General features: G+C 51.1%; 51 protein-coding genes, 1 tRNA gene and 1 pseudogene (2 of these 53 running past the window's edge). 26 read left to right on the top strand and 27 right to left on the bottom strand.

Annotation, left to right across the window (positions count from 1 at the left end):
- From JC793_RS15810 to rpsU, 7 genes and pseudogenes are all read right to left on the bottom strand, one after another.
- Positions 1–338: the 5' portion of a tetratricopeptide repeat protein gene (locus JC793_RS15810; protein ID WP_218426626.1), read on the bottom strand. It extends 4,345 nt beyond the left edge of the window; 338 of the gene's 4,683 nt are visible here — the first part of the coding sequence; the start codon lies at positions 336–338; the stop codon falls past the left edge of the window.
- Between the two features lie 541 nt (positions 339–879).
- On the bottom strand, positions 880–2,616 hold the full coding sequence (locus JC793_RS15805; protein ID WP_218426624.1) for an ATP-dependent nuclease: 1,737 nt from the start codon (positions 2,614–2,616) through the stop codon (positions 880–882).
- Positions 2,616–2,918 (bottom strand): annotated as a pseudogene (locus JC793_RS15800) (tyrosine-type recombinase/integrase); the annotation flags it as partial. The gene JC793_RS15805 and the pseudogene JC793_RS15800, both read right to left, overlap by 1 nt.
- Before the next feature lie 235 nt (positions 2,919–3,153).
- Positions 3,154–3,230, bottom strand: a tRNA-Ile gene (locus tag JC793_RS15795).
- Positions 3,231–3,434: 204 nt separating this feature from the next.
- Entirely contained in the window at positions 3,435–5,285 is a 1,851-nt protein-coding gene (rpoD, locus tag JC793_RS15790) for an RNA polymerase sigma factor RpoD (RefSeq protein ID WP_166708500.1), read from the bottom strand.
- A gap of 184 nt (positions 5,286–5,469) precedes the next feature.
- Complete coding sequence (gene dnaG, locus JC793_RS15785) at positions 5,470–7,206, bottom strand: DNA primase (RefSeq protein ID WP_218426620.1); 1,737 nt, start codon at positions 7,204–7,206, stop codon at positions 5,470–5,472.
- Between the two features lie 111 nt (positions 7,207–7,317).
- A complete protein-coding gene (gene rpsU / locus JC793_RS15780; RefSeq protein WP_004240446.1) occupies positions 7,318–7,533 on the bottom strand; it encodes a 30S ribosomal protein S21 in 216 nt (71 codons plus the stop codon).
- 449 nt (positions 7,534–7,982) lie between these two features.
- Here rpsU and tsaD point away from each other — a divergent pair, with 449 nt between their 5' ends.
- Positions 7,983–9,002 (top strand): tRNA (adenosine(37)-N6)-threonylcarbamoyltransferase complex transferase subunit TsaD, encoded by a 1,020-nt coding sequence (tsaD, locus tag JC793_RS15775; protein WP_218426618.1) that lies wholly within the window; start codon positions 7,983–7,985, stop codon positions 9,000–9,002.
- A gap of 36 nt (positions 9,003–9,038) precedes the next feature.
- Here the strand turns inward: tsaD and plsY are convergent, their stop codons facing one another.
- Entirely contained in the window at positions 9,039–9,695 is a 657-nt protein-coding gene (gene plsY, locus JC793_RS15770) for a glycerol-3-phosphate 1-O-acyltransferase PlsY (RefSeq protein ID WP_046893125.1), read from the bottom strand.
- A gap of 109 nt (positions 9,696–9,804) precedes the next feature.
- On the opposite strand from plsY, the gene folB reads away from it, so the two are divergent.
- The 7 genes from folB (at position 9,805) to yedF (ending at position 16,904) form a co-directional block, all read left to right on the top strand.
- Entirely contained in the window at positions 9,805–10,158 is a 354-nt protein-coding gene (gene folB / locus JC793_RS15765) for a bifunctional dihydroneopterin aldolase/7,8-dihydroneopterin epimerase (RefSeq protein ID WP_218426617.1), read from the top strand.
- A 141-nt stretch (positions 10,159–10,299) separates the two neighbouring features.
- Positions 10,300–11,121, top strand: a complete 822-nt coding sequence (gene bacA / locus JC793_RS15760) for an undecaprenyl-diphosphate phosphatase (RefSeq protein ID WP_046893127.1) — start codon at positions 10,300–10,302, stop codon at positions 11,119–11,121.
- A gap of 257 nt (positions 11,122–11,378) precedes the next feature.
- Positions 11,379–12,542 carry a hydrogenase nickel incorporation protein HypB gene (hypB, locus tag JC793_RS15755; protein ID WP_218426615.1) on the top strand — a complete coding sequence of 388 codons (1,164 nt, stop codon included), beginning with the start codon at positions 11,379–11,381 and terminating at the stop codon, positions 12,540–12,542.
- 9 nt (positions 12,543–12,551) lie between these two features.
- Positions 12,552–13,682 (top strand): hydrogenase formation protein HypD, encoded by a 1,131-nt coding sequence (gene hypD / locus JC793_RS15750; protein ID WP_107678525.1) that lies wholly within the window; start codon positions 12,552–12,554, stop codon positions 13,680–13,682.
- Between the two features lies 1 nt (position 13,683).
- Positions 13,684–14,703 carry a hydrogenase expression/formation protein HypE gene (gene hypE / locus JC793_RS15745; protein ID WP_166708493.1) on the top strand — a complete coding sequence of 340 codons (1,020 nt, stop codon included), beginning with the start codon at positions 13,684–13,686 and terminating at the stop codon, positions 14,701–14,703.
- A 733-nt stretch (positions 14,704–15,436) separates the two neighbouring features.
- The gene (gene yedE / locus JC793_RS15740) at positions 15,437–16,648 is read left to right on the top strand and encodes a selenium metabolism membrane protein YedE/FdhT (RefSeq protein ID WP_052926585.1); all 1,212 of its coding nucleotides are present in this window, start codon (positions 15,437–15,439) and stop codon (positions 16,646–16,648) included.
- A 10-nt stretch (positions 16,649–16,658) separates the two neighbouring features.
- Positions 16,659–16,904, top strand: coding sequence for a sulfurtransferase-like selenium metabolism protein YedF (gene yedF / locus JC793_RS15735; RefSeq protein WP_046893132.1), 246 nt, complete (start codon positions 16,659–16,661; stop codon positions 16,902–16,904).
- 36 nt (positions 16,905–16,940) lie between these two features.
- On the opposite strand, the gene JC793_RS15730 is transcribed toward yedF, so the two are convergent.
- Positions 16,941–17,570 (bottom strand): TetR/AcrR family transcriptional regulator, encoded by a 630-nt coding sequence (locus tag JC793_RS15730; protein ID WP_166708492.1) that lies wholly within the window; start codon positions 17,568–17,570, stop codon positions 16,941–16,943.
- 87 nt (positions 17,571–17,657) lie between these two features.
- On the opposite strand from JC793_RS15730, the gene JC793_RS15725 reads away from it, so the two are divergent.
- The gene (locus JC793_RS15725) at positions 17,658–18,362 is read left to right on the top strand and encodes a DAPG hydrolase family protein (protein WP_218426613.1); all 705 of its coding nucleotides are present in this window, start codon (positions 17,658–17,660) and stop codon (positions 18,360–18,362) included.
- Between the two features lie 51 nt (positions 18,363–18,413).
- Here JC793_RS15725 and rdgC read toward each other — a convergent pair whose 3' ends face one another.
- On the bottom strand, positions 18,414–19,322 hold the full coding sequence (gene rdgC / locus JC793_RS15720) for a recombination-associated protein RdgC (protein ID WP_046893135.1): 909 nt from the start codon (positions 19,320–19,322) through the stop codon (positions 18,414–18,416).
- A 178-nt stretch (positions 19,323–19,500) separates the two neighbouring features.
- Here rdgC and mak point away from each other — a divergent pair, with 178 nt between their 5' ends.
- Entirely contained in the window at positions 19,501–20,409 is a 909-nt protein-coding gene (gene mak, locus JC793_RS15715) for a fructokinase (RefSeq protein ID WP_218428475.1), read from the top strand.
- A gap of 136 nt (positions 20,410–20,545) precedes the next feature.
- Here the strand turns inward: mak and JC793_RS15710 are convergent, their stop codons facing one another.
- The 3 genes from JC793_RS15710 to sbcD all read right to left on the bottom strand — a co-directional run bounded on the left by JC793_RS15710 (position 20,546) and on the right by sbcD (position 26,313).
- Positions 20,546–21,148, bottom strand: a complete 603-nt coding sequence (locus JC793_RS15710; RefSeq protein ID WP_046893136.1) for a nitroreductase family protein — start codon at positions 21,146–21,148, stop codon at positions 20,546–20,548.
- A 195-nt stretch (positions 21,149–21,343) separates the two neighbouring features.
- Entirely contained in the window at positions 21,344–25,030 is a 3,687-nt protein-coding gene (locus JC793_RS15705) for an AAA family ATPase (protein ID WP_218426611.1), read from the bottom strand.
- Positions 25,027–26,313 carry an exonuclease subunit SbcD gene (gene sbcD, locus JC793_RS15700; protein WP_218426609.1) on the bottom strand — a complete coding sequence of 429 codons (1,287 nt, stop codon included), beginning with the start codon at positions 26,311–26,313 and terminating at the stop codon, positions 25,027–25,029. Before sbcD ends, JC793_RS15705 begins: the two co-directional genes overlap by 4 nt.
- Positions 26,314–26,659: 346 nt before the next feature.
- Between sbcD and phoB the strand changes: the two genes are divergently transcribed.
- The 3 genes from phoB to brnQ all read left to right on the top strand — a co-directional run bounded on the left by phoB (position 26,660) and on the right by brnQ (position 30,401).
- On the top strand, positions 26,660–27,349 hold the full coding sequence (gene phoB, locus JC793_RS15695; RefSeq protein WP_004236414.1) for a phosphate regulon transcriptional regulator PhoB: 690 nt from the start codon (positions 26,660–26,662) through the stop codon (positions 27,347–27,349).
- 30 nt (positions 27,350–27,379) lie between these two features.
- The gene (phoR, locus tag JC793_RS15690) at positions 27,380–28,675 is read left to right on the top strand and encodes a phosphate regulon sensor histidine kinase PhoR (RefSeq protein ID WP_166708487.1); all 1,296 of its coding nucleotides are present in this window, start codon (positions 27,380–27,382) and stop codon (positions 28,673–28,675) included.
- 394 nt (positions 28,676–29,069) lie between these two features.
- Positions 29,070–30,401 carry a branched-chain amino acid transport system II carrier protein gene (brnQ, locus tag JC793_RS15685; RefSeq protein ID WP_218426597.1) on the top strand — a complete coding sequence of 444 codons (1,332 nt, stop codon included), beginning with the start codon at positions 29,070–29,072 and terminating at the stop codon, positions 30,399–30,401.
- A 110-nt stretch (positions 30,402–30,511) separates the two neighbouring features.
- Here brnQ and JC793_RS15680 read toward each other — a convergent pair whose 3' ends face one another.
- Positions 30,512–31,114, bottom strand: a complete 603-nt coding sequence (locus tag JC793_RS15680) for a peroxiredoxin C (RefSeq protein ID WP_046893141.1) — start codon at positions 31,112–31,114, stop codon at positions 30,512–30,514.
- A 204-nt stretch (positions 31,115–31,318) separates the two neighbouring features.
- Positions 31,319–31,906, bottom strand: a complete 588-nt coding sequence (locus JC793_RS15675; protein ID WP_046893142.1) for an acyl carrier protein phosphodiesterase — start codon at positions 31,904–31,906, stop codon at positions 31,319–31,321.
- 111 nt (positions 31,907–32,017) lie between these two features.
- On the opposite strand from JC793_RS15675, the gene queA reads away from it, so the two are divergent.
- The 10 genes from queA (at position 32,018) to thiL (ending at position 41,408) form a co-directional block, all read left to right on the top strand.
- Positions 32,018–33,094, top strand: coding sequence for a tRNA preQ1(34) S-adenosylmethionine ribosyltransferase-isomerase QueA (gene queA, locus JC793_RS15670; protein ID WP_218426596.1), 1,077 nt, complete (start codon positions 32,018–32,020; stop codon positions 33,092–33,094).
- Between the two features lie 97 nt (positions 33,095–33,191).
- On the top strand, positions 33,192–34,316 hold the full coding sequence (tgt, locus tag JC793_RS15665; protein WP_004240418.1) for a tRNA guanosine(34) transglycosylase Tgt: 1,125 nt from the start codon (positions 33,192–33,194) through the stop codon (positions 34,314–34,316).
- 101 nt (positions 34,317–34,417) lie between these two features.
- Positions 34,418–34,753 (top strand): preprotein translocase subunit YajC, encoded by a 336-nt coding sequence (yajC, locus tag JC793_RS15660; RefSeq protein ID WP_046893144.1) that lies wholly within the window; start codon positions 34,418–34,420, stop codon positions 34,751–34,753.
- Positions 34,754–34,788: 35 nt separating this feature from the next.
- Positions 34,789–36,636: a protein translocase subunit SecD gene (gene secD, locus JC793_RS15655; protein ID WP_166708483.1), complete on the top strand. Its 1,848-nt coding sequence runs from the start codon at positions 34,789–34,791 to the stop codon at positions 36,634–36,636.
- Between the two features lie 10 nt (positions 36,637–36,646).
- Positions 36,647–37,615, top strand: a complete 969-nt coding sequence (gene secF, locus JC793_RS15650; RefSeq protein ID WP_046893145.1) for a protein translocase subunit SecF — start codon at positions 36,647–36,649, stop codon at positions 37,613–37,615.
- A gap of 110 nt (positions 37,616–37,725) precedes the next feature.
- Positions 37,726–38,175 (top strand): transcriptional regulator NrdR, encoded by a 450-nt coding sequence (nrdR, locus tag JC793_RS15645; protein WP_046893146.1) that lies wholly within the window; start codon positions 37,726–37,728, stop codon positions 38,173–38,175.
- 5 nt (positions 38,176–38,180) lie between these two features.
- Entirely contained in the window at positions 38,181–39,290 is a 1,110-nt protein-coding gene (ribD, locus tag JC793_RS15640) for a bifunctional diaminohydroxyphosphoribosylaminopyrimidine deaminase/5-amino-6-(5-phosphoribosylamino)uracil reductase RibD (protein WP_218428473.1), read from the top strand.
- A 121-nt stretch (positions 39,291–39,411) separates the two neighbouring features.
- A complete protein-coding gene (gene ribH / locus JC793_RS15635) occupies positions 39,412–39,882 on the top strand; it encodes a 6,7-dimethyl-8-ribityllumazine synthase (RefSeq protein ID WP_004236430.1) in 471 nt (156 codons plus the stop codon).
- A gap of 26 nt (positions 39,883–39,908) precedes the next feature.
- The gene (gene nusB, locus JC793_RS15630) at positions 39,909–40,322 is read left to right on the top strand and encodes a transcription antitermination factor NusB (RefSeq protein ID WP_046893147.1); all 414 of its coding nucleotides are present in this window, start codon (positions 39,909–39,911) and stop codon (positions 40,320–40,322) included.
- A 96-nt stretch (positions 40,323–40,418) separates the two neighbouring features.
- Positions 40,419–41,408, top strand: coding sequence for a thiamine-phosphate kinase (thiL, locus tag JC793_RS15625; protein ID WP_107678512.1), 990 nt, complete (start codon positions 40,419–40,421; stop codon positions 41,406–41,408).
- 77 nt (positions 41,409–41,485) lie between these two features.
- Here thiL and dxs read toward each other — a convergent pair whose 3' ends face one another.
- The 3 genes from dxs to xseB are packed head-to-tail and all read right to left on the bottom strand — an operon-like array spanning position 41,486 to position 44,624.
- A complete protein-coding gene (gene dxs / locus JC793_RS15620; RefSeq protein WP_054423719.1) occupies positions 41,486–43,354 on the bottom strand; it encodes a 1-deoxy-D-xylulose-5-phosphate synthase in 1,869 nt (622 codons plus the stop codon).
- 57 nt (positions 43,355–43,411) lie between these two features.
- Positions 43,412–44,329, bottom strand: a complete 918-nt coding sequence (ispA, locus tag JC793_RS15615) for a (2E,6E)-farnesyl diphosphate synthase (RefSeq protein WP_171819763.1) — start codon at positions 44,327–44,329, stop codon at positions 43,412–43,414.
- Between the two features lie 40 nt (positions 44,330–44,369).
- Positions 44,370–44,624 carry an exodeoxyribonuclease VII small subunit gene (xseB, locus tag JC793_RS15610; RefSeq protein ID WP_004236437.1) on the bottom strand — a complete coding sequence of 85 codons (255 nt, stop codon included), beginning with the start codon at positions 44,622–44,624 and terminating at the stop codon, positions 44,370–44,372.
- A gap of 212 nt (positions 44,625–44,836) precedes the next feature.
- Between xseB and thiI the strand changes: the two genes are divergently transcribed.
- Positions 44,837–46,285 (top strand): tRNA uracil 4-sulfurtransferase ThiI, encoded by a 1,449-nt coding sequence (gene thiI / locus JC793_RS15605; RefSeq protein WP_112549838.1) that lies wholly within the window; start codon positions 44,837–44,839, stop codon positions 46,283–46,285.
- A gap of 143 nt (positions 46,286–46,428) precedes the next feature.
- Positions 46,429–48,141 (top strand): DUF7057 domain-containing protein, encoded by a 1,713-nt coding sequence (locus tag JC793_RS15600; protein WP_166708479.1) that lies wholly within the window; start codon positions 46,429–46,431, stop codon positions 48,139–48,141.
- A 57-nt stretch (positions 48,142–48,198) separates the two neighbouring features.
- Here the strand turns inward: JC793_RS15600 and yajL are convergent, their stop codons facing one another.
- Together yajL and panE are read right to left on the bottom strand one after the other, a co-directional pair.
- Positions 48,199–48,819, bottom strand: coding sequence for a protein deglycase YajL (gene yajL / locus JC793_RS15595; RefSeq protein WP_218426595.1), 621 nt, complete (start codon positions 48,817–48,819; stop codon positions 48,199–48,201).
- On the bottom strand, positions 48,788–49,690 hold the full coding sequence (gene panE, locus JC793_RS15590; protein WP_218426594.1) for a 2-dehydropantoate 2-reductase: 903 nt from the start codon (positions 49,688–49,690) through the stop codon (positions 48,788–48,790). The genes yajL and panE overlap by 32 nt, the downstream gene beginning before the upstream one ends.
- A gap of 158 nt (positions 49,691–49,848) precedes the next feature.
- Between panE and JC793_RS15585 the strand changes: the two genes are divergently transcribed.
- Positions 49,849–50,340: a YajQ family cyclic di-GMP-binding protein gene (locus tag JC793_RS15585; protein ID WP_046893155.1), complete on the top strand. Its 492-nt coding sequence runs from the start codon at positions 49,849–49,851 to the stop codon at positions 50,338–50,340.
- 43 nt (positions 50,341–50,383) lie between these two features.
- Here the strand turns inward: JC793_RS15585 and JC793_RS15580 are convergent, their stop codons facing one another.
- The 7 genes from JC793_RS15580 to JC793_RS15550 form a co-directional block, all read right to left on the bottom strand.
- Entirely contained in the window at positions 50,384–51,745 is a 1,362-nt protein-coding gene (locus tag JC793_RS15580; RefSeq protein WP_218426593.1) for an MFS transporter, read from the bottom strand.
- A gap of 108 nt (positions 51,746–51,853) precedes the next feature.
- Positions 51,854–52,738, bottom strand: a complete 885-nt coding sequence (gene cyoE, locus JC793_RS15575) for a heme o synthase (RefSeq protein ID WP_218426592.1) — start codon at positions 52,736–52,738, stop codon at positions 51,854–51,856.
- An 11-nt stretch (positions 52,739–52,749) separates the two neighbouring features.
- Positions 52,750–53,082: a cytochrome o ubiquinol oxidase subunit IV gene (locus JC793_RS15570; protein ID WP_004236445.1), complete on the bottom strand. Its 333-nt coding sequence runs from the start codon at positions 53,080–53,082 to the stop codon at positions 52,750–52,752.
- On the bottom strand, positions 53,082–53,696 hold the full coding sequence (locus JC793_RS15565; protein ID WP_107678502.1) for a cytochrome o ubiquinol oxidase subunit III: 615 nt from the start codon (positions 53,694–53,696) through the stop codon (positions 53,082–53,084). The genes JC793_RS15570 and JC793_RS15565 overlap by 1 nt, the downstream gene beginning before the upstream one ends.
- On the bottom strand, positions 53,686–55,677 hold the full coding sequence (cyoB, locus tag JC793_RS15560; RefSeq protein ID WP_046893159.1) for a cytochrome o ubiquinol oxidase subunit I: 1,992 nt from the start codon (positions 55,675–55,677) through the stop codon (positions 53,686–53,688). The genes JC793_RS15565 and cyoB overlap by 11 nt, the downstream gene beginning before the upstream one ends.
- A gap of 3 nt (positions 55,678–55,680) precedes the next feature.
- Positions 55,681–56,640 carry a cytochrome o ubiquinol oxidase subunit II gene (gene cyoA / locus JC793_RS15555; protein ID WP_046893160.1) on the bottom strand — a complete coding sequence of 320 codons (960 nt, stop codon included), beginning with the start codon at positions 56,638–56,640 and terminating at the stop codon, positions 55,681–55,683.
- 357 nt (positions 56,641–56,997) lie between these two features.
- A protein-coding gene (locus tag JC793_RS15550) for a nucleoside-specific channel-forming Tsx family protein (RefSeq protein ID WP_182105251.1) crosses the window boundary here: on the bottom strand, positions 56,998–57,671 show its 3' portion. 85 nt of this gene lie beyond the right edge of the window; 674 of the gene's 759 nt are visible here — the last part of the coding sequence; its start codon lies beyond the right edge, outside the window; the stop codon is at positions 56,998–57,000.

The raw sequence follows: 57,671 nt of genomic DNA, 5'->3' as shown, positions 1-57,671 counted from the left end.
GGCGCCATACCGTGATAGCGGTAATAACCGAGGTTATACAGGGCATTTTTATTACCGGCTTTTGCGGCACGTTCCAGCCACTGATAACCCAGCAACGCATTTGCCGGAACACCATTGCCGTTGAGATACATCACGGACAGCGCATAGGCCGCCTGCGGATCTTTTTCCGCTTCTGCAGAAAAATAGCGGAATGCCCCGTCAGTATCCCCGGACAAATACAGCTCATAGCCCTTATCTGCCGGAGTGCTGCCGGATGTTACTGAATAGGTCAGCCAGGCCCCGCCGGATAGTGCAACAGCAATAAGCAGAGCAATCCTTAGTTTACGTTGCTTTGTCATATCATCCCTTATACGGATTAATCTTAAATAAGAATATGAAAAATAAAAATTTGACTTAGTGTAACGGATTAAAAACGTAATTCAATGTGATCAGACAGGCAAAAAAACAAATAAAAACATTATGTTATTTTAGGCGGATATGCGGGGGAATCTGTTTTTTTGGTATGAGGAACGTTATTTAAATAACAAACGGGGGACGCTGACCACCGGATATAAAATAATATCTGTTGTATTTCCGCGATATTAAATATCCGGAACATCCCGGCAGCTTGTCGTTCAGGTGAAATATGCTTCATGTATCACTCCGCGCCCTCAGATTGATTTTTCAGAGAGGGTGACAACTATTCTGACACGGAGGGTTGAAGTTATCTTCCGTTTTCAGGCCTTTGGCAAGTTCAGCAGCGAGGGCTTTAAGTTTCTTTTCGTCCATAATTTGCCTGTTTCCGTTGTTGGAGTGAACATATCAAAAACAGGCAATTACACAATTTAAATTACAGGCTCTGTTATTTATGTAAGATTACATCAGCGTGATGCTTACAGGTCACCTATCATTCGCTATTTCTGCTGCCACTTTATTGCCACGCTCAGTCTGATAGAAGGGCTGGATAACAGAGTGATTCCCTTTGTGCACTTTCTCGACAAATATTTTCAATTCTGAAAACTCTTTCTCATCTAATGAGTGTTCGGTCAGCACTTTGGTGACAAACTTAGGTCCGTGCCCGGGAATTTTTCGATTAAAACGTTCTATCTCTCCCACTGGAACGATGTAAATACCTATAGCCTCCAGCATGTTAATGAGCTTATCAAATTCTATAGATGCATCACCGCTAGGTAGTCCAACAATTCCTGTTTGTTTTAAAATTGCCCACGATTGCCCAGCTTTCATTGCATCCTGTATGTCACTTTTTTTTAACTTATCCTTCTCTGACTCTTTGATTATTTCAATTATTTTTTCTTTTATTTGTTCATTAGTATTAGGTTTAATTCCTTTACGAACAAAAGAGTCGACTCTAAGCCAAGTTTTCAAAATATCACTTGAGTTCCCTCCAAAAGCATTGACAGTATCTTCAATTAGTTTTTTATCAGAAAGGAAGTCTATGTCGAAAACTGCTTTTGTCGGAACGCCTATTTTTCTAAGAACGGAAGCTATTCCATGGATTGCGGATTTTCCTCCGCTCGGAATATAAGATGTGTCTAGCCAGTTTTCACGTTTTTCATTTTTAATCCATTCGGCTGTATAGTTATAAAGTCTGCAGTCACTATCATCTTCACAGATGATAACTTGCTCGTGGAATATACCATCTAATGCATTTGAAAATCGTAATACCGGCTTATTCCATAATTCTTTAACTGCATCCGATTCAGCTTCATGAATGATATTAATATTGTCTTCTCTTTGGATTCTTAAAATTCGTATGTTTCCTTTCGTTCCCTCAAGGAAGCCTCTTAAAATGTCACTGCTATGAGTAGCTACGAATAGCTGACCCTGAACTTCGGAGGATAAGGTTTCCCCTAGTAGTTTCATCTGCGGAGGATGTAAAAAAGCTTCCGGCTCATCAATTAATGTTACATCAAACTCTTGAGCTATAGACTCAAAAAGTATACCGGCGTAACTTTTTACCCCATCCCCTTGTTTTTCAAGCAACGGACTCTCCAGTACTTTATCGACGTACTCTTTGCTAACGCTATCAACAAAACCGTCAAAGTTAGGTTTTTTACCAATATGTATGGGAATGAATCGACCACCTCTATAATTTAAAATAAGATCTTTACCAAATGCTTTTCTAAAAAAAGAACTTATTTTATCTAAAAGTTTAGGATCATCATAAAGGGCGTGTTGCGGCTTTTTTGGATCTGTTTCAGAGTTAATATGTTCAACTTGATTACATATATTAAGTCTGTCATTTGCAGTGATGTTATTAAAAAAGAGCATATGGATATGTGTTAGTTTTTGCTGGTCGTTCCAGGAATGCAACCAAGATTGGTGTGCTTTCATTTTACCTAATGAATAGTAACTATCTTTATCAATTTTTGCATTGTCATTGAGAAATTTAATAAAATTTTCAAAACTGCCAGTCTTTGTTATATTTAACTCCTTTATGACGTCACCACTATTAATAGTATTAACTGAGACTAATTCTATAATCTCTCTTAAGGTTTGAGACTTTCCGCTGTTATTTGGTCCAACAATTATTACTTTATCATTTTTGTTGAATGTTACAGTTTGCCCACCTGAGAAAAGAATGCTCTGTATTGCTACCTCAATTGGTTTGCTCATTATATTAAATCCTTATTGTTTAATAGATTGAATTTTAATGTATCACCTAAATGATCTGGTGAGAAATGGGCATAGCGTATGGTTATTTTAATGTTGCTATGGTCTAAGATTCTTTGGAGTACAAGTATATTTCCACCATTCATCATAAAGTGACTGGCGAATGTATGGCGTAAAGCGTGAGATAGTTGTCCAGCGGGAAATTCTATTTTTTCCCGGCAGACTGCTACTCTGAATGCAGAGTAACTCTCAGTAAATAAGTACCTGCATTTTTTGGGAATTTCAGTATAAAGTTTATTCTCAATAGCAGCAGCTATAATTAAAATTATCATACGCTTACCAATTTTTTAGTAGTGCCACATTCTTACATTTTACTAATTCCATTTGCTTTCCTCCGTTATAGGTTACTTTATGTTATCTACCTGATATTGGCACACAAGTCAAAAAATCTGGAGGGACACTTTTGGGGCACTGACCACCGGATGTAAAAAAGCCACCCTGTAAAGAGTGGCTTAATACACTGATAAATCAGTAAAAATTTGGTGGCCCCTACTGGACTTGAACCAGTGACCAAGCGATTATGAGTCGCGTGCTCTAACCAACTGAGCTAAGGGGCCGAAGTGGGTAAGATTATACTGCCTGTTTTTGGCGGGGTCTAGCGTTTCTTGTCTATCTGACTGTTTTATGAGCGGAATATTGCCTGCAGAAAATGATTAGTGAACAGCAATTGCGTAAATCAATGGCTGGTTGTCAGCCGGTGATGGGGCATAAAAAAAGGCGCCGTTAAACGGCGCCTGATAATGCTCTGATCCTGAAGCGGATTATTCGTCCAGGAAGCTGCGTAACACTTCAGAACGGCTCGGGTGGCGCAGTTTGCGCAGTGCCTTCGCTTCGATCTGACGGATACGTTCGCGGGTAACGTCAAACTGTTTGCCCACTTCTTCCAGCGTGTGGTCAGTATTCATATCAATACCGAAACGCATACGCAGCACTTTCGCTTCACGCGGGGTCAGCCCGGCCAGCACTTCATGAGTCGCGGAACGCAGGCTCTCTGAAGTCGCTGAATCCAGCGGCAGCTCGAGGGTGGTGTCCTCGATGAAATCCCCTAAGTGCGAATCTTCATCATCACCAATCGGTGTTTCCATTGAGATTGGCTCTTTGGCGATTTTCAGCACTTTGCGGATCTTATCTTCCGGCATCAGCATCCGCTCTGCCAGTTCTTCCGGTGACGGCTCACGGCCCATCTCCTGAAGCATCTGACGGGAGATACGGTTGAGTTTGTTGATAGTCTCAATCATATGCACCGGGATACGGATAGTACGCGCCTGGTCCGCGATAGAGCGGGTAATGGCCTGGCGAATCCACCAGGTGGCATAGGTTGAGAACTTATAACCACGACGGTATTCAAATTTATCAACCGCTTTCATCAGACCGATGTTACCTTCCTGAATCAGATCCAGGAACTGCAGGCCACGGTTGGTGTATTTTTTCGCGATAGAGATAACCAGACGTAAGTTCGCCTCAACCATCTCTTTTTTCGCACGGCGGGCTTTCGCTTCACCGATAGACATGCGGCGGTTAATATCTTTGACCTGTTCAATGGTCAGGCCGGTTTCTTCTTCGATCTGGCGCAAACGTTGCAGGCTGCGTTCAATTTCTTCCGCCATATCCTGCAGTTTTTCAGACCACGGTTTGTTCATCGCGACAGCAGCAGTAAACCAGGAATCACTGGTTTCATTGCCGGTGAACAGGGTGATGAAGTTTTTCTTCGGCATTTTGCTCTGCTCAACGCAGAGTTTCATGATATAGCGTTCCTGCTGACGGACACGATCCATCATTTCACGCATGTTGTTGACCAGGTGGTCAAACTGCTTCGGAACTAAACGGAACTCTTTGAAAACTTCAGAGAGCTGCTGAATTTCCGCATTGGTGCTCGGGTGGTCGCGGCCGTGAATTTTAATCTGCTGACGCGCTTTTTCATGCTGCACACGCAGCGCTTCGAATTTCTGACGAGCCAGTTCAGGATCGATGCTGTTATCGTCATCGCTGTCACTGTCATCCTCTTCTTCTTCGTCTTCGTCGTCGTCATCTTTATTTAATTCTTCAGCCGGCAGCTCAGAACCGATGTTGGTTGCGGTTGGTGCCAGATCTTCTTCCGCGTTCGGGTCAACGAAGCCGGTAATCAGGTCAGAAAGACGGACTTCGCCCGCTTCAACGCGGTCGTACTGATCGAGTAAATACGTGATTGCCTCAGGATATTCAGCAACGGAACACTGAACCTGATTGATGCCATCTTCGATGCGCTTGGCAATGTCAATTTCGCCTTCGCGGGTCAACAGTTCTACCGTCCCCATCTCACGCATATACATGCGCACAGGGTCAGTGGTCCGGCCAATTTCCGATTCTACACTTGAGAGGACTTGTGCTGCAGCTTCGGCTGCATCATCATCGGTGTCTGTTGAATTCTCTGCCAGCATCAGATCATCAGCATCAGGTGCTTCTTCCATTACCTGAATGCCCATGTCATTGATCATCTGGATAATATCTTCGATCTGATCAGAATCGACGATATCTTCAGGCAGATGGTCATTGACTTCAGCATAGGTCAGATAGCCTTGCTCCTTACCACGGGTGACAAGAAGTTTCAGCTGTGACTGCGGGTTTTGCTCCATAAGACGGTATCCACACTTCTGAGTATTTAGGTTTGTGTTGGTCGGCAAAACAACTTAGCCAGCAACAATAACAATCAAGGATTTCTTTTCTTCGGCCATGAACCTTGGTGACATGGCATGCAGGGCTGTTCCTGCTGTCTGCGGCACTTAAGCCGTTATATTCATCATAGTTTAATAATAATACTTATTGCCGGACCCGCACGAGAAGACTCACTTCATTGCGCTCTTCAGGGGTCAGACCTTCTGTCCGCTCTTTGGCGATCAGGAAGTTAAATCTCTCATTGAGAGCAGATACCACCAGATGATTTAAGGCATCTTTGAAGGTTTTTTCTGCGATCTCATCTATCTCTATATCGTTCCATCCGGCCAGTTTTTCAAGCTGTGGCGCTAATTTATTATCACGGTAGTGTTCCAGTAACTGACCGGTGGTCAGCCCCGGGTGTGATAAACAGGTATCAATCAGCTCCCTAAATAATGCAAAACCGGCAATACGGCTGGTATCAATAGATTCCAGCGGCGGCACTAATTGTGCAAACTGCGGATTCTGTACCAGCAGCGCTATCAGTATCCGCATGGTGGTCGGTTTCAGTTTCGGTGCCTGATAACCGGGACTGCTTTCACTCTGGCGGATGGCCTGTTTGAGCTGCGCGATATCCGGTAACCCGAGTAAATTACCCAGTTCCTGCAATAAAAACGCCTGCTGTGCTTCACCCGGAACGCGGCTTATCAGCGGCATTGCCAGGGCATTCAGTTTGCTGCGCCCCTCCGGGGTACTCATATCCACCTGACGCAGCAGGGTATCGAACAGAAACTGAGACAGACTGTGTGCCTCATTCTGCCGCTGCTCAAAGGCTTCACGGCCTTCGCGGCGTACCAGTGAATCCGGGTCATCGCCGTCCGGTAAAAACATAAAACGAAGCTGCCGCCCGTCATTGAGATGGGGAAGGGCAGTTTCGAGTGCCCGCCAGGCGGCTTCGCGTCCGGCGCGGTCTCCGTCATAACAACAAATTATGGTATCAGATGTCCGATAGAGCAACTGTATGTGCTCTGCCGTTGTCGATGTCCCGAGCGAGGCCACCGCATAATCAATACCGAACTGTGCCAGGGCAACCACATCCATATAGCCCTCGACCACAAGGATGCGGGACAATTCGCGGTTTTTCTGCTGTGCTTCATACAGTCCGAATAACTGACGACCCTTATGAAAAATATCGGTTTCCGGTGAGTTCAGGTATTTCGGCATCGCATCGTCAAGGACACGTCCGCCGAAAGCAATTACCCGTCCGCGCCGGTCACGGATAGGAAACATCACGCGTTCACGGAAGCGGTCATAGCAGCGGCCGTTATCATTGACCACTAACATGCCGGCATCCAGTAACTGCTGACGATCATCCTCGCTGCGGGCAAAGCGTTTGAGGACGTTGTCCCATCCTGCGGGGGCATAGCCGATAGCAAACCGGCTGATAATGTCCTGACTCAGACCCCTGCGGTTCAGGTATTCACGGGCGTGCACGGCGTTATCCGCCTGTAATGCATGGCGGTAAAAGCTGTCCAGTTTTTCCATCAGCTGATAAAGATTCTGGCGCTGATGTTTTTCTATCTGGCTGCTGCCGCTTCCGGTTTCATAAGGAACATCCAGCCCGTGCATTGCTGCTAATTCTTCGATCGCCTCGACAAACTCGAGCCGGTCATAATTAATTAAAAAATCAATAGCATTGCCGTGGGCACCACAGCCGAAGCAGTGGTAAAACTGTTTATCGCTGCTGACTGTAAAAGAGGGAGTTTTTTCGTTGTGGAAAGGACAACACGCCTGGTGATTTTTACCGTGTTTTTTCAGCGGCACCCTGACATCGATAAGATCGATGATATCGGTTCTCGCTAATAAGTCGTTGATAAATGTGCGTGGAATGCGCCCGGCCATAACCCCTTTTTCGCCTGTCTGATAACGATAATAAGCCGCGCTTCCTTCCGGAAACACGGCCATTAACTGCAACTACTGCGGTCTGACTAAGTTGCGGCGCGGCCGCAGCGATTAGTACAGACGAGTACGACGTGCGTTTTCGCGAGCCAGTTTCTTAGCATGACGCTTAACAGCAGATGCTTTAGCGCGTTTACGTACAGTCGTTGGTTTTTCATAAAACTCACGACGACGTACTTCAGCTAATACGCCTGCTTTTTCGCAGGAGCGTTTGAAACGACGCAGTGCAACGTCAAATGGCTCGTTTTCACGTACTTTAATTACCGGCATGTGCCTCTCACCTCAATAAATAGGTCTGTACTGGCGTTATGCCAGTTGTCTTTAAAATGGTGCGGAATTTTACTTCAATGTGACCCACGTTGTAAAGTGCTGTGGATAATCAGACAGAGAAATACCCCGGATTTGGTCCGGTGTTACCGCCGGGACCGGATCCGCACACCCGACAGGGGTTTTACAGAGGGTGGAGATTATAGCGGATACGCGGCGATTTGTCAGCAAGATAAATCCGCCGCGCAGGGGAAAAGTGTGTGGATAACTGTGTGCATCCTGTGAATAAGCGGTTTCCGGTGAATAAAAAGACGGCAAAAAAGTCCCGTATTTCACCTTAATACCTGTCAGCACGCCATTATGGTGATACACTGATCTCTTTGCGGAGACGGATGTGCTTCCTGCTGTCCGCCGCCAGTCCCGTCAGTTTTTGTTCCAGCGAGTTAAGTCCCATGCGAGTGTTAGGCATTGAAACGTCCTGCGATGAAACCGGAATCGCAATTTATGATGATGAGGCCGGTTTGCTGGCTAATCAGTTATACAGTCAGATTAAAGTCCACGCGGATTACGGCGGCGTGGTGCCGGAACTGGCATCCCGTGACCATATCCGGAAAACGGTGCCGCTGATTCAGGCCGCACTGAAAGAGGCCGGTCTGACGGCACAGGATATTGATGCGGTGGCCTATACCGCAGGACCGGGGCTGGTCGGGGCGCTGATGGTCGGGGCAACAGTCGGTCGGGCACTGGCGTTTTCATGGGGTGTCCCGGCAGTACCGGTTCACCATATGGAAGGCCATCTGCTGGCACCGATGCTGGAAGAACATCAGCCGGAGTTTCCGTTTGTCGCGCTGCTGGTCTCCGGCGGCCACACGCAGTTAATCAGCGTAACCGGTATCGGTGAATATACGCTGCTGGGTGAGTCTATCGATGATGCAGCCGGGGAAGCTTTTGATAAAACAGCTAAATTACTGGGGCTGGATTATCCGGGCGGGCCTGCACTGTCACGCATGGCGGCTCAGGGCACGCCGGGGCGTTTTACGTTCCCGCGTCCGATGACGGATCGCCCGGGGCTGGATTTCAGCTTCTCCGGGCTGAAAACGTTCGCTGCCAACACGATTCGCCAGAACGATGATTCAGACCAGACCAAAGCGGATATTGCCCGCGCTTTTGAAGATGCTGTCGTGGATACACTGGTGATCAAATGCAAACGTGCGCTGGAGCAGACCGGTTTCAAACGGCTGGTAATGGCAGGCGGGGTAAGTGCAAACCGCACATTGCGCGAACGCATGGCGCAGACACTGCAAAAACTGGGCGGAGAAGCGTTCTATGCCCGTCCTGAGCTGTGCACGGATAACGGCGCGATGATTGCGCTGGCCGGGATGATCCGCTTTAAAGGCGGGATGCGCAGTGAATTAGGCGTGACTGTCCGCCCGCGCTGGCCGCTGGCTGAGTTACCCCCGCCGGATAAATAATTTCCGGACACAAAAAAAGGCGCTGATGCGCCTTTTTTAATCCTCTTTTTCCTGCTCTTTTGCTTCCTGGATTATCTCTTTATCCGTTTTGGCCTGCTTTTTCTTCAGCTTCTGCCAGATACGGCTTTCCTGTCCGCGCCACAGCCGCTGAATGTTGTCATGATGGCGGATAAGCACCAGGCAGGAGAGCATGGCGACCGGGAAGGTAAACTCCGGTTTGAACCACCAGACATAAAACGGTGCCACCAGGGCGCTGACAATCGCACCCAATGATGAGTAACCGCTCAGCAGCACGGTCAGCAGCCAGGTCCCGGCGACCAGCCCGGTCAGATCCCAGCCGATGGCGGCAATCGACCCGAATGCGGTTGCCACGCCTTTTCCGCCTTTAAAGTGGAAAAATACCGGATAAATATGGCCTAAACAGGCTGCAATGGCGATAATACCGAGGTAAAAATACGGTATTTGCAGGAGGTAAGCGAGCCAGACCGGCAGCATACCCTTGAGAACGTCGCAGATAAGGACACCGGCAGCCGCCAGTTTGCCGCCGATCCGCAACACATTGGTGGCACCCGGGTTTCCGGAGCCGTGGTGACGCGGATCCGGCAGTCCCGCAAGACGGCAGATCAGGATCGCACTGGAAACAGATCCCAGCAGATAAGCGAAGATGATCATACCAAGCGCGATTCCACTCATGCCTTCCCTCCTGACAGACGGTAAATTATAGTTATCAGCCTCCATGGATAATACGCATATTTCATGGGAAGTGATATCCGATGAGCATAAAAAAACGGGGTAATTGCGGATGGATGTTGTTTTTATTAAGAAACTTGTTGTTTTCACAACGATTGGTGCTTACGACTGGGAAAAGGGTATTACGCAGAAATTAGTGCTCGATATCGAAATGCACTGGGATAACAAACGCGCATCAGAGAGTGATGATGTGGAACATTGTCTCGATTATGCCGGGGTCAGCACGGCGGTTCTGGATTATGTGCAGACAAGACAGTTCGCACTGGTTGAACGTGTGGCGGAAGAAGTGGCGTCATTATTGCTGACACAATTCGGAACCCCGTGGGTGCGTATTCGCGTGGCCAAGCCGGGAGCGGTGGCGCAGGCGGAAGAAGTCGGTGTCATAATTGAACGAAGTGCGGGCTGATGTTGTCATAATGCCGTCAGCGGAACTGTCATAAAAGCGGCAGGGGTGTCATAAAGTTGTCACACTTGCGTCATATGCTGTTCGTATCCTGCATTCCCGCCTCCGGGAGTGCCTTATTTTATCTGCCATACAGGGCGTTATATGGGCGATATCACAAGTTTACTGCATGCTTTGATTCTCGGGGTTGTTGAAGGATTAACTGAATTTTTACCGGTGTCATCAACCGGTCATATGATTATTGTTGCCGAGCTTCTCGGGTTTACGGGCGATAAAGCAAAAACGTTTGAAGTGGTTATCCAGCTTGGTTCCATCCTCGCCGTGGTATTCCTGTTCTGGCGTCGGATGTTTGCGCTTATCGGTATTCATTTCGGCAATGTTCCCCATGAAGGGCAGACTCAGGGAAAACTGACGTTACTCCATATTATTATTGCGATGCTGCCGGCGGTGGTACTCGGGTTATTGCTGCGTGATCAGATAAAATCACTGTTTAATCCGGTGAATGTGATGTACGCGCTGGTAGCGGGCGGTATCCTGCTGATTGTGGCGGAAGTCTTTAAACCGAAGAAAGCACAGGCTACCGGGCTTGATGACATCAGTTACCGTCAGGCATTTGCCATCGGTTGTTTCCAGTGTCTGGCACTGTGGCCGGGATTCTCCCGCTCGGGTGCCACCATCTCCGGCGGTATGCTGATGGGGATCAACCGTTATACCGCATCAGAATTTTCCTTTATTCTGGCGGTACCGATGATGATGGGTGCGACAGCACTGGATCTGTACAAGAGCTGGCATTTCCTGGGCAGCTCAGATATCCCGATGTTTGCGGTCGGTTTCCTGTCGGCGTTTATTGTGGCGCTGATTGCCATGAAAACGTTCCTGTCACTGATTAAGCGTATCTCCTTTATTCCGTTTGCTATCTACCGCTTTATTGTGGCCGCGGCTGTTTACGTCGTATTTGTTCACTGAGTTCAGCGTAAACACATCACTATTTGCGCAGGGAAAATCCATCTGACCTGCGCAAAGTCAAAGCAGGCACTCCGCCGATTTGCTACAAATATAATTAATAACGGACATATAAAAGCCGGTAATGGTTTACCGGCTTTTATGTGTAATATTTTATTTATGTTGACTGCCCGACACCATGTGATCAGATGCTTTGCACCTGTCACGAGTCTGACCACAATGCCGCGCCGGAGCCAATAAATCGAGCAGGAGTCAGGATTATGTGCAGCACATGCGGTTGCAGCGAAGGAAACGTGCAGATTGAAGGTCACAGCCACGACCTCCATGATCACCAGCACCATGATCACCAACATCATGATCACCAACATCATGATCACCAACATCATGATCACCACCATCACGAGCATGATAACTCTTCCCGCCCCGTCATTATTCATCACCACCACTACCATCATAACGGCGATGTAAACCACTACTATTATGACGGCCGTGAAGCCGGTGAAGAGCATGCTCACGGACACAGCCATGAGCACAGCCACGGACATGAACACAGCCATGACCACGGTCACGATCACAGCCATTCTCATGAGCACGGACATGCTTACGACCATCATCATTCACATGATCATGAGCATTCGCATGACCACGGTCATGAACAAGCGGCTGCCTTTGCGCCGGTGGTGGATAAAGACAATATGCATTACGGGATGGGGGAAGCGGGTACTCACGCACCGGGCCTGACCCAGAAACGCATGGTGCAGATTGAAATGGGGGTGCTGGATAAAAACAACCAGATCGCTGTTCATAACCGTGAACATTTACAGAAGCAGGGCATTCTGGCGCTGAACCTGGTGTCCAGTCCCGGCTCCGGCAAAACCACATTACTGACCCGCACACTCAATTATCTGAAAGATAAAGTGCCTTGTGCTGTGATTGAGGGCGATCAGCAAACCACCAATGATGCTGAGCGGATCCGTGCAACCGGCGTGCCGGCGATTCAGGTTAATACCGGCAAAGGGTGCCACCTGGATGCTCAGATGGTGCATGATGCGATGCATCATCTCGGACTGAAAGATAACAGCCTGTTATTTATTGAGAATGTCGGTAACTTGGTCTGCCCTGCCGGTTTTGACCTGGGAGAACAGCATAAAGTGGCGATCCTGTCCGTAACAGAAGGTGAAGATAAGCCACTGAAATATCCGCATATGTTTGCAGCCGCTGATCTTATGCTGATTAATAAAATCGACCTGCTGCCGTATGTGAATGTCAATATTGAAGCCTGTGTGGATGCGGCACGCCGTGTGAATCCGGATATTGATGTGATTGTACTGTCTGCCACTACCGGTGAAGGAATGAATGAGTGGGTCGCCTGGCTGCAGGATCGCCTGAGTGATGTAAACCAGCAGCGCAGTGCAGCGGAATAAGGGATTTCTATGCGTTTTGTTGATGAGTTCCGTGATCCGGCGCTGGCAGAAAAACTGCTGGCGCAAATCAGGGAAGAGATGGCTTCATGGCCGCACCCGCTGAAACAGCCTTTGCAGATTATGGAAGTGTGCGGCGGGCATACGCACGCCATCTTTAAATTCGGGCTCGATAAATTGCTGCCTGACTCAGTGGAATTTGTGCACGGACCGGGATGCCCGGTCTGTGTGCTGCCGATGGGGCGTATTGACGCCTGTCTGGAAATCGCAGCCCGTCCGGAGGTGATTTTCTGCACGTTCGGTGATGCCATGCGCGTTCCCGGTCGCGGCGGTTCACTGCTGGATGCGCGCCGTCACGGCAGTGACATCCGTATCGTCTACTCCCCGCTGGATGCGCTGACTATTGCCCGCGATAATCCGGATAAAGAGGTCGTCTTCTTTGCCCTGGGTTTTGAAACCACCATGCCGGGCACGGCGGCCACGTTACAGCTGGCGAAAAAAAGCGGACTGACAAATTTCACCGTTTTTTGTCAGCACATCACCATTATCCCGACGCTGCGCACACTGCTGGAACAGAAAGATGTGTTTATCGACGGCTTTATCGCGCCGGGACACGTCAGTATGGTGATAGGCTGCACGCCGTATCAGCCGCTGTGTGATGAATTTGCCAAACCGTTTGTGGTGACCGGGTTTGAACCGCTGGACTTGCTGACCGCTATTCTGATGGTTGTCCGCCAGCTGAAAAAACAGGCGCAGGATAAGCTGGCGCCGATGGCGGTGGAAAATCAGTACAGCCGTATTGTTCCGGAGCAGGGAAACCAACTGGCACAGAAAGCACTGGCAGAGGTCTTTGAGCTGAAAGCCAGCAGTGAATGGCGCGGGCTGGGCAATATCGCAGATTCCGGCATACAGCTGACACCGGCTTATCATGAATTTGATGCGGAGCGCCGCTTCCGGCCGCAGCCGCAATCTGTTGCGGATAACCCGCTGGCACGTTGCGGGGATGTGTTAACCGGCCGCTGTAAACCGGCTGATTGTCCGCTGTTCGGCACAGCATGCACACCGGAAACCGCACTCGGTGCACTGATGGTTTCCTCTGAGGGAGCATGTGCGGCTTATTATCAGTACCGGCGCGGAGAATAAAATGAAACCTATTACTGAAATCACCCTGGCACAGGGCAACGGCGGACAGGGGATGCAGCAACTGATCGACTCCCTGTTTTTACAGGCATTTTCTAATCCGTATCTGAATGAAAAAGAAGACCAGGCGCGAATACCGCTGGCGGAATTACAGGCCGCCGGTGATCGTCTGGCGTTCAGCACTGACAGCTATGTGATCGACCCCATTATTTTCCCCGGCGGTAATATCGGCAAGCTGGCAGTATGCGGCACAGCCAATGATTTGTCTGTCGGCGGTGCGATCCCGCGCTATCTTTCCTGCGGATTTATTCTTGAGGAAGGTCTGTCGTTTGAGATCCTCTCTCAGTTGGTTAACAGCATGGCAGAAACCGCAAAAGCGAATGGCATTCAGATTGTGACCGGCGATACCAAAGTGGTTCCGCGCGGTGCGGCTGATAAAGTCTTTATCAATACCGCCGGTATCGGGGTGATCCCGCATCAGCTGAACTGGGCAGCAGCACAATGCCGTCCGGGGGATAAAATTATTGTCAGCGGCACACTGGGCGACCACGGTGCCGCAATTCTCAATCTGCGTGAAAACCTCGGACTGGATGCGGATCTGCGCAGCGATTGTGCGGTACTGGAACCGATGCTCGCACCGCTGCGGACAATTGACGGCGTCCGGGCTGTTCGTGATGCCACCCGCGGCGGTGTCACCGCTATTCTGCATGAGTTTGCGGATGCTTCGCAGTGCGGCATGAATATCGAAGAACAGAAATTGCCGCTGAAAACCGCAGTACGTGGTGTGTGTGAACTGCTGGGACTGGAAGCACTCAATTTTGCCAATGAAGGCAAAGTGGTGATTGTTGTTGCTCCGGAAGCCGAAAACGCGGTACTGGCAGCTCTTCATAACAGCCAGTCCGGACAGGATGCCTGTACCATCGGGCAGGTGACAGAGGCAAAACAGGTGAAAGTACAGGGGATTTTCGGTGCAACGAGGTTGCTGGATCTTCCGTATAACGAGCCGCTGCCCCGCATCTGCTGAATCTGCGAATCTGCGTCATCCTCCGGTCTGTGGCGGTGTTGGCTTCGTTCGGCTACCCCGGTCACATACTGGTGTATGCTCCCGGGGATATCCTCACTTCGCCGCCTTGCCACAAACCTGATGATTTAGCAGATTGATTTTTCTGTTCTCTGTTTTTAACAGAGTTCAAGTACATGAGGGGTTAACCGGCAAAAAAGGAAAGCGTTAAGCGCCATGGATGGCGCGAACCGAATCTGCGTCATCCTCCGGCCTGTGGCTGTGTTGGCCGCACTCAGGATTCCGGGTCACATACTTGTGTATGCTCCCCGGAATCCTTCCCTTGCCGCCTTGCCACAGAGCGGATGATTTAGCAGATTCATTTTCCTGATTTCCTGTTTTTTCTGAGTTTAAGTACATAAGGGACTAACCGGCAAAAAGAGGAAAGCGTAAAGCGCCAGGGATGGCGCGATCCGAGCGAACAGGGACGTGTCAGCGTCTTTCCGGTTTGCTGGTTATTCCCTGATTCTCCGGTGATGAGGTAATTCGCCAAATAACCGGCAAAAAAAGAAAGCGTAAAGTGCCGGGGATGGTACGACACGGGCGGGCAGGGACATGTCAGTATTTTTAAAATATTAATAAGCTAATTATCTCAACAGGAGTATGATTCTCCGGTGGATCACATATACAGATCCTACTGGTACACATGTACTCCGACATCGATTCCCGACGCTGTCGGGATTTTTTTGGTAAAAAAATGAACTGGTCTACATTTAAATCAACGTATCTTGTCAGGTTCTGGCAGCCGTTGCCCGCAGTGATCGCCGCCGGCATCTTATCCGCATACTACTTCGGATTAACAGGCACATTCTGGGCGGTCACCGGAGAGTTTACGCGCTGGGGCGGACACATTCTGCAACTGTTCGGCGCTCATCCGGAAAACTGGGGGTATTTTAAGGTGATCGGTTTGCAGGGCTCGCCCCTGGATCGTATCGACGGTATGATGATTATCGGCATGTTTGCCGGTTGTATCGCCGCAGCCTTATGGGCTAATAATGTCAAAATCCGCCTCCCGCAACACAAAATCCGTATCTGGCAGGCCGTTATCGGCGGTATTATTGCCGGTTTCGGTGCGCGTCTCGCGATGGGGTGTAACCTGGCGGCGTTCTTTACCGGTATCCCGCAATTCTCCCTGCATGCCTGGTTCTTTGCGCTGGCAACCGCCGCAGGCTCTTACTTCGGCGCGAAATTTACGCTGCTGCCGATGTTCCGTATTCCGGTCAAACTGCAGAAAGTCAGCAAAGCCTCGCCGCTGACACAGGATTTGCAGCGGGCGAAACGCCGTTTTCGTCTCGGTATGCTGATTTTCCTGCTGTGCCTCACCTGGTCTCTGTTCACACTGTTTAAATCCCCGAAACTGGGGATGGCGATGCTGTTCGGTATCGGGTTTGGTCTGCTGATTGAACGGGCGCAAATCTGCTTTACCTCCGCGTTCCGTGATGTCTGGATAACCGGACGTACCCAGATGGCCAAAGCGATTATTCTCGGCATGGCGGTCAGTGCTATCGGGATCTACAGCTATGTGCAACTGGGCGTACAGCCGAAAATCTTCTGGGCAGGCCCTAATGCCGTGATCGGCGGGTTGCTGTTCGGTTTTGGTATTGTGCTGGCGGGCGGATGTGAAACCGGCTGGATGTACCGCGCTGTGGAAGGTCAGGTGCACTTCTGGTGGGTCGGACTGGGGAATATTATCGGTGCGACCATTCTGGCGTACTACTGGGATTCCGTGGCGCCGTGGCTGGCGACTGACTACGATAAAGTCAATCTGCTGGATACCTTCGGCCCGGCCGGTGGTCTGCTGGTCACTTACGGATTACTCGCTTTCGCCTTTATCCTGTTACTGATGTGGGAGAAACGCTTCTTCCGCCGGAAAAACCAGGCTGACGCTGTCGCCTCTGCTGCACACTAAGGAGCACACCATGAATACCGATAATACTGTAATTGTACCGGATTACCGGCTGGATATGGTCGGTGAGCCGTGTCCGTATCCGGCAGTGGCGACCCTTGAAGCCATGCCGTCACTGAAAACCGGGGAGATCCTCGAAGTGGTGAGTGACTGCCCGCAATCCATCAATAATATCCCGCAGGACGCCAAAAACCACGGCTACACCGTGTTATCCATCCAGCAGGACGGGCCGACAATCCGCTATCTGATACAGAAATAATGCGGTTTACGGGCACCGGTTATCTGCCGGTGCCTGTCAGCACTTCAGTAATGCCACTGCGGCACGGATACGCGGCTCTACCGGATAGTCCGGCGCCGGAGGTGCCAGTTTCAGGGCAATCTGACGCAGCGGCTCCGCCATGACCATCGATAACAATAAATCACTGGTTTGTGCCGCATCCGGCTGAGATAAAAAGTCCTGATGCCGGGACAACCATTCCGCCAGCAGCGCGCGTCCGCGCTCGATTCCGCCTGCCTGGTAACGGGGCAGTAATAACTCCCGGCCGGGAAACTCACTGCTCAGCAGACAAAACAACCCTGCGGCTTCAGCGCTGAGCACCTTATGGCTCATGGTGGTCAGATTCTTTTCAAGTAACTGATAAAAGTCATCTTTATTTTCTGCATCCTGCATAAACAGCGGCACAAAAGAATCCGTCCAGCCGCGCACTATCTGCTCCGTCAAATCTTCCCGGTTTTCAGCAAACCGGTACAGCGTCTTTTTGGAGACACCGGCCCGTTTTGCCACGGCATCCATCGTCATGGCGGAATACCCCTGTGATAACAACAGGCAGAGCGATGCCTCACGGATTTTTGCAATCAGTTCTTCTTCCGGAACAACCGGACGTCCCCGTCCCCGTGACTCTGCGGCCGGTTCATGATTAGCCATACGTGCGATCCTCAATTGACAAATACCCGTTGCAGGACAATATTAATTTGGAAACGAAATTCGTTTCTTAATTATGGAGTATACGTTATGTCAGCAAAAAAACAAAACTTACCGTGGGCACTGAATGATATTAATCAGTTATTATCCCCTGAGCCACTGAGAATGGAAATGGGTCTGGAACGCAGCGATGAGGGGCTGCTGACAGTCTCTGTCAGAACCGATCTGCATGGTTGCAAAGGGCGGATGCTGGAGTGGTGGTTCACATTTTTTGAAACCACGCAGCATATCCGCTGGTGGCATCCGCATGACCATGTGGCACACCACGGCTGGGATTCCGTCTGGAAAAAAGGGGAGAGTTATATCGGGGCGACAATCCGTGCCGTTGAGTCACTCGGGCCGATCCCGCCGGTTGGTGCGACACTGAAATTCAATGATGCACCGGATTTCTTTGATGCGGATAAACTGGCGTCTGCACGGCAGACTCATCAGATTTCCGGTGCGGTTTGTGCTCATATCGGGTTCGGCGATGATGTAAAAACCGATACACTGGGTTACCCGATCGACGGAAAAATGCTGCATATCACGTATGATACTGAGTTCGGATGTGTATTACGCAGCCGGTTTTTACTCGGGGCGTCGCTGGCCGATCCGCTGACGGAATTGCCGGATGAGATTGGTTTCGGACTGATGAAGCACTGCTATAACGAGTTTACTTATCTGTCCCGTTTTCTGCCGTCGCTCTATTACGGCGAGCACGGTAACGATGAAAAAGCCCCGCTGCCGTGGGCATAAACAGCGGGTATCAGCGGGAGCCTGTTACCGGGCTTTCCGCAGATGTTGTTTTCAGTGTTCCGCCTCACCGCCGAGGGCAGCGATGGTACTGCTGATCAGCGCACTCAGTTCGCCGGTCATCAGAACAAAATCAGCATCAAAGCGCTGGGCAAAATCCTCGCGGTCGATATCTTCATTTTTATCTTTTAAATCATCACTGTATTTCAGACGCTTAAAGGAGCCGTCATCAGATATCAGGAACTGAATACGTTCTTCCCAGTCCAGAGCCAGTTTGGTGACGCATTTTCCGGCTTCAATACAGGTGGCGATTTCATCCGACACCAAATCCTGTTTTTTACAGCGGATGACACCGCCTTCTTCAAGAATCGCTTTCAGTTCGGCTTCATCCATCAGAGCAAAACCGGCCGGTAAATCACCGGAGCGTACCCATTCGGTCAGTGTCAGTTCAATCGGGTCTTTGGTGGTCAGCGGGATCACCGGCAGTGAGCCGAGTGTTTTACGCAGCAGGGCGAGATTATCTTCCGCCCGTTTGGCGCTGGCCGCATCGACGATAATCAGGCCGTTTTCCGCATCAATCCAGATGGCGGTCTGACTGAAACGGCTGAAAGCACGCGGCAGCAGCGCGTGAACCACTTCATCTTTCAGCGAATCTTTTTCGGTTTTCTTCAGTTTGCGGTGCTGCTCATGTTCCAGTTTTTCAATTTTTGCCTGTAATTCCTGCTTAATCACCGGCGATGGCAGCATTTTTTCTTCTTTTTTGGCACAGATAAGGATCTGTTTACCGGCGGCATGTGTCAGTGCATCGCCCCGGGAGCCCATTGGCGAAACCCAGCCGGTTTTCATCATATCCTGACTGCCGCACGGCGTGAATGCCATGTGTTCCAGCTGTTTTTCCAGCTCATCGGCAGACAGCGGAAACGGCGAGCTAAGGCGGTAAACGAGTATATTTTTAAACCACATCGGACAGTCCTGTTTTATGATGCGCGGTCATTGCGCGGTGAGAATTGCATCCCGCTATGATAACGGATCTTGCTGCGTTGCTCTAATGCCTTCGCGCGGAAACTTGATTGTCAGGCGGACGGGCTGCATTATCAGAGGTATGAAAGCAGAGCGTAAATCCACAGCAGAAGGGGACAGTATGCGGATTGGTATTGATTTGGGCGGCACCAAAATTGAAGTGATTGCACTCAGTAATGAGGGGCAGGAATTGTTCCGTAAACGGACGGATACGCCGCGTTTTGATTATCAGCAGACATTACAGGCGATTGCCGGTCTGGTACACGACGCAGAAGCCGCCACCGGAGAGACCGGTACGGTGGGCGTGGGGATACCGGGAACGCTGTCACCGGTTACCGGACGGGTAAAAAATGCCAACTCTGTCTGGCTGAACGGTCAGCCGTTTGATGCGGATCTCAGTGCATTACTGCAACGGGAAGTACGGGTGGCGAATGATGCAAACTGCCTCGCGGTTTCAGAAGCGGTTGATGGCGCGGGAGCCGGATTTCCGGTGGTATTTGCGGTGATTATCGGCACTGGTTGCGGTGCGGGAATTGCCCTGAACGGACAGGTTCACAGCGGCGGAAACGGCGTGGCCGGAGAGTGGGGGCATAACCCGCTGCCGTGGCAGGATGAAGCTGACCGGCTGTTTAAAGGGATGGCGGATTGCTATTGCGGTAAGCAGGGCTGTACCGAATTGTTTATCTCCGGAACCGGTTTTATGGCTGATTATACGGCGCTGACCGGCGAGGTCTGTAAAGGTGCGGAGATTATCCGTCGTTTGTCGCAGGGAGATTTACCTGCTGAACAGGTGATGGTGAATTATGAGCAGCGGCTGGCAAAAGCGCTCGGCCAGGTGGTGAACATGCTGGACCCGGATGTGATAGTGATGGGCGGCGGGATGAGTAATGTCGATCGCCTGTATCAGACTGTTCCGTCCCTGATTCGATCCCGTGTGTTCGGCGGTGAGTGTGACACACCGATCCGCAAAGCGGTTCACGGTGATTCCAGTGGTGTCCGCGGCGCAGCCTGGCTGTGGCCGAAAGCCTGATAAAAAAAAGCCCGCACAAGGCGGGCAAGGCATATTTTAACACGATAACAGAAGGTAATAACGACGCTTTATGACAGGTAAAGCGCCTGATGCGCCCGGGAACAGCAGCGGTTAATGTGCTGCTGAGTCCGGAAGATTAGTTAAAGATTCTGAAACGGCTTTCATCATCGATAAAGGCTTTTTCACCGGCTTCCTGCTCAATGGAGCCGAAAACTAACTGTGCACGCAGTTTCCAGTCTGCCGGGATATCCCAGGCTTTGCTGACCTGCTCATCAATCACCGGATTGTAGTGTTGCAGGGATGCACCGATATTTTCTTCAGACAGTGCTGTCCAGACAGCAAACTGTGCGATACCGCTGGCCTGTTCAGACCAGACCGGGAAGTTATCCGCATACAGTGCGAATTGTTCCTGTAATCCTTTGACAACAGACTGGTCTTCAAAGAATAAGACAGTACCGGCACCGGACAGGAATGCATTATCAATTTTGCTTTCAGTGGCGGCGAATGCGTCTGCCGGTACAATAGCGCGGAGTGCGTCTTTGACGATGTTCCACAGTTTTTTGTGGTTCTCACCAAACAGTACCACGACACGTGATGATTGTGAGTTAAATGCAGTCGGACTGTGTTTCACGGCTTCTTTGATGAGAGCAGCGATACGATCCTGAGAAACAGGCAGATTATTACCAAGGCTATAAATTGTTCTGCGTTTTTTAATTAACTCGATAAATGAATTAGACATGTTACTCTCCGTTAAATTTTTTGTCGGAAAAACCGGTTTCCGTGCTCTCTTCAGTTCATGAAGAACAGCATATAAGCAATGAATCAAAAAACATACCGAAAATATTTAACCTTATGTTTCAAAAAATTCGGCCAATATAAAAAATCTCAATAAATATCATTGAATTAACAGGGTGTTGCTCCCGGCGTGAAAATATCACGCTGATGTAACACGATATTCCGGTGACAATTTACTGATCCCGAGTCCGTTCATTTTTCTGACAGAGATCTGCACCGCAATCCGTTCTTTCATCGCTTCAATGTGGCTGATAACCCCAATCATTTTCCCGGTTGCGTTCAGGTTGTCGAGTGCATCCAGTGCGATATCCAGTGTTTCCTGGTCCAGTGTACCGAAGCCTTCATCCAGGAACAGCGATTCAATCTGTGTTTTATGGCTGACGAGATCAGACAAAGCCAGTGCGAGCGCCAGGCTGACCAGGAATGTTTCCCCGCCGGAGAGGGTTTTGGTGTCACGCTGAGTATCAGCCTGCCAGGTGTCGGTGATTTGCAGCTCCAGGCTGTCCGCCGTTTTGCGCTGCAATACATAGCGGCCGTGCAGTTTTTCCAGCCGCCGGTTTGCCAGATGGATCAGATAATCCAGAGTCAGCCCCTGTGCAAAGCGGCTGAATTTGGCACCATCGGCAGAGCCTATCAGCAGATTGAGACGGCTGCGGTCAGTCACGTCCTGCTGATGACGGATAATTTGTTCCAGTAAATCACGTTGTTGTATCCGCAGATTATCATCTGCGGTCAGACGTCCGCGCAGTTCCCCCTGACGGCTGCTCAATTCCCGCAGTTGTTGTGCCGCAGCAGTATGTAATTCTGTCAGTTGCAGGCGGGGCAGTTCACGGAACGGTTCCGGTTGTGCGGACAAGTGCTGTTCCAGTGCGGCTTTGGTATCCCCGAGGCTGGTGGCGGCTTTCAGTTGTGCCTGATTAAGTTCCGTTTCCAGGGTTTGCAGCTGCTGATGTTCCTCTTCACTGAGGAGAGCCGTGAGGAAATCCGCTTCACCGGCAAACGGGCTTTCTGCCAGTTGCTGCTGAAAAACCTGCTGATTCCGGCTGTGTTGTTCCTGCACATCCAGTATTTGCTGTTGCAGCCGTTTTTCTTCTCCCCGCAGCCCGGCAAGGTGTTGTTGCAGGCTGTCGCGCTGCTGTGTCAGGGCTTTCAGTGTGCTTTCAGTTTCCTGCTGCTGATGAAGCAGTTTCTGTAATTCGGCACTGATATTTTTATCACCGAACAGCGCCTGTCGCTGTGCCGTGACGGTTTTATGCTGTTCCTGAAGTGTGGCGAGTGCGGCGGACTGTTCTGCCAGTTGTGCCGTCAGTTTTGCCTGCTGTACTTCCAGATTTTGCTGTTGTGCGCCCAGCTCTGTGAGTTGTTGTGCACTTTGCTGTATTTGCTGCTCATTGGCGGCGAACTGATCACTTTCCTGCTGACGTTGTGCCAGCCACGCATTTGTTTCCTCCGGAGAGGGAATTGCGTAGCCAAAAGCGGTTACAGAGTGTACCAGAGACGTTTCCAGCGCCTGTTCCTGCTGCTGAAGTTCAGCCAGACGAGCAGCCCGCTCTGTCTGTTGTTGTGTCAGGAACTGCTGTTCCTGATTGTTGCGCTGTAGTGTCTGTGACAGTCGCTCACACTCAGTTTCTTCAGTCTGTAACCGGTTTTTCAGGGTAAGTAATTGTGTTTCCAGAGCACGGCGGCTTTCCAGTGCCTGTTGCTGCTGCTGATACAGCCCGTCATAGTGCTGAATGATGTCATTCAGTGATTCAGGGGAATCCGTCAGGGATGTGAAGCCGCCCCCGAGGCAGATTTTCTGCCACTGTGCGGTATGTGCCGCGAGAGCATTACCGGTTTCCTGTAATTCTGTACTCAGTTTTTCGTGCTGTGTGCGGGTAAACGCCAGCCGGGATTGTTTCTCCGTCAGGTGCTTTTCCGCTTCCCTGATGGTTTGTGTCAGTACCTCCAGGCGCTGTGCGGTTTCATCCGGCGTTACCTGCTGATAATCCGTGACAGCCGGGTGAGCCGTACTGCCGCACAGCGGACAGGGCTCTCCGGCCTGTAAACGCTGACGCTCCGCATCCAGCCTGACAATGGTTTGTTCGAGCTGATAACGGGCGGTCAGATCCCGCAGGTGTGTGTGCTGGTCAGCCAGAAGCGGTTCCTGCTGCGCGCACCAGTCTGTCAGTGTCTTTATTTCATCCTGAGATATCTGCTGCTGTTGCAGAAGATTTTTCCGGTTGCGGGTCAGCAGGGTGATTTCCGGTGCAATAGCCGCCAGTTTTTGCAGTAATCCGCGTTTTTCATCGGTTTGCTGCAGTTGTGCGGCTAATTGCTGATCTGATTCAGTCTGCTGTGCATGCTGCAATGTGGTTTGTAAGGTATCCAGTTCTGTTTTCAGCGGCAGAACAGATTGGTTACGGGCGGTCAGCTGGTTGGTTATTCCGGTATGTGCGGCAGCCAGCGACTGCTGCTGAACCTCTCCGGCCTGCTGCTGTTCTGTCAGAACTGATATCTGAGAACGGTATTCCCGGCGGGTGTTCAGTTCATGCTGCCAGCGGATAATGGCGGACGGAAGCTCTGCTTTCTGACTATTGTCCTGCCGGTACTGTGTGCTGCGGGTATGAATATCACGGGTTTGTGTCAGTTGTTGCTGAAGTTCTGTTGTACGGCTTTGTAACGCCTGCTGCTCCTGTAACTGTCCCTGATACTGCTGTTTCAGCGTATCAGACTGATTATTCAGCAGTTGTAACCGGTTATCCAGCGGCCTGATTTCGTTCTCTGCCAGCGTTTCCAGTTGCTGATACTGCTGTTTCAGTCCGGCGAGCAGCTGTTGTTGTTCTTCATACCGGCCGGTCAGCGGCTGCAGTGAGCTAACTGTACTTTCTGTTGTTTGTGTCAGCTCCTGCATACGGGCCGTTAACTGCGCACTTAACGTGGCGCTGTTCTGTACTGCCTCTTTTGCCGGACGCAGTTTCTCTGCCGGTTTGGCGCGGGCAAGCCGGTCAAGCTGTGTTTGTGCATCCTGTATCTGCCGCATAACTGAAGCATACTGCTGCTGCCGCTGTTCCGTTTCTGTCTCCAGCGTGTCGCGGCGCAGCCACCATTGCAGTGCTGTCTGTAATTGTGTCTGGCGGATAAGCTGAACCTGCTCATCAGCCTGCAGGGTGGTCAGTTCAGACTGACATGCAAGGCGTTCATCATCCGTCATAAGCCGGATAGCACCGGTCTGTGCTTCCAGCAAAGAAAGTGCCTGCTGTGCGGCTTTGTAGTCCTCATAAACCTGACGGGAGATCAGACGGTAAATTTCCGTGCCGGTCAGTTCTTCCAGCAGGTCCGCCCGTTCATTATCATCCGCATTCAGAAAGGCGGCGAAATTTCCCTGTGATAACAGGACAGAACGGGTGAAACGGGCGAAATCCAGGCCGGTGATATCAATGATATTCTCCCTGACCTGTGTCAGTTTGTCAGAGAGGATCTTACCGGTTGCACATTCCGCCAGTTCGGCTTTCGGCGGCTGAAGGTTTCCGTCTGCTTTATCTCTTGCGCGGCGCTGACTCCAGAAAGCACGGTATGCTTTTCCTTTTACGGAGAATTCCACTTCAGCCAGACACTCAGCAGTATGACGGGTCATCACATCATTCTGTGAAGCTGATGTTTTTACGCGCGGGGTTTCATGGTAGAGCGCGAGACAGATAGCATCCAGCAGGGTGGTTTTCCCGGCTCCGGTCGGACCGGTGATGGCAAACAGCCCGTTACCGGCGAACGGCTCCGCTGTAAAATCGATCTTCCATTCGCCCTGAAGTGAATTGATATTTTTAAACCGCAATGTCAGGATTTTCATTCACTTTTTCCTTTCCGGCTGCCGGCGCTGTTCTTTTTGCTGATATCGGTACTGTCCGCACTGCTGTCACTTTCTGCCTGATCGCGAACCTGCTCACAGACCTGCCGGAAAAGGGTGGTGAGGCGCGGGATATCACTCTCTTCAGTATCACTGAGTGCCAGACGGCGGGCAAAAACATCATCCGGCGTCAGCTCATTCAGGGTTTCGCGCAGGGCTTCGCTGTTGTCTGCGGTGACGGGTCTGCGCTCCCGGCGCAGCAGAAGCACTTCTGCGGCCAGTGGCTCTGTCAGCGCCTGAATGCGCTTCTGAATATCCGGCAGGTAATCACGCCCGGCGATTTCGATATCCAGCCAGACCGGTTGTGTGTGTTCATCGCGTGGCGGGAATTGTTCCAGTGCCCGGCTGATAGCATCAAAATCACCTTTCAGGCAGACCATAGGCTGAAAGCAGGGAACCGGCACCGCATCAATCGCCGTAATACTGTTGTTATCCAGAGTCAGCAGGAAGACACTTTTCTCCTGTCCGGATTCATCAAAACTGAGCGGAACGGGAGAGCCGCTGTAGCGGATGGTGCCACTGTCGCCGATGGATTGCGGGCGGTGAATATGTCCGAGGGCAATATAGTCAGCAGGAGGGAAAGCGCCGGCCGGGAAGGCATCCAGTGTGCCGATATAAATATCGCGGACAGATTCCGATGTTTTGGCACCGACAGTGGTCAGGTGGCCTGTCATAATGACGGGGATCTCCGCGCCCAGCGCTGTCCGTTTTGCAACCGCTTTGTCATAAAGGGTCTGATAGTGTGTCTGTATGGCCGTCAGCAGTGCCTGTTGTTTTTCAGCTTCGGATTGTCCGGCCTGACTTTCCAGAATATCCCGCGGCCGCAAAAACGGTACTGCGCAGATAATCGCGCCGGGCTGGTTCTGTTTATTATTCAGTACAATCAGATCCCGGCCCGGTTCCGGTCTGGCGATGACATCCACATTCAGGCAGGCCATCAGTTCGCGTGATTCATTCAGTGTGGCAACGGCATCATGATTACCGGCAAGCACAATCAGATGACAACCGGTCTGCTGCAGTTGTGCAACAAAACGGTTATACAGTTCACGGGCGTAGCTCGGCGGTGAGGCGGTATCAAAGACATCACCGGCGATAATCAGGGCATCCGCCTGCTGTTCTTTTATCAGGTTTATCAGCCAGTCTGAAAACTGCAAATGTTCCTGTAACCGGTTTTTAGTGTAAAAATACTGTCCGAGATGCCAGTCTGATGTGTGAATGATTTTCATATATATAGTTATTCCTGCCGGGAAAACTGACCGCACATTCTGTTTGCAATATGGTGTTTGCAATATGGTGTTCGCGAATGGTGTTCGTGTACGGTGCCCGCGCATTCGTGTTAGGCGGTTTACTGAAAACAGAGTATAACGGAAATCAGCCGGTAAGAATAAATATTGGATGAATATCCAGTATTTTACGATCTGACACGCATTTTGTGTGTAGTATGTCAGTTTAATGACATTATCTTTGCGGTGCAGCCTGAGGTATCGGCTGATATTCATAAATCTGTCACAAAAGTGACGCATAATCGCGGCACTGTCTGATGAAATGAATTAACGGTAAACAGGGAACGCCATGGCAAGACGAATTTTAGTCGTTGAAGATGAAGCACCTATCCGTGAAATGGTCTGTTTTGTACTGGAGCAGAATGGCTATCAGCCTATTGAGGCAGATGATTATGATGCGGCCATCGCCCGGCTGGTGGAGCCTTTCCCTGATCTTGTCCTGCTGGACTGGATGATTCCGGGCGGCTCCGGCATTCAGGTTATCAAACATATGAAACGGGACAGCCAGCTGCGGGAAATCCCGGTGATGATGCTGACGGCGCGCGGTGAAGAGGAAGACCGTGTAAAAGGTCTGGAAACCGGCGCGGATGATTATCTGACCAAACCCTTCTCACCGAAAGAGTTAGTGGCCCGTGTTAAAGCGATTCTGCGGCGTATCTCCCCGATGGCGGCAGATGATCTTATCGCGATGAACGGCCTGACTCTCGACCCCGCCTCCCACCGCGTGACCAGTAATGAGAACCCGCTGGAAATGGGGCCGACAGAGTTTAAATTGCTGCATTTCTTTATGACTCATCCGGAGCGGGTTTACAGCCGTGAACAACTGCTTAACTATGTCTGGGGCGAAAACGTCTATGTTGAGGATCGCACGGTGGATGTGCATATCCGCCGCCTGCGTAAAGCACTGGAAGCGGACGGACATGATAAAATGATACAGACAGTCCGGGGAACGGGTTACCGCTTCTCTGTCCGTTACTGATGATAATGATAAACCGCAAGAGGATCGCGCGTGCTTGAGCGTCTTTCGTGGAAAAAAATTGTACTGGAATTACTGATTTTCTGCCTTCCGGCACTCTTTTTATCACTTTTTTTCGGCCATACCGGCTGGTTTCTTGCCGGTGCACTGTTTGCCGCTGCTATCTGGCACAGCTATAACTTACTGAAACTGTCCGGCTGGCTGTGGCTGGATCGCAGTATGCTGCCGCCGCCCGGCCGCAGCAGCTGGGAACCGATTTTTTATGGTATCTACCAGCTTCAGCAGCGTAACCGCAAGCGCCGCCGTGAACTCGCCACACTGATCAAACGCTTTCGCAGCGGCGCTGAATCCCTGCCTGACGCGGTGGTGATGATGACTGAAGACGGCAATATTTTCTGGTGTAACAAACATGCCCAGAACCTGCTGGGATTCCGCTGGCCGGATGATAACGGACAGCACATTTTTAACCTTCTGCGTTATCCGGACTTCAGCCGCTATCTGACTCAGGGGGATTACACGCTGCCGCTGACACTGGAACTGAATAACAGCAGTATGATGGAATTGCGCATCATGCCGTATTCGGAAGGACAACTGCTGATGGTTGCCCGTGATGTGACAGAAAAACGCCGTCTCGAAAACTCACGGCGTGATTTTTTCGCCAATGTCAGTCATGAACTGCGCACGCCGCTGACTGTTTTGCAGGGCTACCTGGAAATGCTTGCTGATCAGGATTTTGATAATCCGATGAACAAAAAAGCAATTCTGACCATGCAGGAACAGACTCGTCGTATGGACGGTATGGTCAGGCAGCTTTTGCAACTGTCAAAAATTGAAGTGGCGGTCAAAAGCGGGCTGGATCAGGTGGTGGATGTGCCGGGGATGCTGATCATGCTTCAGCAGGAAGCCGTAACCCTCAGCCGGGGTAAGCAGGAGATCCGCTTTACGGTGGATGACAAACTGAAGATTTTCGGTGATGAGGAAGAGCTGCGCAGTGCGATGTCTAATCTGGTGTATAACGCAGTGAATCACACGCCGGAAAATACACGGATTGAGGTCAGCTGGGCACTGAGTAACGGCAATGCCGTGTTTAGTGTCAAAGATAACGGTCCGGGTATCCCGGCCGAACATTTGTCCCGTCTGACCGAGCGTTTTTATCGTGTGGATAAATCCCGCTCCCGGCAGACCGGCGGCTCCGGTCTGGGGCTGGCGATAGTGAAACATGCTTTGCAGCATCATCATACCCATCTGGATATTACCAGCAAACCGGGGCAGGGAACGGAGTTCAGTTTTACCATTCCTGCCCGGCTTATCGCTAAATCCTCTCATTAAAGCGGCATTTGCCGCTTTCTTTATTTAATCGCTGTTAATTTCATCAGATTTAAAATGTCTGATTAAAATATAAACAAATCATATAGTGTTTATTGAAGCTTACATAACAGCAATCTCTGCTTTGGAAATAGACTGTGGTATATAGTTCTGGTTTTTGCTTTGACTATTGCCTTTCTGCGCTATAAAAGTTCTACTTGTAGTCAGTTATTGGCAAATATCACTGTTTTTTAAATGTAATCACTATAGTTATTAACTTATGATGAATAACGTAGTGCTAACAGATTGTTAAAACAGCAGGAGATGCCGCCGGTGACAGATCAGGGAGTTGGATTTTTATTTCCGATATTTTTATTGAATATTTAACGTTAAATTAACAGTAGCAGACAAAAATAATATGGCGCATCGTTTAACTTCACGAGATATTTTAGCCTTAGGTTTTATGACCTTTGCGCTGTTTGTCGGGGCAGGAAATATCATATTTCCGCCGATGGTTGGTCTTCAGGCCGGGGAAATGGTCTGGACGGCAGCTGCCGGTTTCCTGATCACCGGTGTCGGTTTACCGGTTCTGACAGTAATCGCTCTGGCAAAAGTCGGCGGCGGTATTGAGGCACTCAGCACACCGGTCGGTAAATATGCCGGGCTGTTGCTGGCCGTTGTGGCGTACCTGTCCGTCGGGCCGCTGTTTGCCACACCGCGTACAGCCACCGTTTCCTATAAAATCGGGATCGCGCCGCTGGTGGGCGGGGAATCTGATATTTCCCTGCTGATTTACAGTGTGATCTACTTTTCCTGTGTGATCGGTATTTCCCTGTATCCGGGTAAATTACTGGACAGCGTCGGGCATGTACTGGCACCAGTTAAAATGCTGGCTCTGGCTATCCTCGGGGTGGCTGCGGTAATGTGGCCGGCAGGTGATGCCATTATGGCAACGCCGGAGTATAAAGAGATGGCGTTCTCCAACGGGTTTATTAATGGTTATCTGACCATGGATACCCTTGGTGCGATGGTATTCGGGATTGTCATTGTTAATGCCGCCCGTTCGCGCGGGGTGGAAAACTCTTCGCTGCTGACCCGCTATACCATGTGGGCCGGGCTGATTGCCGGTGTGCTGCTGACGCTGGTCTATCTGGCTCTGTTCAAGTTAGGGGAAAACAGCGGATCGATTATCCCGAATCCTGCCGATGGTGCGGAAATTCTGCATGAATACGTGCAGTATACCTTCGGTAACTACGGCAGCTTCTTCCTTGCAGTGCTGATTTTTGTTGCCTGCATGGTGACCGCTATCGGCCTGACCTGTGCCTGTGCGGAATTCTTCAGCCGTTATCTGCCGATCTCTTACCGTAAACTGGTGTGGATCCTCGGTGCATTCTCCATGGTGATTTCAAACCTGGGGCTGAGTAAGCTGATCGCATTCTCCGTTCCGGTACTGGTATCGATTTATCCGCCGTGTATTGTGCTGATTCTGCTGAGTTTCACGCTGCGCTTCTGGAAAAAACCGGGACGGGTCATTGCGCCGGCGATGCTGGTCAGCCTGATTATCGGAACGATGGGGGCGCTGAAAGCCACTAAAATGTTCGGCTCTTATATGCCGTCATGGATTGAGTCACTGCCGTTCTTTAAATATGACCTGGCATGGCTTGCGCCGTCACTGGCAGTGCTGGTGGTTTCCATTGTGGTTGATCGCCTTATGGGCGCTGAGCCGGAAGTAAATCACAAACACGCCTGATAGCCCTGATTATAAAAATACCCCGTATTGCGGGGTATTTTTTTGCCCGTGATTCAGGCATAAAAAACCAGCCCTCAGGCTGGTTTTACGACGCTTTTAACTACCGGAACTTACAGTTTGCCGGAGTTCTTTTTCAGGAAGTCAGCAACGCCTTTCGGAGATGCATTCATACCTTCCTGACCTTTTTCCCACTGAGCAGGACACACATCACCGTGCTCTTCGTGGAATTGCAGTGCGTCAACCATACGCAGCATTTCGTCTACGTTACGGCCCAGCGGCAGGTCGTTGACGACCTGGTGACGGACAACACCGTTTTTGTCCACCAGGAAAGAACCGCGCAGAGCAACACCGGCTTCCGGAAACTCAACGCCGTAAGCTCGCATGATGTCATGTTTGATATCCGCAATCATCGGATACTGAACCTGACCGATACCGCCATCTTCGATAGCAGTATTACGCCATGCGTTATGAACAAACTCAGAGTCCATAGACACACCAATCACTTCCACACCGCGTTTTTTGAATTCTTCATAGCGGTGATCGAATGCGATCAGCTCAGAAGGGCAGACGAAAGTGAAGTCCATCGGCCAGAAGAAGATAACAGCCGGACGGCCGTTCAGGTGTTTTTTCAGATTGAAGTTATCAACAATTTCACCGTTACCCATAACGGCTGCAGCTGTAAAATCGGGGGCTTGACGGGTTACCAGAACCATAATTTACTCCTGTAAGATTATATAGAGTATGGCAATAAACAACAGACAGAATAAAGAATCCGGGGACGGTATTAAAGTTCATAATACCGATTAATATAATAGGTTTTACCTATCAATAGTTCATTATTCTATCTGCTACCCGAATAAGATAGAGTTATTTGAGTAAAGTTCAAGTGCTAATTGTGTGAATGAACGTAAAAACCGTTACTGAGCTGTAAACGGCTTTGTCACGGTATCCATCATCTGAGGGTAGAAGCGGAAGAAAATCTCCTCAAGAGACTGATAATTATCTGTAAAATCCTGATTTGTCTCCCTGAGAGCGGCGAGTTTCGGACGCCGTTTTGCCATCCCTGCCAGCACCTGTCCGATATAGGGGACTTCCTGATAACGGATTAACCAGCGCTGCGGCCACATAAATTCATTCAGCTCCTGAAACTTCACCGGCGTAAAAGCCAGCTGCGGCTCAATCACTGTACGGACGTGTTGTGTGAAATCTGTCAGGGAGACTGCCGGTTCAAATGCTGACCAGTGCAGAGAGAGGAAATGATCCCAGACCACATCCAGCGTGATCGGTGCATAGCGGCGGTATTCCGGGCGGAATAACTGACGGGCTTCCCGCACCAGCGGGTGTGAATCGGTCAGGGTATCAATGCGCCGGTGCAGCCTGATCCCCGCGGCGACCGGTGCGCTGTACTGGTCTTCCGGCGCGCCGCGGACAAAATCTGCCATCAGATTGCCGAGAAAACTGCTGTTTGCCAGTGAGGCAAGGTGGAGATGTGCGAGAAAATTCATAATACCGCAGCCTTTTATTCCGCCGTCAGACGGGTTATTTCTTGCGCCCTGCTTACCGGGGCACTAGACTATTGCGCCTGTTTTTCTTTTTGAGATGAAACCGAGAATCTCATGCGTGTTGCCGATTTTACTTTTGAACTGCCGGACGAACTTATCGCCCGCTATCCGCAGGCGGAACGGAGCAAGTGCCGTCTGTTATCACTCGATGGTGCCAGTGGTGAACTGAACCACGGTATCTTCACCGATGTGCTGGATAAACTCAATCCCGGTGATCTGCTGGTATTTAATGATACCCGCGTGATCCCCGCCAGAATGTTCGGCCGCAAAGCCTCCGGCGGAAAGATTGAAGTGCTGGTGGAACGGATGCTGGATGAGCATCGCGTACTGGCGCATGTCCGTGCATCCAAAGCACCGAAAGAGGGTGCGGAACTCCTGCTGGGCGAAGATGAGAGCGTAAATGCCACGATGGTGGCGCGTCACGGGGCCCTGTTTGAAATCCGTTTTGATGATGAGCGCGATGTGCTGACCATTCTCAATCAGATTGGTCATATGCCGCTGCCGCCTTATATCGACCGTCCGGATGAAGAGTCGGATCGCGAGTTATACCAGACCGTGTATAATGACCGGCCTGGTGCGGTCGCCGCACCGACAGCCGGGCTGCACTTTGACGAGCCGCTGCTGGCGGCACTGCGTGAAAAAGGTGTGGAAATGGCCTTTGTCACCCTGCATGTCGGGGCTGGGACATTCCAGCCGGTGCGCGTGGATAATATTGAAGATCACATCATGCACTCCGAATATGCGGAAGTGCCGCAAAACGTGGTTGATGCTGTGCTGGCGTGTAAAGCACGCGGTAATAAAGTGATTGCGGTCGGCACAACGTCGGTGCGCTCTCTTGAAAGCGCGGCGAAAGCGGCACAGGATGCACTGATTGCACCGTTCTTTGATGATACCCAAATCTTTATTTATCCGGGATATGAGTATCAGGTGGTGGATGCACTGATCACCAACTTCCATCTGCCGGAATCCACGCTGATTATGCTGGTTTCCGCATTTGCCGGTTATCAGCACACCATGCAGGCCTATGAGGCAGCGGTACGTGAGCATTACCGTTTCTTCAGCTACGGGGATGCGATGTTTATTACCCGCAACCCGCAGGCGAAATTTGAAAAAGTTGGTCACGACGACTGATATACTACAGATTACTGATCCGGCAGATTTCAGCGACTGCTGACTGACTGCCGCTAATTCAACATCATCAGACTGTTTTTCTGATGCCGGAGGTTTTGTGAAATATGAACTGCAAACGACAGACGGCCGTGCGCGCCGTGGTCGCTTAATTTTTGATCGTGGCGTTGTTGAAACCCCTGCATTTATGCCGGTGGGGACTTATGGCACAGTGAAAGGGATGACACCGGAAGAAGTGAAAGAGACCGGTGCGCAAATCTTATTAGGCAACACGTTCCATCTGTGGCTGCGTCCCGGTCAGGAAATTATGAAACTGCACGGTGATCTGCATGATTTTATGCAGTGGAAAGGGCCGATTCTGACTGACTCCGGCGGCTTCCAGGTCTTCAGCCTGGGCGCAATGCGTAAAATCAAAGAAGAGGGTGTGCATTTCCGTAACCCGATCAACGGTGAAAAAATCTTCTTAAGTCCTGAAAAATCGATGGAAATCCAGTATGATCTCGGGTCTGATATCGTGATGATTTTTGACGAGTGCACACCGTATCCGGCGGATTGGGACTATGCGAAGAAATCCATGGAAATGTCCCTGCGCTGGGCTAAACGCAGCCGTGATCGCTTCGATGAACTGGGTAATCCGAACGCACTGTTCGGTATCATCCAGGGCAGTGTTTACGAAGATTTACGCGATGTGTCAGTGAAAGGGCTGGTGGAAATCGGATTTGATGGGTACGCTGTGGGCGGTCTGGCTGTCGGTGAGCCGAAAGAAGACATGCACCGCATTCTCGAGCATGTCTGTCCGCAGATCCCGGAAGATAAACCGCGCTATTTAATGGGCGTGGGTAAACCGGAAGATCTGGTGGAAGGTGTGCGCCGCGGTATTGATATGTTCGACTGCGTGATGCCGACCCGTAATGCCCGTAACGGACATCTGTTTGTGACGGACGGCGTGGTAAAAATCCGTAATGCGAAGTATAAATCAGACACATCGCCGCTGGATGCGGAATGTGACTGCTATACCTGCCGTAATTATACGCGTGCTTATCTGCATCATTTGGATCGCTGTAATGAAATCCTTGGCGCGCGCTTAAATACCATTCATAATCTGCGCTACTATCAGCGTCTGATGGCAGGTATCCGGCAGGCCATTGAAGAAGGCCGTCTGGAAGCATTTGCCGCTGAATTTTATCAGCGGATCGGGAAACCCGTTCCGCCGTTAAGTGAGTGATTTCCCCGAAACGGGATCACCCGGTGGTGTATAACATAGGCGATGCACCACCGGCAGGTTTATCTGCCTGATAATTATGTGAATAACAAGAGGATAGTTTGATGAGTTTTTTCATTTCTGACGCAGTAGCATCGACAGGTGCGGCAGCTTCTCAGGGCAGCCCGATGTCTCTGATTATCATGCTGGTCGTATTCGTGCTGATTTTCTACTTCATGATCCTGCGCCCGCAACAGAAACGTGCAAAATCACACAAGCAATTAATGGACTCTATCGCGAAAGGCGATGAAGTGTTAACTACCGGTGGTCTGATCGGTCGTGTGGCTAAAGTGTCTGACACCGGCTACATCGTTCTGGAACTGAACGAAACAACTGAAGTAACCATCAAACGTGATTTCGTCGCAGCAGTTTTACCGAAAGGTACACTGAAGGCGCTGTAATCTTCCTGTAGTATGATTTTCCCGAAGGGACTGCCGTGTTAAACCGTTATCCTTTGTGGAAGTATCTGATGCTGATCGCTGCGATCCTCATCGGTTTGCTTTATGCGCTTCCAAACCTGTACGGAGAGGATCCGGCTGTTCAAATCACTGGCGCGCGGGGAACCGCCGCCAATGAACAGACCCTGGATCAGGTCCGGAGCATTTTAGAAAAAGATCAGATCGCGAGTAAGTCGGTCGCACTGGAAAATGGTGTGATACTTGCCCGTTTCTCAAATCCTGATATCCAGTTACGTGCCCGTGAAGAGCTGGTGAAAGGCTTAGGTGAGCAATATGTTGTTGCCCTGAACCTTGCCCCGGCAACACCGAAATGGCTGACTGCCGTCGGTGGCGAGCCGATGAAACTGGGTCTTGACCTGCGTGGCGGTGTTCACTTCCTGATGGAAGTGGATATGGAAACCGCGCTGGGTAAACTGCAGGAGCAGAACCTGGATGGTATCCGTTCTCTGCTGCGTGAAAACAGTATTCCGTTCGCTTCTGTCCGCAAATCTGCGGATTACGGCGTGGAAGTCCGCTTCCGTGATGATGCTTCACGTTCCGAAGCCAGCTCTCTGTTATCAAAACGCCTGCGTGATTTAGTTTTCAAAGATGGTTCAGGCAGTACCCTGACCGCCGTGATGAGCGATCAGCGCTTAAGTGAAGCGCGCAGTTACGCCGTCATGCAGAACATTACTATCCTGCGTAACCGTGTTAACCAGCTGGGTGTTGCTGAGCCGCTGGTACAGCGCCAGGGTGCGGACCGCATCGTGGTGGAATTACCGGGTATCCAGGATACCGCACGGGCGAAAGAAATCCTCGGCGCAACCGCGACGCTGGAATTCCGTCTGGTCAACAGCACTGTTGACCCTGCCGCTATCGATGCAGGCCGTATCCCGGGCGACACCGAAGTGAAATACACCCGTGACGGACGTAAAGTCGCACTGTACAAGCGTGTGATTCTGACCGGTGACCATATTACTGACTCCACATCACAGAGTGATGAATACGGTCAGCCGCAGGTCAGTATCTCGCTGGACAGCACCGGTGGTAACACCATGTCCGATTTCACCAAGGATAACCTGTATAAGCCGATGGCGACCCTGTTTGTCGAATATAAAGACAGCGGGCGTAAAGATGCCGCAGGCCGCTCAATCCTTGAGAAAAACGAAGAAGTTATCAACATTGCCAATATTCAGTCCCGTTTAGGATCGAACTTCCGTATCACCGGGATTGATAATGCCAATGAAGCACGTCAGTTATCACTGCTGCTGCGTGCCGGTGCTCTGATTGCACCAATCCAGATTGTGGAAGAGCGGACCATCGGGCCGACTCTGGGTCTGCAGAATATCGAGCAGGGCCTGGAAGCGTGTCTGTGGGGGCTGATGGCTTCAATTCTCTTCATGGTGATCTACTACCGTAAGTTCGGTCTGATCGCGAGCAGCGCGTTACTGGCGAACCTTATCCTGATTGTCGGGGTGATGTCGCTGTTACCGGGTGCAACGCTGACCATGCCGGGGATTGCGGGGATCGTGCTGACCCTTGCGGTTGCGGTCGATGCGAACGTTCTGATAAACGAACGTATCAAAGAGGAGCTGCGTAACGGCCGATCTGTCCAGCAGGCGATCCATGAAGGGTATAAAGGCGCCTTCTCAAGTATTATCGACGCAAACTTAACCACACTGATTACCGCTGTTATTCTTTACGCGGTCGGTACCGGTTCGATTAAAGGATTTGCGATTACGACAGCCATTGGTGTGGCAACCTCCATGTTTACAGCGATTATCGGTACACGCGCCATCGTGAACCTGCTGTATGGCGGTAAACGTATTAATAAGCTGTCTATTTAAGGAGCACGTTGTGGCACAGGATTATACTGTTGAACAATTAAACCACGGCCGCAGAGTCTATGACTTTATGCGCTGGGACAACGTGGCATTTACCATTTCGGCGCTGCTGCTGATTGCCTCTGTGGCAATCATCGGCGTGAAAGGGTTTAACTGGGGTCTGGACTTCACCGGCGGTACCGTCATTGAAGTTAACTTCAGCCAGCCGGCTGACCTGGATAAAATCCGTGATACCGTCGCGCAGGCAGGATTTAAAGATCCGCTGATCCAGAACTTCGGCAGCAGCCGTGACATCATGGTGCGTCTGCCGCCGGCAGAAGGTGCTGCCGGTCAGGAACTGGGTAAAACTGTTATCAATGTGATCAACAAAAACATTGATGAAAGTGCGGTGGTTAAGCGTATCGAGTTCGTCGGCCCGAGTGTGGGTGCGGAACTGGCTCAGACCGGGGCGATGGCGCTGATTGCGGCATTAATCTGTATTCTGATTTACGTGGCGATGCGGTTTGAATGGCGTCTGGCGTTAGGTGCGGTAATCGCGCTGGCGCATGACGTTATCATCACCCTTGGTGTACTGTCGTTATTCCATATTGAGATTGACCTGACCATTGTGGCATCTCTGATGTCGGTTATCGGTTACTCACTGAACGACAGTATCGTGGTATCTGACCGTATCCGTGAGAACTTCCGCAAAATCCGCCGTGGTACGTCGTATGAGATCATGAACGTTTCCCTGACTCAGACGTTAAGCCGTACCATTATGACATCGGCAACCACCCTGTTAGTGGTTCTGATGCTCTATATCTTCGGCGGTGCGATGCTGCAGGGCTTCTCACTGGTCATGCTGATCGGTGTGTCTATCGGTACTATTTCCTCAATCTACGTGGCGTCCGCGCTGGCCCTGAAACTGGGTATGAAGCGTGAGCACCTGATTGTGCAGAAAGTGGAAAAAGAAGGTGCGGATCAGGAATCTATCCTGCCGTAATTTCTGCCGTGAAAAACAGAAAACACCCTGTATGTGCAAGCATGCAGGGTGTTTTTTATGTGTAAACAGGGTAAACTACCGCGACAGTTCATTGACCCGCAGGATAATTTATGCATTGCCCGTTTTGCTCTGCCGTTGATACCAAAGTCATCGACTCACGCCTGGTGGGTGATGGCTCCCAGGTCCGCCGCCGCCGCCAGTGTCTGGAATGTCACGAACGCTTTACCACGTTTGAGGTTGCCGAACTGGTTATGCCGCGCGTGATCAAAAGTGATGACAGCCGTGAACCGTTTGACGAAGAAAAACTGCGCCGCGGTATGCAAAAGGCGCTGGAGAAACGTCCGGTCAGTTCTGACAATATCGAAACCTCCCTCAGCCATATCAAATCACAGTTACGGGCTACCGGTGAACGGGAAGTCTCTGCTAAGTTTGTCGGCGAACTGGTGATGAGCGAGCTGAAAAAGCTGGATAAAGTCGCGTATATCCGCTTTGCGTCGGTTTACCGCAGTTTTGAGGATATCCGTGAATTCGGCGAGGAAATTGCCCGCCTGCAGGACTGAACATGATGCATTCTGATGAATTCTATATGGCCCGCGCCCTTGAACTGGCGGCACTGGGTCGTTTTACTACGGCACCGAACCCGAATGTCGGCTGTGTGATTGTACGTGACGGCGAAATCGTCGGCGAAGGTTATCATCAGCGCGCCGGTGAACCGCATGCGGAAGTGCACGCGCTGCGTATGGCCGGTGAGAAAGCCCGCGGTGCCACCGCGTATGTCACACTGGAACCGTGCAGTCATCACGGCCGTACGCCGCCGTGTGCCGGGGCACTGGTGAATGCCGGGGTCAGCCGGGTGGTGGCCGCCATGCAGGACCCGAATCCGCAGGTGGCCGGGCGCGGATTGTTTAAACTGCGCGAAGCCGGAATTGACGTCAGTCACGGTGTTCTGATGCAGGAAGCGGAAGCGCTGAATAAAGGCTTCTTTAAGCGGATGCGCACTGGTTTCCCGTATATCCAGCTGAAAATGGCGGCGTCTGTCGATGGCAAAACCGCCCTGGCCAACGGCGAAAGTCAGTGGATCACCTCAAAAGCTGCACGGCAGGATGTCCAGCAGTTCCGGGCACAGGCCGGAGCCATTTTATCCACCAGTGCCACGGTGCTGGCGGATGATCCGGGTCTGACTGTCCGTCATGCGGATTTCCCGGCATCGTTGCAGCAGAGTTATCCGGAAGCGGCTATCCGCCAGCCGGTGCGGATTATCACGGACAGCCGTCAGCGGGTCACCGCACAGCATCGTGTCACACAGTTACCCGGCAGTTGCTGGCTGGCACGAACCGCCTCTCAGCCCGATAACTGGCAGGGCGATGTTGAGGAAATTATTCTTCCGGAGAACGGCAGTGGTGTGGATCTGGTTCTGCTGATGATGCAGCTCGGCAAGCGCAATATTAACCATATCTGGACAGAGTGCGGTTCACATATGGCAGGTGCGCTGCTGAAAGCCGGGCTGGCCGATGAGATTGTGCTCTATCTGGCGCCGAAAATTCTGGGCAGTGATGCGCAGGATCTCTTTACACTGCCGCCGCTTGCCCATTTGCGGGATGCGCCGCAGTTCCGGATTGACGATTGCACGATGGTCGGGCCGGATCTCCGCCTGCGGCTGATCCCGGTTTATTAATCGCTGAATTTACGCCGGAATTTAAATTTTATTCCGGAGTTTGAAAAACACAGGCGCGGTGACGGAAAGAATGTGATAAAATCCGCGCCCCGCAGTATGAAACTCGTAAGAAGGAAAGGCTATGAACGTCATTAAAGGTGTTGTCAGTGCGCCGGGTGCGCGTATCGCCATCGCAATTGCCCGCTTTAACAACTTCATCAACGACAGCCTGTTAGACGGTGCGGTTGATGCGCTTGAGCGTATCGGTCAGGTTTCCTCTGAGAACATTACAACGGTCTGGGTGCCGGGTGCTTATGAACTGCCTCTGGCAGTGAAAACACTGGCCGACACCGGAAAATATGACGCTATCATTGCGCTGGGTACTGTTATCCGCGGCGGCACTGCACATTTTGAATATGTGTCAGGTGAATGCAGCTCCGGGTTATCAGCCGTTGCGATGAACAGCTCGATTCCGGTGACTTTCGGGGTGCTGACCACCGAAAATATTGAACAGGCCATTGAACGTGCGGGAACCAAAGCCGGTAACAAAGGGGCGGAAGCCGCAATGACCGCGCTGGAAATGATCAATGTGATTAAAGCCATCAAAGGCTGAATTTAGATTTTAGTAAGGGGATATGTGTGAAACCTGCAGCTCGTCGTCGTGCTCGTGAATGTGCCGTTCAGGCGCTTTATTCGTGGCAGTTATCCGGCAATAACATTGCGGATGTTGAATCAGAATTTCTGTCAGAGCAGGATGTCAAAGATGTTGATGTCGCCTATTTTCGTGAGCTGCTCTTCGGCGCGGCAACGAATGCAGTGCGCCTTGATGCACTGATGGCGCCGTACCTCTCCCGCCAGCTGGAGGAGTTAGGTCAGGTGGAAAAAGCGGTTCTGCGTCTGGCGATGTATGAATTAAGCTACCGTGAGGATATCCCTTACAAAGTGGTGATCAACGAAGCGATTGAACTGGCGAAAGTGTTCGGCGCGGAAGAAAGCCACAAATTTGTCAATGGCGTGCTCGATAAAGCCGCGCCAAATGCCCGCAGAAAGTAATCATCTGATACTTTATGCACGGACATACATGACATGATATAAAAGAGGCCGGTAAAACCGGCCTTTTGTCTTTATCTGAACGCGGAATTTCTGATTATGGCTTGTGGTGAATTCGATCTCATCCGGCGTTTTTTTGACCGGCAGCATTATTACCGCCGGGACGTTGAACTGGGTATCGGGGATGATTGTGCCCTGATGACCGTGGCGGAAAAACAGCAGGTTGCTGTCAGTACGGATACCCTGGTGTCCGGCATTCATTTTCTGCCTTCGGTGTCTGCCCGTGATCTGGCCTGGAAGTCCCTGGCGGTGAATTTAAGTGATCTGGCCGCTATCGGTGCCGATCCGGCCTGGGTTTCACTGGCGCTGACGCTGCCCTCCATTGATGAAGAGTGGCTGGGGGAATTCAGTGACAGCTTCTTCGAACAACTCAATTATTACGGTATGCAGTTAATCGGCGGGGATACCACCCGCGGTCCGATGAGCCTGACGCTGACCGTTCATGGTCTGGTACCGGCCGGGCGGGCGATGAAACGCGCCGGTGCCCGTAACGGCGACTGGATCTATGTCACCGGCACGCTGGGTGACAGTGCCGCCGGACTGGCAATTTTGCTGGATGAATTGCAGCCTGAAGACCCGGCACATAAAGACTATCTGCTGAAACGCCATCTGCGGCCACAACCGCGTATCCTGCAGGGACAGGCGCTGCGTGACCTTGCATCCTCTGCTATTGATATTTCTGACGGGCTGATTTCTGATCTCGGCCATATCCTGAAAGCCAGCCGCTGCGGTGCCAGGATTGAACTGGATAATTTACCGATGTCTGAGGCACTGAAAGCCTGTTCATCACCGGAGCAGGCGCTTGCCCGCGCGCTGGCCGGCGGTGAGGATTATGAACTGTGCTTTACCGTTCCGGAAATCAACCGTGGTGCGCTGGAAATGGCCCTGGCACATACCGGTGCACCTTTCTGCTGTATCGGGCAGATGAAGCCGGAGAGTGACGGTATCCGCTATTTCAGTAAAGGTGAGGAAGTGAAACCGGCGCTGAGCGGGTTTGATCACTTTGCGGTGAAAGTTGCGGCAGAGTAGACCGTAAACGCGTTATCAGTGACATAAAAAAACCCTGCGGATGTGATGCAGGGTTTTTTGTGTCCGGAGAAAGGTAATCAGGCTTTTGCCAGATACGCTTCGATGGACTTCTGAATATGGTCTGCATCCAGCCCCATATCACTGCGGATCTCTTCCTGGTCACCCTGCGGCACATAGCTGTCCGGCAGGCCGATATTGAGCACCGGCACCGGCTTGCGCTGTGCCATCAGGAATTCGTTCACACCACTGCCCGCACCGCCCATAACGGCGTTTTCTTCGACTGTTACCAAGGTGTCATGACGTGCTGCCATCTCCAGGATCAGGGCTTCATCCAGCGGTTTGACAAAACGCATATCAACCACGGTCGCGTTCAGGTTTTCCGCTGCTTTCAGCACTTCTTCCAGCAGGGTACCGAAGACCAGAATCGCGGTTTTTTCTCCTTCACGGCGGACGACACCTTTGCCGATCTCAATCTGAGCCAGCGGCTGGAGTGTGGCACCGCAACCGCCGCCACGCGGATAACGTACCGCAACCGGGCCTTTGCCGTAGTGATAGCCGGTGTGCAGCATCTGACGGCACTCGTTTTCATCACTCGGGGTCATGATCACCATGTTCGGCAGGATGCGCAGGAAGGAGAGATCAAACGCCCCCTGGTGTGTCGGGCCGTCATTGCCGACAATCCCGGCGCGGTCAATAGCAAACAGCACCGGCAGTTTTTGGATGGCAACGTCGTGGATCACCTGATCGTAGGCGCGCTGGAGGAAGCTGGAGTAAATTGCGACAACCGGTTTGTAACCGCCGATAGCCAGCCCGGCGGCAAAGGTGACTGAGTGCTGCTCGGCAATCGCCACATCAAAATACTGATCAGGGAAGGATTTGGAGAAACGCACCATACCGGACCCTTCACGCATGGCAGGGGTGATCGCCATCAGTTTCGGATCGTGTTCTGCTTCCTCGCACAGCCAGTCACCAAAGATTTTTGAGAAGGTCGGTTTGGATGATTTGCTTTTCGGCAGTGTGCCGGTTGACGGATCAAACTGCGGCACGGCGTGCCAGCTGATCGGATCTTTTTCAGCCGGTTCATAACCGCGTCCTTTTTTCGTCATAATATGCAGGAACTGAGGACCTTTCAGATCACGCATATTTTTCAGCGTCTGGATCAGGGATAACACATCGTGTCCGTCGACCGGCCCGATATAATTAAAGCCCAGCTCTTCAAAGAACGTGCTCGGTACCACCATGCCTTTGATGTGCTCTTCGGTTTTCTTCAGCAGATCTTTGATAGGCGGCAGGCCGGAGAAGACTTTTTTTCCGCCCTCGCGCAGCGTGGTATAGAGCTTGCCGGAAAGCAGTTGTGCCAGATGGTTATTGAGGGCGCCGACGTTTTCGGAGATGGACATCTCGTTGTCATTGAGGATCACCAGCATGTCGGATTTGATATCCCCGCCGTGGTTCATCGCCTCAAAAGCCATCCCGGCGGTGATTGCACCGTCACCGATCACACAGACGGTTTTACGGTTACGTCCTTCGCGGGCAGCGGCAACCGCCATCCCGACACCGGCACTGATAGAGGTGGAGGAGTGACCGACACTCAGGACATCATATTCACTCTCTTCGCGCCACGGGAAGGCATGCAGCCCGTTTTTATGACGGATGGTGTCGATGCGGTCACGGCGTCCGGTCAGGATCTTGTGCGGATAAGCCTGGTGGCCGACATCCCAGATCAGGTTATCAAACGGCGTCTGATAGACATAATGGAGTGCGACAGTCAGTTCAATCGTCCCCAGACCGGAGGCAAAATGCCCGCTGGAACGGCTGACGCTGTTTAACAGATATTGCCGCAGTTCATCGCAGAGTTTCGGTAAACTCTCTTTCGGTAACAGACGCAAATCATCAGGCGTCTCAACGAGTGCCAAAGTCGGATATTTAGCGATATCAATACTCATGTAATGCTCACTAATTCTTATTAAAGTTTCTGAAAATACCGGAACGTGCCGGACGGATTAGCTGTTACGTTCAATCACAAAATTAGCAAGTTCACGCAGGGTTGCTGTGTTGTAATGATGTTCTTCAAGCTGTGAAAGCGCAGCCAGTGACTCCTGATAAAGCGCCTGTGCTTTATCCTGAGCGGCTTTCAGCCCGAGCAGCGACGGATACGTGCTCTTCCCGTGAGCGGCGTCACTGCCCTGGCTTTTTCCGATCACATCCGTATGACCGATAACATCCAGAATGTCATCCTGTACCTGAAACGCCAGGCCGATAGCCTGTGCGTATGTGTCGAGAGCCGGTAACATGCGGCGGCCTGCTTCACCGGCACTCATCGCGCCCATGCGGACGGAAGCACGGATTAAAGCACCGGTCTTATGGTTATGTATTTGTTCCAGCGCATGAATACCGATGTTTTTTCCTTCGGCTTCCAGATCAAGTGCCTGGCCGCCGCACATTCCGCCAAGACCGGCGGCATCCGCCAGTTCGGCGATCATCGCCAGACGGTCTTCCGGGCGCACATCCGGCATCGGCCGTGCCGCGAGGATAGCGAACGCCTGGGTTTGCAGGGCATCGCCTGCCAGAATAGCATTCGCTTCACCGAATGCGACGTGGCAGGTTGGTTTGCCGCGGCGCAGTGTGTCGTCATCCATGGCCGGTAAATCGTCATGGATCAGGGAATAGGCATGAATACACTCAATAGCCGCCGCCGGGGCATCCAGGTTATCAGCGGCAACACCAAACATCTCACCGGTGGCGTACACCAGGAACGGGCGCAGGCGTTTGCCGCCCAGCAAAGCACCGTAATGCATGGCTTTGCCCATGTCGGTGGCGGCAAACGGCAGAGTGGTCAGGATCTCATCAAGAACGTGATCAACACGCTCTCTGGCCTGTGTCAGTTGGTTGCGGAATGTTTCGGGAGTTTGTTCAGACATGGTCATTCTCGTTCACACAGGGAACCGCCGATCCGGGCGGTCAGTCGTTTTCAGGTGTAAAATCGCTCAGCGGGGCGTTTTCATCATCATTCAGCAGGATCTGTACCCGCTGTTCGGCTGCCATCAGGGTTTTCTGACTGGTGCGGGTCAGTGCGATACCGCGCTCAAACTCGGCCAGGGCTTCTTCCAGCGGCAGATTACCCGCTTCCAGGCGGGTGACGATCCCCTCAAGGGCATCGAGTGATGCTTCAAAGCTCAGTGCATCGGTTTTCGTTGCGGATGTTTTCTTGGTCATAGTCTGTTTTTCACTGATGTTGCATTTATGTCGCAAATAATTCCTAGTTTACACTTTTCAGTGAAAATTGTGCCCCTCATTTACGATTTTTACGGGGCAGATCGAGATATGGTGATATACTGCCGCCTTTCAATTTCATCAACGGGGATTGCCGCTGCCCGACACCGGCTGCTCCGTCCTTTGCAAATCAAGCCGATAGCCAGTAAACCGTTATGAAGTTTATCATTAAATTATTTCCTGAAATTACCATCAAAAGCCAGAGTGTCCGCCTGCGCTTTATTAAAATTCTGACCAGCAATATCCGTAATGTGCTTAAAGATCTGGCCGAAGATGTGGCGGTTGTCCGTCACTGGGACTATCTTGAAGTCCGCGTGAAGAAAGAAGAGCTTGGTGAGGGCGTGGCTGACCGCCTGACCCGCATTCCCGGTATCCACCATATTTTACAGGTGGAAGAGCGCGCATTTACCGATCTGCATAATATCTATGAGCAGACATTTGAGATGTATGCCGCGTCACTGGAAAACAAAACCTTTTGTGTCCGCGCCAAACGCCGCGGCAAGCATCCGTTCAGCTCCATTGAGCTGGAACGTTATGTCGGCGGCGGCCTGAACCAGCATATTCCGTCTGCGAAGGTAAAACTGACGCATCCGGATGTGACGGTGAACCTGGAAGTGGAAGATGACAAACTGATCCTTGTGGTGCGTCGTCTGGAAGGTATCGGCGGTTTCCCGATCGGGACTCAGGAAGATGTGTTATCCCTGATCTCAGGCGGATTTGACTCCGGTGTCTCCAGTTATATGCTGATGCGCCGTGGCTGCCGTGTTCATTACTGCTTCTTCAATTTAGGCGGCGCGGCACATGAAATCGGTGTGAAACAGGTGGCGCATTACCTGTGGAACCGCTTCGGCAGTTCGCATAAAGTCCGTTTTGTCGCCGTGAATTTTGAGCCGGTTGTGGCGGAAATTCTGGAAAAAGTGGATGACGGCCAGATGGGCGTGGTGCTCAAGCGGATGATGGTCCGTGCGGCATCCCGTGTGGCGGAACGTTACGGCGTGCAGGCGATTGTGACCGGCGAAGCGCTGGGACAGGTGTCCAGCCAGACGCTGACCAACCTGCGTATGATCGACAATGCCACTGATACACTGGTACTGCGTCCGCTGATCTCACACGACAAAGAAACCATTATCAATCTTGCCCGTCAGATCGGTACTGAAGATTTTGCCCGTACCATGCCGGAATTCTGTGGTGTGATCTCAAAAAATCCGACCGTAAAAGCCGTCAAAGAGAAAATCGAAGCCGAAGAAGAAAAATTCGACTTCGCGATTCTGGATGATGTGGTGCTCAACGCGCAGAACATGGATATCCGTGTGATCGCGCAGCAGAGTGAGCAGCAGGTCACTGAAGTGGAGATGGTGTCTGAGCTGTCTGCTTCTGACGTGGTGCTGGATATCCGTTCGCCGGATGAACAGGAATCACACCCGCTGAAGATTGAGGGAACCGAAGTGCGCACACTGCCGTTCTACAAACTCAGCACTCAGTTCGGTGATTTACCGGCGGAGACCACCTATTTGCTTTATTGCGATCGCGGGGTGATGAGCCGTCTTCAGGCACTTTACCTGGCAGAGCAGGGCTATACCAATGTGAAGGTGTATCGTCCCTGAGCCGTGATATAATCATTGTCTCTGAACCCCGTCTCTGCTGAGCCGGGGTTTTTTATTATTTTTCAGAGTCTGAGGGGTATCGTTGTGTCAGCACGGGCACTATGCTGTCCGGCAGCAATATCCATTACTGACGGGGTTTCAGAATGAAAAACAGTACAGTCCCGGTACCGGCAAGCCGTTTTGTCTATTTTATTGTTATTGTGGTGGCGCTCCTTCAGGGGCTTGCACTGAATGCAACATCCGATTACCTGATCCGCAGTTCATGGCAGTTGCCGGGGTCACTGGTCTGGCTGCCGATGCTGCTGGCGCTGTTTGTGCCGACGGTATTCAGTTATCTGATCAACCGGTTTTCCTCTGCGGCTCTCTGGACAGGGCTGGTCCTGACGGCGGTTCTCTGTGTCTGGATGAATTACTGGTATCTGAGTGAGGCAACGGCGGGCCACACCCGTGAACTTTCTTCGCTTATTCCTCTGCTGGTATTGCTGTTCTGGCTGATTCTGCCGTGGTTTCAGCTATGGCAGTCATCCGGCTCACGGAATCCGGATTATGCGCTGCTGACGGAACAGTATGTCAGAAACACCGTTTTGGGTGCGCTGGCAGGGCTTATCGGTCTGCTGGTGATGGGCATGCTGCATCTGGCGGTCTATCTGTTCCGGATTGTGAACCTGGAGTTTCTCAGCGGGTGGCTGGATGATTCTCTGTATTACTGGATGAGTTTTTGTCTCGGGTTTAACGTCAGTCTGGTATTTGTCCGGTCGGTCTTTTCTTTCAGCACCGGAAAAATTGCCGGCTATGTGGCACGGGTGTTGTTGCCGCTGCTGACAGTTATCGGTGTGATTGCCGCCGGCGGATTGCTGTTATCCGTGGTGACCGGCGTCCGTGTCAGCGGGCTGGGTTCATTCACCATGATTTGGTTTGTCGCGCTGAACATCATTCTGCTGAATCTGGTTTACGGCAATGAGTGCGTCCCGCGCTTCCGCTCCTGGCTCAGCGGGCTGGTTCTGGCCGGTGTACTGCTGCTGAACGTTTTTTCACTGTCGTCGGTTTACGGCATTCTGGTGCGTGTTAATCAATACAGCTGGAGTATGGATCGGTTATACGGATTCAGTATCGCGCTGTTTCTGGCGGTGGTCGTGCTGGCGTACAGCGTGGCACTGTTATGGAAACGCAGCGGATGGGCGGAACTGCTCGGGCCGGTCAACAAGGCCGGATTACTGACTCTGATGGCGGTTATTCTGGTGATCAGCAGTCCGCTGGCAGATTTTAAACAGATCACGGCAAACAGTATTCTGGCCGGTATTGAAAAGGGCAGAATCAAAGTCACCTCTGATATCCGCTATACCCTGGAAGGTCTGGGGAAACGGGGCGAGGTGGTACTCACCGTGCTGAATGACAATCCGGAATACCGTAAAGCACTGACCTATTCCTCTTATGATCAGGATAACCGCCGGACGCTGCAGGAAGTGCTGCTCACAGTACCGGGCAGCCCGGAATTACCGGAATCCTGGTGGGAGGGAAAACCGGATGTTACCCGCAGCTGGTTCTGCACGGAAACCTCCGCGAACGGGGAGTGTCTCGGATTTATGGCGGATGCGGACGGAGACGGACAGGATGAGGCGGTGGTCTGTATTACCGGTTACTCCGATACATCGCTGTACTGTCAGATCTGGCAGCAGACCACTGAAGTTGCTGAGGGAGAGCCGGATAAGCTGGTCTGGACAGAAAGCGATTATCAGGATATTCAGTATGCCTCTGAAGCCGATCAGCAGGCGGCATGGGCAGCACTGAAAGCGGGACATTACTCGCTGAAACCCAAAAAATGGATGATGGTGACACCGGAACCGCCGGTACAGTAAAAACCCTGTTTTACAGCAATCTCAAACGCCCGGTATCGCAGATAGCCGGGCGTTTTTTTATTTGTTGTCCGCCAGTGTGCGGTAGGGGGTATCCTGATAATCCCATATCCCCGGCGGCAGCACTAATTCAGCCGCCACTCTCGCGGCAGTTTCCTGCCCGCACAGGCGTTCAGTCAGGCGCAGAGCAAAATCGATAGCGGTAGCCGGACCCTGACTGGTCAGTAAATTAACGCGCTCATCAAAATACACCCGCTGATTCACCCATTGTTTTGCCGGTATTTTATCTTCCAGCGCCGGATAACCGGTCATATTGCCAAGCGGGAACAGATTGTGGCTCACCAGAATAACAGACGGTGCCGCGCAGATGGCCGCAACAATGTGTCCGTCACAATGCATGCGGCGGATTTTTTCGATTACCAGCGGGCTGTCACGCAGATTTTCCGCACCTTTCAGGCCGCCCGGCAGCACAATGGCGTCAAACGGGGTATCCGCCACCCGTACCAGCGGTACATCGGCCATAATACGGATCCCGCGTGAACCGGTGATCAGACAGCCGCCGTCATCATTGGCACTGGCGAGAGTGACAGTAATACCGGCACGCACCAGGAGATCCGCGGTGGTGACGGTTTCGGTTTCTTCGCAGCCGTCAGCGAGACAAATGAGAACTGAAGGGGGCATTTTGTTCCTCTTTTTGTTTGACGAGGCTGTAAACATGAATATGTTCCGGCAGCAAAATCCCGTGATAGCGGGCTCGTTGCAGCAGATAGCCGGTAATGTAATCAATTTCGGTATAACGGCCGTAAAGAATATCCCGGCGCATGGACGAGCTGTGATCGGCGGTTTTTTCAATCACATGAAGAATGTATTCATAGATATCATCACCGTCTGTATGAATACCTTCACGCAGCATTACTTCCGCAACTTCATCACACAGCACCCGGATTTGCGGCAGGTGTGACATCAGCTCACCATTTTTGCAGTCGTAGATAACGGTCAGCGGAGAGATAACACAATTCACGGCCAGTTTTTGCCAGCAGGCGGCATCGATTTCATCATGCCAGGCCACATCCGGTAGGGCGTCGTGCAGAATATCTGCCAGATGACCATAATCACGGGCACGTTCATTCACAGGGCCTATGTGTGTCAGTCCGCGGCGGCTGTGGTGCAGCAGGCCGTCTTCTTCAAATGCAGCGTGGGAGGTGATGCCGGTCAGCAGCGGGTTCGGACAGCGGGATAACTCACGCGCCACGCCCATACCATTGTGCAACAGCAGTACCGGACAGGATTCCGGGATTTTCGGCAGTAATTGATTAACGGCTTCGGAGGTTTGCCAGGCTTTCAGGCAAACCAGCAGTAATTCGGTTTGCGCAAGGAATTCCGGATCATTTGTGGTAAATTGCCCGTAAAACGGCTCTCCGTTCAGAGAATCAATATTTACATTCAGGTAAGGCTCGGGAATACGCATCCATCCCTGCACCTCATGACTGCCTGACAGTGCAGCAAGCCAGAGTTTCCCGATTGCGCCGCAACCCAGTACTGTTATTTTCATAAGGACTCCGGACAGCGAAAAAGATGTGAGCAATATCACTGAATAGTACCACTTTTTGTCCGTTTGCACCTTAGTAAATATAGCGGGAAATATAGTGCTTTTGTTGGTCTGATAAACCCGGTATCATGCCGGTCAGTTGAATATAGGGAGGTCTTCCGATGCCATCATTTGATATTGTTTCTGAAGTTGAATTACATGAAGTGCGCAATGCCGTGGAAAACGCACAGCGTGAAGTGACCAGTCGCTGGGATTTCCGCAACATTACCGCCACGATTGAGCTCAATGAAAAAAATAACAGTGTTAAGATGACCAGTGAATCTGATTTCCAGGTCAATCAGCTGGTTGATATTATGCGGGAAAAACTGGCAAAACGCGGGATTGACGGCGCGTCTCTGACCGTTCCGGATGAGATTGTTCACAGCGGCAAGCTGTACAGTGTTGAGGCAACGCTGTTACAGGGGATCGACAGTGCGCTGGCGAAAAAAATCGTCAAGCTGATCAAAGACAGCAAACTGAAAGTACAGACACAGATTCAGGGAGAAGAGGTTCGTGTGACCGGCAAATCCCGTGATGATTTACAGTCTGTTATGGCACTGGTTCGCAATGGGAAACTGGGGCAGCCTTTCCAGTTTAAAAACTTCCGCGACTGAGTGTTATCCGGCAACCCGCATCAGCATGGTTGCCGGTTTCTGTTCAGCCCTGCAGAACCGCCTCGAGTTGCTTGCGGTTTGACAGTTTGGTATCTGTTTTCACATACACCGCCCGTTCCTGCGCAATAATCACCACATCACATACACCCGGCTGTTCGCGCAATTTTGCAGCAATATCCGGATGATTCACGTCATTTTCCGGTAATTCCAGACGCAGACTGCTGACATACGGCGGCTGACGCAGTGTCAGGCTGACAGCCAGCCAGATAAGTGTCAGTACCAGACCACCGCCGAAAACAGCCAGTGCGCCATTAATGCTGTAGAGCAGGCCGCCGAGACTGCCGCCCAGTGCCACGCCGATAAACTGGCTGGTGGAGTAGATCCCCATGGCCGTTCCTTTGTAGCCGGCCGGGGCTTCTTTGCTGATCAGTGACGGCAGAATCGCTTCCATCACATTGAACGCAATAAAGAAGATCTGCAATCCGCCGTACAGCAGCCAGAGGTTTTTACCTGCCAGCATGAATAATATTTCTGCCAGCGCCATCATGATCACGCAACTGACAAAAACCTGCTTCATTTTGCGGTATTTTTCCGCATAAATAATAAACGGCAGCACAGACACGAAGGCTATCAGCATCGTGTACAGATACGCTTTCCAGTGGGACTCCCGCGCCAGCCCGGCATCACTCATCACCAGAGGAAGGGCGACAAAGGTCGCCATCAGCAGAGTGTGCAGTGCGAGGATACCGAAATTCAGCCGCGCGAGCTGTTTATCCATCAGAACCTGTTTAATTGCGCCTTTTACCACGGCAGTTTCCCGGTTCTGGCGGTGCTCTTTATTGTCCGGCACCACATACAGCGTGACGAGGATACCGAGAAAAGCGAGCAGGGCAATACCCCAGAACAGGCCGGACAGGCCGATGATATCCGCCAGTACCGGTCCGAGTACCAGAGCGACCGCAAAGGTGATCCCGATGCTGATCCCGATAAAGGCCATCGCTTTGGTGCGGTTTTGTTCACGGGTGGTATCGGACAGTAATGCCATGACAGCGGCGGAAATCGCGCCTGCACCCTGAAGCGCCCGTCCGGCGATCACGCCGTAAATAGAGTGGCTGAGTGCAGCAACAATACTGCCCGCCATAAAGATAATCAGCCCGCCGATAATCAGCGGTTTACGGCCGATTTTGTCAGAAAGCAGGCCGAAGGGGATCTGGAAGATGGCCTGTGTCAGGCCGTAGACGCCGATGGCAAAACCTATCAGTGTGCTGGTGGCGTCTTTAAAATCGAGTCCGAATGTGGTGATAACAGGTAATACCATGAACATGCCGAGCATGCGCAGAGAAAATACCGAGCCTAAGCCCCAGGTCGCGCGACGCTCAACCGGAGTCATTTTATTATCGTTCATGGGATAACCTCAAAAAAACAGACACCACATTCTAATGAGATTTGTGGTTTTTACTAAACACAAAATGGCAGGGAAGCCCTGCCATTTTGTTATTACAGAAAGTGTGTGTTAACGGCTGTAGGCCAGCAGAACATCGCCGGAGACGCTTGGGTCAACAGACATCATTACACTGAGTGATGTGATAGCGACAATGGAGAACACGAACAACTTACGTGCCCAGAGGCGATCGTTCGTTGTTTTATAGCCCGATAATGCCATGCCGAGCCACCAGACACTGACTGCCGCTGCGACAATCAGGTACTTATATCCCGCATACCCGCTGATGGCGAGCATCAGTGTGGCAAACATAAAGGCGATGATGTACAGGATAATGTGGTTTTTCGCCACAGAAATACCTTTAATCACCGGCAGTACAGGGATATTGGCCGCCTGGTAATCTTTGAAACGGAAGATGGCAATCGCGTAGGAGTGCGGCATCTGCCATAAACTGAAGATTAACAGCAGGATCAGTGCGCCGGTATCAAACTGGCCGGTCACTGCGCAGTAGCCGATAACCGGCGGAGCGGCACCGGACAGGCTGCCGACCAGTGTGCCGTAGACCGATTTGCGTTTCATGTACAGGCTGTAAACCCCGACATAAACCACAAAGCCGACAACAGCAATCAGCATTGCCACCACATTGGCTGCCACTAACAGCAGCGTCATGCCGGCAATACCCAGCACAGAGGCATAAACCAGACTGATTTTCGGGTCAATAAGCCCTCTTACCAGAGGGCGGTTTTTCGTGCGTTCCATGACGGAGTCGATGTCGCGGTCGATGTAATTGTTAAAAACACAACCGGAGGCCACGACCAGCGAGACACCGAGCAATGTCGCAATGAACAGGGGGTAATCAATGTCACCTTTGGAGGCGAGCAGGAATCCCCCGACCACAGAAATTAAATTTCCGAAAATAATTCCCGGTTTGGTCACTTGCAGGTATTGCTTCATCATATCGGCAACTCTTAATCAACCATCATATTGATGTTCAGGTTGTACATAATCCACAGTGAACCCACGACCACGATACCGATAATGAGGAGCGTAAACAGGAACGCAATCAGGTTCCAGCGCTCTTCAGACGCGGTATTCATGTGCAGGAAGCACACCAGGTGAACAAGAATCTGAACAACAGCAGTAATCACAACAGTCGCCAGCAGTACAGACGTTGAGGCGGTTCCCTCAATCACCATATAGAACGGGATGACTGTCAGAATGACCGACAATATAAAGCCGATCAGATAGGTTTTCACACTACCGTGGCTTGCCCCGGTACCGGCTGTATTTGAATGACTCATTACAGTGCCCCCAACAGATAAACAACGGTGAACACACAAATCCAGACCACGTCCAGGAAGTGCCAGAACAGGCTTAAGCAGTTCAGACGGGTTTTATTCACCTCGGTCAGTCCGCGGCGGCTGGTCTGGATGATCATGATAATGATCCAGATAAGGCCGGCAGTGACGTGAAGACCGTGTGTTGCCACCAGGGTGAAGAAACCGGACAGGAAGCCGCTGCGATCCGGGCCGTAACCTTCGCTGATTAATTCATGGAATTCGTAAATTTCCATCGCCACGAAGCCGAGGCCGAACAGGAATGTCACAAATAACCACAGATTAACCTGACCCACCTGATTGCGGTTCATTGCCAGCATGGCAAAGCCGTAGGTGATACTGCTGAATAACAGCAGGAAGGTTTCCACCAGTACAAACTGTAAGTTAAAGATTTCTTTGCCGGACGGTCCGCCGGCGGTGCCGTCTTTCAGCACCACATAAATGGCGAACAGACTCGCAAACAGAATCAGGTCACTCATCAGGTAGACCCAGAATCCGAAGACCTTGGTCGCACCTGCATCGTGATGCCCATGATTATCATGGGCGTTATTATGTTGAGTCAGGGTATTAGTTGACATTATCCACACCTGCCTTGCTCAGTTGTTCGTAGTGGGCGTTTTCGATTTTTTCGACTTCAGCCACAGGAACATAGTAATCCACATCTTCGTCGAAGCTTTTCACAATCCAGGTGACGATCATGCCGGCGAAACCGACAATCGCGAGCCACCAGATATGCCAGATCATGGCGAAACCAAAGATCAGGCTGAAACCGGCGATAATCACACCTGCTGCCGTGTTTTTCGGCATATGAATTTCTTCATATTTTGCAGGGCGTTTATGGGCGGTGCCTTTTTCTTTCATATCCCACCACTCATCACGGGACTGAACATCCGGCACTTCAGCGAAGTTATAGAACGGCGGAGGTGAAGAGGTTGCCCACTCCAGTGTGCGGCCGCCCCACGGGTCACCGGTGACATCACGGTTCTGGTTGCGGTCACGGATACTGACATAGAACTGAATGACCTGGCACAGAATACCGACACCGATGATGGCCACGCCGACGGCTGCGATTAACAGCATAGTGTGGAAAGTCGGGTCAATGTTCTGGCTGATACGACGGGTCATTCCCATGAAGCCCAGCACGTAAACCGGCATAAAGGCAACAAAGAAACCGATGAACCAGCACCAGAATGCACGGACACCCCATTTTTCGTTCAGGGTGAAGCCGAACGCTTTCGGGAACCAGTAAGCGGTACCGGCGAAGCATCCGAAGACCACACCACCGATAATGACGTTATGGAAGTGTGCAATCAGGAACAGACTGTTATGCAGGACAAAGTTTGCACCCGGTACTGCCAGCAGAACCCCGGTCATACCACCGACGGAGAAGGTGATAATAAAGCCGACTGTCCAGAGCATCGGGGTTTTGAACTCGATACGGCCCTGATACATGGTAAACAGCCAGTTGAATATCTTCACCCCGGTCGGAATGGAGATGATCATCGTGGCGATACCGAAGAAGGCGTTGACGTTCGCACCGGAGCCCATGGTAAAGAAGTGGTGCAGCCAGACGATAAAGGACAGAACCGTAATCGCGATGGTTGCCCATACCAGTGAGGTATAGCCGAACAGGCGTTTTTTCGAGAATGTCGCAGTGACTTCAGAGAAGACCCCGAAGACCGGCAGAACCAGGATATAGACTTCCGGGTGACCCCATGCCCACACCAGGTTGATGTACATCATCATGTTGCCGCCCATATCATTGGTGAAGAAATGGGTGCCCATGTAACGATCAAGGGTCAGACCGGTTAAGGTCACGGTCAGAATCGGGAACGCGGCGATAATCAGGATGTTGGTACAGAATGCCGCCCAGGTAAAGACCGGCATTTTCATCATCGACATACCCGGTGCGCGCATACGCAGTACGGTGGCGAAGAAGTTAACCCCGGTCAGTAAGGTACCGATACCGGATATCTGAAGACTCCACAGCCAGTAATCGACCCCGACGCCCGGGTTATATTCCAGTCCCGACAGCGGCGGATAGGCCAGCCAGCCGGTCTGTGCAAATTCCCCGATACCCAGAGAGAGGTTCACCAGGATCACACCGACCATAAAGAACCAGAAGCTCAGGGAGTTCAGGAACGGGAAGGCAACGTCACGTGCGCCGATCTGTAACGGCACGACCAGGTTCATCAGGCCGACAACAAACGGTGTCGCCACGAAGAAGATCATAATAACGCCGTGGGCGGTAAAGATCTGGTCGTAGTGTTCAGGCGGCAGGAATCCGGCTTCACCGGCAGACGAAAGGGCCTGCTGGGCGCGCATCATAATGGCGTCAGCAAAACCACGGATCAGCATCACCATTGAAACGATGATGTACATAATACCGATTTTTTTATGGTCAACAGTTGTTAACCATTCAGTCCATAACCACGTCCATTTGCGGAAGTAGGTGATAAGACCGACAAGTGCAGCACCACCCAGAATGATACCCAGTACCGTAATAACAACGATAGGCTCATGCAGGGGGATGGCATCCAGTGTTAATTTTCCGAACATGCTTTACCCCTCATTCCCGGCATGAGCTGCAGGCGTATGGCTGCTGTGTTCATCTGCGCTCATGTTCATCATTGAATGGCTTTCGCCTTCCTGTGTCTTTCCGGCACCGTGGCCGCTGTGACCAAATTTGTTAATGGTATCCACAAACAGGTTTGGTTTGACAGTTGAGAAATAGACAACCGGGTTATTCACACTCGGTTTTGCCAGCGCGTCAAACGCTTCGGTGGTGTTCAGGGTGTCCGGTGAGGCTTTCACCTTCGCAACCCACTCATCAAAGGCTTCGCGTGTCGGTGTGGCTGTGGCGGTAAATTTCATGTCAGAGAAACCGTGACCGCTGTAACTGGCAGAAATGCCTTTGTACACGCCCGGTTCTTCAGCAATCAGATGCAGTTTGGTCTGCATACCTGCCATTGCATAAATCTGTCCGCCTAACTGCGGGATGAAAAATGAATTCATCACAGAATCAGAGGTGATTTTGAAATTGACAGGAACACCGACAGGGAATGCGATCTCATTGACAGTAGCAATACCTTGATCCGGATAGATAAATAACCATTTCCAGTCCATTGAAATAACCTGGATGGTGACAGGCTCCTGGTCACTGACCAGTGGCTTGTACGGGTCCAGCTCATGGGTGGTTTTCCATGTAATGGTACCCAGGATCAGAATGATAATAATCGGAACAGTCCAGACGACCAGCTCAATTTTATTGGAATGCGCCCAGTCAGGACGGTAAGTTGCTTTCTGGCTTTCCCGGTAACGCAGGGCAAAAACGATTGCCATGATAATGACCGGAATAACCACAATGAGCATCAGACCAATGGCGGTTAAAATCAGTGTTTTTTGCTCAGCACCGATAGTGCCTTTCGGGTTCATCAGTGCCATATCGCATCCGCCCAGCAAAAGTGCAGATGCGAGCAGCGAGATTACCCCAATACTCTTTTTGTAGTTCATAAGTCTCATCCAACGACCCCAAAAACAAAGGTACTTAAGTACTCTTGTCGTTTCATCAGTCCGCACATATTACGGCAAGGTAAGATCAGTGTAAATATATGTAATAAGATTGGTTGGCTTGTTGCCTCTTTATGTTAAAAGGATCACAAGTAATCCGATTTTTGTTAATTCGTGAAATAAAAATCACAAATTTAACAATCACGAGACAAATTTATATTTAAGCTTAGATTAAGGAAGGAAATACCGAAAGGATGAAACACTGATTATTACACTTTATGTGATGTAATGGTGAAAATTTTTTGTTCAGAAACAGTTTCTTGGTAAAAATACGGAGGGTTTTTGCCCTCCGCAGTGAAAAAATGTGATCTAGAAGTTATATTTTATGCTGTAAACCACAGCCTGCTGGTAGAAATCTTCACCCAGTTTGTTATCCGCATAGCGGTACTGAATGCCGGTTGTTACTGACGGAACCGGTGTCCACCATAAGGCCAGCGCACCGTTGACACCGTCGCGCCCGCCGTTGCCGTAGCGTTCGTTACGGTTCAGCTCAATTTCGTTCCAGTTGGTGATACTGAATTTTTCATCCCACAGGTTAAAGTCATAACCGGCAACCCAGCCGAGGACATAACCGTTGTTACCGCTGTAAAATGTTTGATCAACATAGTGCAGCGCTGCAAATGGTTTGAACCATAACCCGTTGAATTCGGTATTATAACCGATACCGTACAGAGTGTTTACTTCATGGAAGTTACCACCGTTGCCCGGCAGGGAATAGGTACCGTAAACATGGCCGTAAGCGTTAAAACCGGTATCACCCAGGTAGATACGTGCGGTGGATTTGAAGGTGTAACGCTGGTTATCCCCGGCATCGGAATCGTTTTTACTGTTGAATGCATTCTCGAGGTCGAAGAAACCGTAGAGCTCACCCCAGGTAAAACCGGCACCGCCCTCAAGCTCCAGATACGCAAAGTCATCTTTATGCGAGCTGTTACCGCTCTTGTGGGTGGTATGCGGAGTCCAGTCCAGATAGTTCATGCTGA

The organism is Morganella morganii (assembly GCF_019242955.1).
GTDB classification, from domain to species: Bacteria; Pseudomonadota; Gammaproteobacteria; order Enterobacterales; family Enterobacteriaceae; genus Morganella; species Morganella sibonii.
Note: the sequence above shows the minus strand (reverse complement) of the source record. Positions and strands in the feature narration are given on the sequence as shown.

Excerpts from the sequence above, each read along its gene's own strand:
- JC793_RS15805 (WP_218426624.1), bottom strand. The coding sequence starts at position 2,616 with ATGAGCAAACCAATTGAGGTAGCAATACAGAGCATTCTTTTCTCAGGT.
- rpoD (WP_166708500.1), bottom strand. The coding sequence starts at position 5,285 with ATGGAGCAAAACCCGCAGTCACAGCTGAAACTTCTTGTCACCCGTGGT.
- dnaG (WP_218426620.1), bottom strand. The coding sequence starts at position 7,206 with ATGGCCGGGCGCATTCCACGCACATTTATCAACGACTTATTAGCGAGA.
- rpsU (WP_004240446.1), bottom strand. The coding sequence starts at position 7,533 with ATGCCGGTAATTAAAGTACGTGAAAACGAGCCATTTGACGTTGCACTG.
- tsaD (WP_218426618.1), top strand. The coding sequence starts at position 7,983 with ATGCGAGTGTTAGGCATTGAAACGTCCTGCGATGAAACCGGAATCGCA.
- plsY (WP_046893125.1), bottom strand. The coding sequence starts at position 9,695 with ATGAGTGGAATCGCGCTTGGTATGATCATCTTCGCTTATCTGCTGGGA.
- folB (WP_218426617.1), top strand. The coding sequence starts at position 9,805 with ATGGATGTTGTTTTTATTAAGAAACTTGTTGTTTTCACAACGATTGGT.
- bacA (WP_046893127.1), top strand. The coding sequence starts at position 10,300 with ATGGGCGATATCACAAGTTTACTGCATGCTTTGATTCTCGGGGTTGTT.
- hypB (WP_218426615.1), top strand. The coding sequence starts at position 11,379 with ATGTGCAGCACATGCGGTTGCAGCGAAGGAAACGTGCAGATTGAAGGT.
- hypD (WP_107678525.1), top strand. The coding sequence starts at position 12,552 with ATGCGTTTTGTTGATGAGTTCCGTGATCCGGCGCTGGCAGAAAAACTG.
- hypE (WP_166708493.1), top strand. The coding sequence starts at position 13,684 with ATGAAACCTATTACTGAAATCACCCTGGCACAGGGCAACGGCGGACAG.
- yedE (WP_052926585.1), top strand. The coding sequence starts at position 15,437 with ATGAACTGGTCTACATTTAAATCAACGTATCTTGTCAGGTTCTGGCAG.
- yedF (WP_046893132.1), top strand. The coding sequence starts at position 16,659 with ATGAATACCGATAATACTGTAATTGTACCGGATTACCGGCTGGATATG.
- JC793_RS15730 (WP_166708492.1), bottom strand. The coding sequence starts at position 17,570 with ATGGCTAATCATGAACCGGCCGCAGAGTCACGGGGACGGGGACGTCCG.
- JC793_RS15725 (WP_218426613.1), top strand. The coding sequence starts at position 17,658 with ATGTCAGCAAAAAAACAAAACTTACCGTGGGCACTGAATGATATTAAT.
- rdgC (WP_046893135.1), bottom strand. The coding sequence starts at position 19,322 with ATGTGGTTTAAAAATATACTCGTTTACCGCCTTAGCTCGCCGTTTCCG.
- mak (WP_218428475.1), top strand. The coding sequence starts at position 19,501 with ATGCGGATTGGTATTGATTTGGGCGGCACCAAAATTGAAGTGATTGCA.
- JC793_RS15710 (WP_046893136.1), bottom strand. The coding sequence starts at position 21,148 with ATGTCTAATTCATTTATCGAGTTAATTAAAAAACGCAGAACAATTTAT.
- JC793_RS15705 (WP_218426611.1), bottom strand. The coding sequence starts at position 25,030 with ATGAAAATCCTGACATTGCGGTTTAAAAATATCAATTCACTTCAGGGC.
- sbcD (WP_218426609.1), bottom strand. The coding sequence starts at position 26,313 with ATGAAAATCATTCACACATCAGACTGGCATCTCGGACAGTATTTTTAC.
- phoB (WP_004236414.1), top strand. The coding sequence starts at position 26,660 with ATGGCAAGACGAATTTTAGTCGTTGAAGATGAAGCACCTATCCGTGAA.
- brnQ (WP_218426597.1), top strand. The coding sequence starts at position 29,070 with ATGGCGCATCGTTTAACTTCACGAGATATTTTAGCCTTAGGTTTTATG.
- JC793_RS15680 (WP_046893141.1), bottom strand. The coding sequence starts at position 31,114 with ATGGTTCTGGTAACCCGTCAAGCCCCCGATTTTACAGCTGCAGCCGTT.
- JC793_RS15675 (WP_046893142.1), bottom strand. The coding sequence starts at position 31,906 with ATGAATTTTCTCGCACATCTCCACCTTGCCTCACTGGCAAACAGCAGT.
- queA (WP_218426596.1), top strand. The coding sequence starts at position 32,018 with ATGCGTGTTGCCGATTTTACTTTTGAACTGCCGGACGAACTTATCGCC.
- yajC (WP_046893144.1), top strand. The coding sequence starts at position 34,418 with ATGAGTTTTTTCATTTCTGACGCAGTAGCATCGACAGGTGCGGCAGCT.
- nrdR (WP_046893146.1), top strand. The coding sequence starts at position 37,726 with ATGCATTGCCCGTTTTGCTCTGCCGTTGATACCAAAGTCATCGACTCA.
- ribD (WP_218428473.1), top strand. The coding sequence starts at position 38,181 with ATGCATTCTGATGAATTCTATATGGCCCGCGCCCTTGAACTGGCGGCA.
- ribH (WP_004236430.1), top strand. The coding sequence starts at position 39,412 with ATGAACGTCATTAAAGGTGTTGTCAGTGCGCCGGGTGCGCGTATCGCC.
- thiL (WP_107678512.1), top strand. The coding sequence starts at position 40,419 with ATGGCTTGTGGTGAATTCGATCTCATCCGGCGTTTTTTTGACCGGCAG.
- dxs (WP_054423719.1), bottom strand. The coding sequence starts at position 43,354 with ATGAGTATTGATATCGCTAAATATCCGACTTTGGCACTCGTTGAGACG.
- ispA (WP_171819763.1), bottom strand. The coding sequence starts at position 44,329 with ATGTCTGAACAAACTCCCGAAACATTCCGCAACCAACTGACACAGGCC.
- xseB (WP_004236437.1), bottom strand. The coding sequence starts at position 44,624 with ATGACCAAGAAAACATCCGCAACGAAAACCGATGCACTGAGCTTTGAA.
- thiI (WP_112549838.1), top strand. The coding sequence starts at position 44,837 with ATGAAGTTTATCATTAAATTATTTCCTGAAATTACCATCAAAAGCCAG.
- JC793_RS15600 (WP_166708479.1), top strand. The coding sequence starts at position 46,429 with ATGAAAAACAGTACAGTCCCGGTACCGGCAAGCCGTTTTGTCTATTTT.
- yajL (WP_218426595.1), bottom strand. The coding sequence starts at position 48,819 with ATGCCCCCTTCAGTTCTCATTTGTCTCGCTGACGGCTGCGAAGAAACC.
- panE (WP_218426594.1), bottom strand. The coding sequence starts at position 49,690 with ATGAAAATAACAGTACTGGGTTGCGGCGCAATCGGGAAACTCTGGCTT.
- JC793_RS15585 (WP_046893155.1), top strand. The coding sequence starts at position 49,849 with ATGCCATCATTTGATATTGTTTCTGAAGTTGAATTACATGAAGTGCGC.
- JC793_RS15580 (WP_218426593.1), bottom strand. The coding sequence starts at position 51,745 with ATGAACGATAATAAAATGACTCCGGTTGAGCGTCGCGCGACCTGGGGC.
- cyoE (WP_218426592.1), bottom strand. The coding sequence starts at position 52,738 with ATGATGAAGCAATACCTGCAAGTGACCAAACCGGGAATTATTTTCGGA.
- JC793_RS15570 (WP_004236445.1), bottom strand. The coding sequence starts at position 53,082 with ATGAGTCATTCAAATACAGCCGGTACCGGGGCAAGCCACGGTAGTGTG.
- JC793_RS15565 (WP_107678502.1), bottom strand. The coding sequence starts at position 53,696 with ATGTCAACTAATACCCTGACTCAACATAATAACGCCCATGATAATCAT.
- cyoB (WP_046893159.1), bottom strand. The coding sequence starts at position 55,677 with ATGTTCGGAAAATTAACACTGGATGCCATCCCCCTGCATGAGCCTATC.
- cyoA (WP_046893160.1), bottom strand. The coding sequence starts at position 56,640 with ATGAGACTTATGAACTACAAAAAGAGTATTGGGGTAATCTCGCTGCTC.